The organism is Mesorhizobium sp. M0848, assembly GCF_040319805.1.
Classification (GTDB): Bacteria; Pseudomonadota; Alphaproteobacteria; order Rhizobiales; family Rhizobiaceae; genus Mesorhizobium.
Genome location: NZ_JAMYOM010000026.1, coordinates 1 through 50000 on the forward strand (window position 1 = coordinate 1; position 50000 = coordinate 50000).

General features: G+C 63.3%; 44 protein-coding genes, 1 tRNA gene and 1 pseudogene (1 of these 46 running past the window's edge). 29 read left to right on the top strand and 17 right to left on the bottom strand.

What is annotated here, in order from left to right:
• Positions 1-123: 123 nt before the first annotated feature.
• Positions 124-1020 (bottom strand): DMT family transporter, encoded by an 897-nt coding sequence (locus NKH95_RS26035; protein WP_128304571.1) that lies wholly within the window; start codon positions 1018-1020, stop codon positions 124-126.
• 149 nt (positions 1021-1169) lie between these two features.
• Complete coding sequence (gluQRS, locus tag NKH95_RS26040) at positions 1170-2045, bottom strand: tRNA glutamyl-Q(34) synthetase GluQRS (protein WP_128304570.1); 876 nt, start codon at positions 2043-2045, stop codon at positions 1170-1172.
• 73 nt (positions 2046-2118) lie between these two features.
• Here gluQRS and NKH95_RS26045 point away from each other — a divergent pair, with 73 nt between their 5' ends.
• Positions 2119-2760, top strand: coding sequence for a DNA-3-methyladenine glycosylase family protein (locus NKH95_RS26045; RefSeq protein ID WP_352893689.1), 642 nt, complete (start codon positions 2119-2121; stop codon positions 2758-2760).
• A gap of 128 nt (positions 2761-2888) precedes the next feature.
• Positions 2889-3446, top strand: coding sequence for an HNH endonuclease (locus NKH95_RS26050; RefSeq protein WP_006328497.1), 558 nt, complete (start codon positions 2889-2891; stop codon positions 3444-3446).
• 162 nt (positions 3447-3608) lie between these two features.
• Here NKH95_RS26050 and NKH95_RS26055 read toward each other — a convergent pair whose 3' ends face one another.
• Together NKH95_RS26055 and NKH95_RS26060 are read right to left on the bottom strand one after the other, a co-directional pair.
• Positions 3609-4127: a disulfide bond formation protein B gene (locus NKH95_RS26055; protein WP_063173147.1), complete on the bottom strand. Its 519-nt coding sequence runs from the start codon at positions 4125-4127 to the stop codon at positions 3609-3611.
• A 34-nt stretch (positions 4128-4161) separates the two neighbouring features.
• Positions 4162-4749 carry a YqaA family protein gene (locus tag NKH95_RS26060; protein ID WP_023811139.1) on the bottom strand — a complete coding sequence of 196 codons (588 nt, stop codon included), beginning with the start codon at positions 4747-4749 and terminating at the stop codon, positions 4162-4164.
• Between the two features lie 276 nt (positions 4750-5025).
• Here NKH95_RS26060 and NKH95_RS26065 point away from each other — a divergent pair.
• The 5 genes from NKH95_RS26065 (at position 5026) to NKH95_RS26085 (ending at position 8890) form a co-directional block, all read left to right on the top strand.
• Positions 5026-5110 (top strand) — tRNA-Leu (locus tag NKH95_RS26065).
• A 92-nt stretch (positions 5111-5202) separates the two neighbouring features.
• A complete protein-coding gene (locus tag NKH95_RS26070; protein WP_352893690.1) occupies positions 5203-6645 on the top strand; it encodes a tyrosine-type recombinase/integrase in 1443 nt (480 codons plus the stop codon).
• 641 nt (positions 6646-7286) lie between these two features.
• A complete protein-coding gene (locus NKH95_RS26075; RefSeq protein ID WP_352893691.1) occupies positions 7287-7940 on the top strand; it encodes a recombinase family protein in 654 nt (217 codons plus the stop codon).
• A 19-nt stretch (positions 7941-7959) separates the two neighbouring features.
• Positions 7960-8535 carry a hypothetical protein gene (locus NKH95_RS26080; protein WP_352893693.1) on the top strand — a complete coding sequence of 192 codons (576 nt, stop codon included), beginning with the start codon at positions 7960-7962 and terminating at the stop codon, positions 8533-8535.
• 172 nt (positions 8536-8707) lie between these two features.
• Positions 8708-8890, top strand: a complete 183-nt coding sequence (locus NKH95_RS26085; protein ID WP_502895343.1) for a helix-turn-helix domain-containing protein — start codon at positions 8708-8710, stop codon at positions 8888-8890.
• 6 nt (positions 8891-8896) lie between these two features.
• On the opposite strand, the gene NKH95_RS26090 is transcribed toward NKH95_RS26085, so the two are convergent.
• Positions 8897-9835 carry a hypothetical protein gene (locus NKH95_RS26090; RefSeq protein ID WP_352893694.1) on the bottom strand — a complete coding sequence of 313 codons (939 nt, stop codon included), beginning with the start codon at positions 9833-9835 and terminating at the stop codon, positions 8897-8899.
• An 873-nt stretch (positions 9836-10708) separates the two neighbouring features.
• Here NKH95_RS26090 and NKH95_RS26095 point away from each other — a divergent pair.
• On the top strand, positions 10709-11530 hold the full coding sequence (locus tag NKH95_RS26095; protein ID WP_352893695.1) for a ParB N-terminal domain-containing protein: 822 nt from the start codon (positions 10709-10711) through the stop codon (positions 11528-11530).
• A 368-nt stretch (positions 11531-11898) separates the two neighbouring features.
• Here NKH95_RS26095 and NKH95_RS26100 read toward each other — a convergent pair whose 3' ends face one another.
• From NKH95_RS26100 to secA, 4 genes are all read right to left on the bottom strand, one after another.
• Positions 11899-13023 (bottom strand): coiled-coil domain-containing protein, encoded by a 1125-nt coding sequence (locus NKH95_RS26100; protein ID WP_352893696.1) that lies wholly within the window; start codon positions 13021-13023, stop codon positions 11899-11901.
• A 377-nt stretch (positions 13024-13400) separates the two neighbouring features.
• Positions 13401-14681 (bottom strand): GNAT family N-acetyltransferase, encoded by a 1281-nt coding sequence (locus tag NKH95_RS26105; RefSeq protein WP_352893697.1) that lies wholly within the window; start codon positions 14679-14681, stop codon positions 13401-13403.
• On the bottom strand, positions 14681-16081 hold the full coding sequence (locus NKH95_RS26110; protein ID WP_352893698.1) for a lipopolysaccharide biosynthesis protein: 1401 nt from the start codon (positions 16079-16081) through the stop codon (positions 14681-14683). The genes NKH95_RS26105 and NKH95_RS26110 overlap by 1 nt, the downstream gene beginning before the upstream one ends.
• Positions 16082-16439: 358 nt before the next feature.
• Complete coding sequence (gene secA / locus NKH95_RS26115) at positions 16440-19172, bottom strand: preprotein translocase subunit SecA (RefSeq protein WP_352893699.1); 2733 nt, start codon at positions 19170-19172, stop codon at positions 16440-16442.
• 267 nt (positions 19173-19439) lie between these two features.
• Between secA and NKH95_RS26120 the strand changes: the two genes are divergently transcribed.
• Positions 19440-20357 carry a peptidylprolyl isomerase gene (locus tag NKH95_RS26120; protein WP_352893700.1) on the top strand — a complete coding sequence of 306 codons (918 nt, stop codon included), beginning with the start codon at positions 19440-19442 and terminating at the stop codon, positions 20355-20357.
• 66 nt (positions 20358-20423) lie between these two features.
• Here NKH95_RS26120 and NKH95_RS26125 read toward each other — a convergent pair whose 3' ends face one another.
• Positions 20424-21023 (bottom strand): TetR/AcrR family transcriptional regulator, encoded by a 600-nt coding sequence (locus tag NKH95_RS26125; protein ID WP_352893702.1) that lies wholly within the window; start codon positions 21021-21023, stop codon positions 20424-20426.
• Positions 21024-21326: 303 nt separating this feature from the next.
• Positions 21327-22556, bottom strand: coding sequence for a caspase family protein (locus NKH95_RS26130; RefSeq protein WP_352893704.1), 1230 nt, complete (start codon positions 22554-22556; stop codon positions 21327-21329).
• 169 nt (positions 22557-22725) lie between these two features.
• Between NKH95_RS26130 and argJ the strand changes: the two genes are divergently transcribed.
• From argJ to NKH95_RS26155, 5 genes are all read left to right on the top strand, one after another.
• The gene (gene argJ / locus NKH95_RS26135; protein ID WP_352613265.1) at positions 22726-23967 is read left to right on the top strand and encodes a bifunctional glutamate N-acetyltransferase/amino-acid acetyltransferase ArgJ; all 1242 of its coding nucleotides are present in this window, start codon (positions 22726-22728) and stop codon (positions 23965-23967) included.
• A gap of 29 nt (positions 23968-23996) precedes the next feature.
• Positions 23997-24749, top strand: a complete 753-nt coding sequence (locus NKH95_RS26140) for a GNAT family N-acetyltransferase (RefSeq protein WP_352753242.1) — start codon at positions 23997-23999, stop codon at positions 24747-24749.
• The gene (locus NKH95_RS26145) at positions 24742-25164 is read left to right on the top strand and encodes a (deoxy)nucleoside triphosphate pyrophosphohydrolase (RefSeq protein WP_292455459.1); all 423 of its coding nucleotides are present in this window, start codon (positions 24742-24744) and stop codon (positions 25162-25164) included. The genes NKH95_RS26140 and NKH95_RS26145 overlap by 8 nt, the downstream gene beginning before the upstream one ends.
• Positions 25165-25292: 128 nt before the next feature.
• Positions 25293-25607 (top strand): hypothetical protein, encoded by a 315-nt coding sequence (locus NKH95_RS26150; protein WP_352585067.1) that lies wholly within the window; start codon positions 25293-25295, stop codon positions 25605-25607.
• Between the two features lie 109 nt (positions 25608-25716).
• Positions 25717-25902 (top strand): Flp family type IVb pilin, encoded by a 186-nt coding sequence (locus NKH95_RS26155; RefSeq protein ID WP_352441702.1) that lies wholly within the window; start codon positions 25717-25719, stop codon positions 25900-25902.
• A gap of 28 nt (positions 25903-25930) precedes the next feature.
• Here NKH95_RS26155 and NKH95_RS26160 read toward each other — a convergent pair whose 3' ends face one another.
• On the bottom strand, positions 25931-26806 hold the full coding sequence (locus NKH95_RS26160; RefSeq protein ID WP_352585065.1) for a class I SAM-dependent methyltransferase: 876 nt from the start codon (positions 26804-26806) through the stop codon (positions 25931-25933).
• Positions 26807-26871: 65 nt separating this feature from the next.
• Between NKH95_RS26160 and NKH95_RS26165 the strand changes: the two genes are divergently transcribed.
• From NKH95_RS26165 to NKH95_RS26180, 4 genes are read left to right on the top strand one after another with little or no spacing between them, the layout of a single operon-like run.
• Entirely contained in the window at positions 26872-27672 is an 801-nt protein-coding gene (locus NKH95_RS26165; protein ID WP_023811155.1) for a ComF family protein, read from the top strand.
• Positions 27673-27699: 27 nt separating this feature from the next.
• Positions 27700-27969: a glutaredoxin 3 gene (gene grxC, locus NKH95_RS26170; RefSeq protein WP_023811156.1), complete on the top strand. Its 270-nt coding sequence runs from the start codon at positions 27700-27702 to the stop codon at positions 27967-27969.
• Positions 27970-27979: 10 nt separating this feature from the next.
• On the top strand, positions 27980-28846 hold the full coding sequence (locus NKH95_RS26175; RefSeq protein WP_023811157.1) for a carbon-nitrogen hydrolase family protein: 867 nt from the start codon (positions 27980-27982) through the stop codon (positions 28844-28846).
• Positions 28843-29268, top strand: coding sequence for a DUF1178 family protein (locus NKH95_RS26180; RefSeq protein WP_023811158.1), 426 nt, complete (start codon positions 28843-28845; stop codon positions 29266-29268). The genes NKH95_RS26175 and NKH95_RS26180 overlap by 4 nt, the downstream gene beginning before the upstream one ends.
• 4 nt (positions 29269-29272) lie before the next feature.
• On the opposite strand, the gene NKH95_RS26185 is transcribed toward NKH95_RS26180, so the two are convergent.
• Positions 29273-29758, bottom strand: coding sequence for a MarR family winged helix-turn-helix transcriptional regulator (locus tag NKH95_RS26185; RefSeq protein WP_023811159.1), 486 nt, complete (start codon positions 29756-29758; stop codon positions 29273-29275).
• Positions 29759-29857: 99 nt separating this feature from the next.
• Here NKH95_RS26185 and NKH95_RS26190 point away from each other — a divergent pair, with 99 nt between their 5' ends.
• Positions 29858-30784, top strand: coding sequence for a DMT family transporter (locus tag NKH95_RS26190; RefSeq protein ID WP_023811160.1), 927 nt, complete (start codon positions 29858-29860; stop codon positions 30782-30784).
• Here NKH95_RS26190 and NKH95_RS26195 read toward each other — a convergent pair.
• Positions 30781-31121, bottom strand: a pseudogene (locus tag NKH95_RS26195) (MmcQ/YjbR family DNA-binding protein). The gene NKH95_RS26190 and the pseudogene NKH95_RS26195 overlap by 4 nt on opposite strands.
• Positions 31122-31147: 26 nt before the next feature.
• Positions 31148-31897 (bottom strand): bifunctional 2-polyprenyl-6-hydroxyphenol methylase/3-demethylubiquinol 3-O-methyltransferase UbiG, encoded by a 750-nt coding sequence (gene ubiG / locus NKH95_RS26200; RefSeq protein WP_023811162.1) that lies wholly within the window; start codon positions 31895-31897, stop codon positions 31148-31150.
• 279 nt (positions 31898-32176) lie between these two features.
• On the opposite strand from ubiG, the gene NKH95_RS26205 reads away from it, so the two are divergent.
• Positions 32177-32749, top strand: coding sequence for a putative glycolipid-binding domain-containing protein (locus NKH95_RS26205; RefSeq protein WP_348629846.1), 573 nt, complete (start codon positions 32177-32179; stop codon positions 32747-32749).
• 11 nt (positions 32750-32760) lie between these two features.
• Here NKH95_RS26205 and NKH95_RS26210 read toward each other — a convergent pair whose 3' ends face one another.
• Positions 32761-34617 (bottom strand): CHASE3 domain-containing protein, encoded by a 1857-nt coding sequence (locus tag NKH95_RS26210; RefSeq protein WP_352809816.1) that lies wholly within the window; start codon positions 34615-34617, stop codon positions 32761-32763.
• A gap of 256 nt (positions 34618-34873) precedes the next feature.
• Between NKH95_RS26210 and NKH95_RS26215 the strand changes: the two genes are divergently transcribed.
• The 9 genes from NKH95_RS26215 to NKH95_RS26255 all read left to right on the top strand — a co-directional run bounded on the left by NKH95_RS26215 (position 34874) and on the right by NKH95_RS26255 (position 48404).
• On the top strand, positions 34874-36127 hold the full coding sequence (locus NKH95_RS26215) for an aspartate kinase (protein WP_023811164.1): 1254 nt from the start codon (positions 34874-34876) through the stop codon (positions 36125-36127).
• A gap of 83 nt (positions 36128-36210) precedes the next feature.
• Complete coding sequence (ptsP, locus tag NKH95_RS26220; RefSeq protein WP_013529460.1) at positions 36211-38481, top strand: phosphoenolpyruvate--protein phosphotransferase; 2271 nt, start codon at positions 36211-36213, stop codon at positions 38479-38481.
• Between the two features lie 10 nt (positions 38482-38491).
• Positions 38492-39571 (top strand): peptide chain release factor 1, encoded by a 1080-nt coding sequence (gene prfA, locus NKH95_RS26225; protein ID WP_352613274.1) that lies wholly within the window; start codon positions 38492-38494, stop codon positions 39569-39571.
• Entirely contained in the window at positions 39564-40436 is an 873-nt protein-coding gene (prmC, locus tag NKH95_RS26230) for a peptide chain release factor N(5)-glutamine methyltransferase (protein ID WP_352798646.1), read from the top strand. The genes prfA and prmC overlap by 8 nt, the downstream gene beginning before the upstream one ends.
• Positions 40437-40739: 303 nt before the next feature.
• Entirely contained in the window at positions 40740-41663 is a 924-nt protein-coding gene (locus NKH95_RS26235; RefSeq protein WP_352798644.1) for a DUF4167 domain-containing protein, read from the top strand.
• A 219-nt stretch (positions 41664-41882) separates the two neighbouring features.
• Positions 41883-44489 (top strand): ATP-dependent chaperone ClpB, encoded by a 2607-nt coding sequence (gene clpB, locus NKH95_RS26240; RefSeq protein ID WP_352798642.1) that lies wholly within the window; start codon positions 41883-41885, stop codon positions 44487-44489.
• Between the two features lie 114 nt (positions 44490-44603).
• Positions 44604-44969, top strand: coding sequence for an MmcQ/YjbR family DNA-binding protein (locus tag NKH95_RS26245; protein WP_128304548.1), 366 nt, complete (start codon positions 44604-44606; stop codon positions 44967-44969).
• A 148-nt stretch (positions 44970-45117) separates the two neighbouring features.
• Positions 45118-46623, top strand: coding sequence for a L,D-transpeptidase family protein (locus tag NKH95_RS26250; RefSeq protein ID WP_128304574.1), 1506 nt, complete (start codon positions 45118-45120; stop codon positions 46621-46623).
• 221 nt (positions 46624-46844) lie between these two features.
• On the top strand, positions 46845-48404 hold the full coding sequence (locus NKH95_RS26255) for an MFS transporter (protein WP_352774856.1): 1560 nt from the start codon (positions 46845-46847) through the stop codon (positions 48402-48404).
• 6 nt (positions 48405-48410) lie between these two features.
• On the opposite strand, the gene NKH95_RS26260 is transcribed toward NKH95_RS26255, so the two are convergent.
• Positions 48411-50000: the 3' portion of a M23 family metallopeptidase gene (locus tag NKH95_RS26260; RefSeq protein WP_164892966.1), read on the bottom strand. It continues 378 nt past the right edge of the window; 1590 of the gene's 1968 nt are visible here — the last part of the coding sequence; its start codon lies off the right edge, out of view; it ends in the stop codon at positions 48411-48413.

Genomic DNA, 50000 nt, shown 5'->3' on the forward strand with positions numbered 1-50000 from the left:
ACTCAACATCCTCATTATACCACTAATGCTATCTAGCATTCTTCAGTCGTGCTTATCCCCAATTGTCTATATGCGTCAATGCCTCAATGCCTCAATGCCTCAATGCCTCAATGCCTCAATGCCTCAATTCCTCAATTCCACAGTTCTTCCCTTGGTCTGCCGCGCCGTTGCCAGGCCAACGCCGAAGGTCGTGATCGCCATGCCGGCGATCTGCAGCGCGTTGAGCTGTTCGTCGAAGAGTGCCCAGGCGATGACCGCCGTCACCGCCGGCACCAGGTAGAACAGCGACGCCACTTTCGACATCTCGCCGTCGCGGATCATCACCATCAGCAGGAAGATGGCGCCGAGCGACAGCACCAGCACCAGCCAGGCCATGGCGAAGATCAGTTCGCCGTTGATGACGACGGTGTGGGTCTCGAAGGCGAGTGAGGCGAGGAGCATCAGCGAACCGCCACCGATATATTGCCACATGGTAGCCGCGACGAGGTCGCCGCCGGAAGCGAAGCGCTTTTGCCAGATGGTGCCGGCGCTCATGCCGAGCACCGAGACCAGCGAGGCGGTCAATGTCGCCGCGGTCACGCCGCCGCCGAGCGCGCCGAGCTTCGGCCACAGCACGATGACGATGCCGATGAGGCCGATACCAAGGCCAAGCCAGTGGCGCGGCAGGATCGCCTCGCCGAGAAACTTGCCGGCAAGCACCGCCGTGATCAGCGGCTGCAGGCCGACGATGAGGGCCGAAAATCCGGCCGGCATGCCCCTGTGGATGGCCCAGAAGACGGCGCCGAGATAGACGCCATGCATCAGGATGCCGGCGCCGGTGGCATGCAGCGCCTCCTCGCGGGTGGCTCTTTTCGAGCCCAGCACAAGCATCAGGACGGCCAGCAGGATGGCGGCGATGACGAAACGCGCGGCGAGGAATGTGAACGGTTCCGCCCACGGCATGGCGTAGCGCGCGCCGATAAAGCCGGTCGCCCACAGGACGACGAAGGTGGCGGGGATGAACCGCTTGATGCTGTGCATGTTCCGGAGACCGCCGCGCTGGAGGGAGTTGACCGTGGCGCTGCTCTACTGCGCTTCAACCCGGCGCGCAAAACGAAACCGTTGATCCATGCGTCACCGGAATTCAACGGCCGGCGCATTTGGGGGGTGGCGCCCTGGTCTCACCGAGCTCAAAACCCGACCATCCGCCTGATGTCGTCAGGCGATGCGCCGGCATGGCGCAATGCGGCAAGGCCGGTATCACTGAAGCTCTTCGACAGTTTTCGTCCGTCCGTCCCGAGGATCAGACGATGATGGAAATAGGCCGGTTGCGGCAGTCCGAGGAGTTGCTGCAGCAGGCGCTGCACGCCAGTGGCGGAAAACAGATCCTGGCCGCGCACGACGTGGCTGACGTCTTGCAGCGCATCGTCCATGACGACGGCGAGGTGGTAACTGGTCGGAATGTCTCGGCGCGCCAAGATCACGTCGCCCCAGTCCCGCGGGCGGGCTTCGACGGAGCGCGTCGCGGAAAGCGTCTCGTCAGAATACTCCGTCCATGAAAGGTCCTTGCCGACACGCGCCATGGCGGCATCGACATCCAGCCGCCAGGCGAAGGGTGCATTCTCGGCGATCCGCCGCTGGCGTTCCTTCAGCGGCAGCGCCTTGTCGGTGGCGGGGTAGAGCGGCACGCCATCGGGATCGCGCGGCCAGTCGCGCCCACGCTTTTCGCTGTCGGTGATGAAGGCGCGGATCTCGCCACGGCTCATGAAGGCGGGGTAGACGAGTTCGTCCGCGATCAACCGCTCGAGCACCGCTTGGTATTCGGCGAAATGCTCGGACTGGCGGCGCACCGGCTCTTCCCAGCCAAGCCCCAGCCATTTCAGGTCGGCAAGCACGCCTGCCTCGAATAGCGGCGTGCAGCGCGTCGTGTCGATATCCTCGATGCGCAGCAGCAGGCGGCCGTGCGCCTGTGCCGCCAGCTTCTGGTTGAGCAGCGCCGAATAGGCGTGGCCGAGATGCAGGTCGCCGTTGGGGCTGGGCGCGAAGCGGAATGTCAGGAGTGTCATCTCTCAGGCGGCAATCATGTTTTGCGGCGCTTCGCCAATTGCTACCCTGTCGACGGTCGAGGAACAAGAAAGCATGCGCCGTATCGTGACATCAGACGACATTGCCCGGGGGCTCGATGCGCTTTGCGTGATCGACCCGCGCCTGGAAAAGGTGCGCGGCATGGCCGGCGAGGTGCCGCTGCGGCTGTCCGAGCCGGGGTTTCGAAGCCTGGCGTCGATCGTCGTCTCGCAGCAAGTGTCCCGCGCCAGTGCCGATGCGATCTTCGGCCGGCTGACCAAACTCGTCGATCCGCTGACGCCGCAAGCGATCCTGGCCGCCGGCGAGGACATGTTTCGCGAGGCCGGCCTGTCGCGGCCCAAGCAGCGCGGCCTGATCGCAATTGCCCAGGCGGTGGCCGACGGCCTCGACCTTCATCACCTCTGTTCGCTCGATGCCCAGGAGGCGATCACGACGATGACGGCGGTGTCCGGCATCGGCCCGTGGACGGCGGAAGTGTATCTCTTATTCGCCGCCGGGCATCCCGACATCTTCCCCGCGCGCGACGTCGCGCTGCAGAGCGCGGTCGGCCACGCGCTCGGCATCGAGCCGCGTCCGCCGGAGAAAACCCTGATCGCACTGGCCGAATCATGGAGCCCGTGGCGAGGTGTCGCATCGCGGCTTTTCTGGTCCTATTATCGTGAAACCAGAGGGCGGGACGCCGCGCCGCGGGCCTGAATCCGCAAAAAATCATAAAAATCACGCATTTTTGGCGCTTAGGCCACGCGACAATCCGCTTCACATCCCTGTCATGTCGGGCTTACAGTATCCGCGCCGTTCGGGTCTAGAACCAAGGAGGTGAACACGTGACGGTTGCCGTATCTCCGGATGGGCTTCCAGCACTGGTGCTGAATGCGGATTACCGTCCGCTCAGCTATTATCCCTTGTCGCTCTGGTCGTGGCAGGATGCCATCAAAGCGGTGTTCCTCGACCGGGTGAACATCGTCGCCGAATACGAGCATGCCGTCTCCTCGCCGACCTTCTCGATGAAGCTGCCGAGCGTGGTCAGCCTGAAGGCCTATGTGAAGCCCTCCAGGCACCCGGCCTTCACCCGCTTCAACGTCTTCCTGCGCGATCGCTTCCAGTGCCAGTATTGCGGCACGCCGGAGGATCTGACCTTCGATCACGTCATCCCCCGCCATCGCGGCGGCGCGACGACATGGGAGAATGTCGTTGCCGCCTGCTCGCCCTGCAACCTCAGGAAGGGCGGCATGATGCCGGCGCATGCCAAGATGTGGCCGCTGCAGAAGCCTTTCCAGCCGACGGTGCACGATCTGCACAACAATGGCCGCCTGTTCCCGCCCAACCATCTGCATGAGAGCTGGATGGATTATCTGTACTGGGATGTCGAACTGGAGCCCTGAGATCGTTCGAGAATTCGGGAGGCTGGCCGTCTGGAGCGATTGTCTGCGCTTCCGATGCTCACGGACCAAATGTCCGCTCCGCTTCGGTTCTCGAGAATCACTCCATACGACTCAGCCTGCCGAATTCCTTGAACGATCTCGCGTCGGCGCCATCGCGCCAAATCAGTCGCGGGTGAGGGCGCCGCGGAAGGCTACGGCGGCGAGGATCAGGCTGGCGATGGCGTTCCAGCCGGCCAGCGACAGGCCGAGGATGCGCAAGGCGGCCTTGTCACAGGACGGCGGCACGAATTTGTCGAGCGCGTCGAGCACGCCCTTGCCGCCGGTGTCGACCGGCCCGGCGCCTGCGGTACAATCGGTCGGGCCGGCCCACCACTGCCATTCGACGCCGGAGTGGTAGACGCCGAGATAGAGGCCGTAGAGCATCAGGATGCCGCCGACGGCCAGCAGGCCGCGCGTTAGCCATGCCGGTGCGTGCAGCATCGACGCAATCACCGCCAGCACCATCAGCGGCACGCCGATATAGTAGGGCGTGCGCTGTTCGAGGCAGAGGTGGCAGGGGATGTAGCCGCCGAGATACTGGAAGCCGAGCGCCGAGCCGACGGTGGCGGCCATGGCGACGGCGAGGAACAAGGCGGTTAGCGTGCGCTGGCGTCCGGTGTCGGCATTCATGGTCGCTGTCATTTCAATCGGTCCGTCCGGCTCGCAATGGTTCTGTTCAGAACGCGTATTTGACCAGGATATAGAGCAAAATCAGGGCAGCCGCGCCGGCGCCGGCGATGAGGCCGAGGCGCTTCTCGATGAATTCGCGGATCGGTTCGCCATAATGGCGCAGCAGCCAGGCGAGCAGCAGGAAACGGCCACCGCGGGCCACGATCGCCAGCACCACGAACAACAGCAAATTGACGCCGATGACGCCGGACAGGATCGTCACCACCTTGATCGGCGGCAGGTGGGCAGCGCCCGATGTGATCAGCATCAGGACGATGAAGCCGACGCCTGCCCCCGCGCGCAGCGCTTCGAACTCGTCGTACTTGCCGTAGAATTCGAGGATCGGCCTCGCCACCGCGTCATAGGCGTAGTGGCCGATGAACCAGCCGGCGATGCCGCCCAGCACCGAGGCGACGGTGGCGATCAGCGCATAGCGGTAGGCGCGATCCGGCCGCGACAGCGCCATCGGCAGATAGAGCACGTCGGCCGGCACCAGGAACACCGAGCTCTCGACGAAGGCGATGAAGGCCAGCCACCATTCGGCGGATTTGCGGGCCGCCAGCGACAAGGTCCAGTCGTAAAGTCCGCGAAGCATCGGCACTCCTAATGCGTGTCGTTCAATTGCGCAGGCAGGTTGGGGTGTAACGGCATGCACAGAACAAAGACCCAGAGCACGCCATCCGTCCCCGCAGACGTGCCGCGCTTTGATGCGCCGCCTGTCTAGAAAGATTTTCCGCGCTGCACAATGGCAGCCCCGTCACGAAATCGAAAGGCGCAGATTGGTCGCATCTTGAGGGCGCCGGAGAATTGGCCAGTTGACGAACAGCCCTCCAACCGTATAGTCCCGCGCCATCCAGGCCGCCCGGCCTGAGCCCCTATGGCGGAATTGGTAGACGCGCTCGACTCAAAATCGAGTTCCGCAAGGAGTGCTGGTTCGATTCCGGCTAGGGGCACCACTGACAACCCGTCAGGCCAATAAATTCAAGGCGTTCAAGGGCTTGATCGTCCCCCGAGGTACATCATGGAGGTACATCGTGGGGTCCAACACATGAGCAAAGTGATTGTGGAATACTGGCAGGAGCGCAAGAGCAAGAAGCTGATCAGCACTACCTATCGCTATCGGCGCGTCGTCGAGCGGGAACTGAGACCAGTCTTGGGCAAGGGCGAAATCACCATTGCGTTGGGGAAGGTCAAGGACGAGGCGTTGGCGAAGTATCGGAAGGTACATCGCGAGGTGGAGCAGACATTGGCGGCGGCTTGGGACGAGTTGCGGGGCATCAAGAAGCCCAAAACCGCACGAGACTTGTTCCATGAGACCGTTGAGAGGATGAAGGCGCTGGGGCTCAATCCGTATCGCGAGCCGACCGAGGTTGACGGGGACGGGGACGACGACGGGGTGCAAGACTGGATGGAGCGTAGCGCTGTGGCCGAAGGCATTGCGGCCAAGTACCCAACCGACCCAGAGACCGACTACCCGGTGGGGGTAAGCGCTGAAGACACGCGGCTGGTGCGGATGCTCTACACCTCCAGTCCCAAGGTCCCTGCGCCGACCCTTGAGGACGCCAAGAAACTCTACCTCAAGGACCGCTTTGCGCTGGATGAACCCAAGCCGCTGGAGCGGAAGAAAGACGAGCAGCGGGCAGAGCGGGCGGTAGGCTACATCGCCAAGGCTCTAACAACGACAGCCGACAAGATCACGGTGGCGAGCATCACCCGCGAACAGGCCCGAAAGGTGCAGGACTTCATACGGGGCGGGGTTGGAAGCAAGGCGACTGTTGACCGGTATCTCAACGACATCCGAGCCATCATCAATCACGCCATTTCCGAGGTGACGGAGCTTCACGGGCTGACCAATCACTTCACAGGATTGCCGGTGCTGGGGTCTGGACGTGGCGGCGAGACACCTGAACGGGACAAGCGCAAGCCCTTCACCAAGGATGAGCTTCTGAAGATCAGGCAGCGGATCGACGCTCACGCGGGCAGAGAAGACCTGAAGCTGATTTGGCGGATGCTGGTGGGGACTGGCTGCCGCCTTGCTGAAGTCACCGGGCTTAGGGTTGCCGACGTGATCGTGGACACCGACATGCCGTATGTCGAGGTCGAGTGGCACGAGGAGAGGCGCATCAAGACGACCCCTTCAAGGCGTCGGGTGCCTCTCATAGGGGACGCGCTAAGTGCAGCCAAGGAAGCCCTGGGGCTGACTGATGGGCCGATGCTATTCCCCCGGTACGGACGGGCAGGTGGCAACACCAGCGCGTCGGCGGCTCTAATGAAGCATGTGCGCACCGTGACTGATGACCGCAAGAAGGTGGTGCATTCGCTGCGGCATAACATGAAGGACACGCTACGCCGGCGCGACGTCGACAGGGACAAGCAAAACCTCATCCTCGGTCACACGCTGGGTGGCGACGGGGAAAGCTATGGGGGACCCGAGGCGAGGCTTGAGGAGGCAACGCGGGCGATGCGAATGGCGGTCTTGGGAGAAGCCTGAGGCAGAACCCGAGCTACTGCAATCGAAGCTGCAGGGCTCGGTGGCGGAAGATCATCCAGGCCAGCGCAACGTTCAGAAGTGCCAAGCTCAAGAGAACGGCAAGCGTTCCGTGGGCGCCTACGCGCTCCAGCAGCAAAGCCCCGTCCCTGAGCATAAACGGGGTTTGGGATGGGGTCGGAATGTTGGGAAAAAATGTCTTCCTGGGGATCGGACAAGAAGCCCCCCGCAGCGCTACCCCCGTGCCCTCGGCTTGCCCTATTAGATCAGCACAAGAGCGACAGCGATAAGCGTGGTTTCGAGCATCCGATCTCCAAAGTCGCCCGGGCTTGCCGGCTCAGGGAAACAATGGTCTCTTGGCTCGGTGAGGGGCCGATGTTGTACGGGCAGTGGCAGGGACGTTTCCAAGGAACAAACACTGGCGAGCTGCTGTTTGATGCGGATAAGCAGGGCCAGCGTGCGGTAGGCTCGGCCTTCGGGACTGCCCGGCGTGCTGTAAGGTTTGACCTTCCGGGCAACGCTGGTGCCAGTCTCATAAGGTGTGCCCTTTCCGAACCGGGTCAAGGATGGCGCGATAAATACCCGTTGACCAGTCAAACCGAACCATCTATTAACGAACCAGTCAAACCGAACTGGAGCGCGCCGTGACATTTATACGAGCCTATCTCAGAGCCTCGACCAAGGAACAGGACGCAGGGCGCGCCAGAGGGGACCTTGAAGCGTTCTGCCAGGAGCGAGGGCTGCCCATCGCCGCCACCTACGAGGAGAACGAGAGCGGTGCTTCGCTGCACAGGCCAGAGCTGTTCCGGCTGCTCAGGGACAGCAAGCCGGGCGACATCCTTCTCACCGAACAGGTCGACCGCCTCAGCCGCCTCTCGGATAAGGATTGGGATCAGCTCAAGCGCGAGATCAAGGACCGAGAGGTCAAGGTCGTGGCGCTGGACTTGCCGACCTCGCACATGATGCTGAAGACCGAGGACGCCTTCACCGGGCGGATGTTCGACGCGATCAACGGGATGCTGCTCGACATGCTCGCCGCCATCGCCCGCAAGGACTACGACGACCGACGCCGCAGACAGGCTCAGGGGATCGCCAAGGCGAAGGCTGAGGGGAAGATGAAGGGCCGGCCCGAGGACGCCAAGCGCAATGACGCCATCCTTGACATGCTACGCAGTGGGCAGAGCTGGAGCCGGATCACAGCCGCCACGGGCTGCTCACGATCTACCTTGGCCAAGCTCGCGAAGCGGTTGCATGTTCCTGTAGCCGCCGCCGAGATAGGACGACCGACTGCCGCCTAGTGTGCTATTATACTTTGCTATGAACATCGACGATATTCGAAATCGGGCGCAAGGTGTTGCTGAAGGCCAGGTCACGGCAGCAGAGCTTGAGTTCGCCCGCAGCATCCTCATGAAGCGTCGGGGCGACGTTAGCTCAGCTTTGCACATTGTAGGAATGTGTGGAAGCGTGTCGGATGCGGTTCTGATTGAGAGCTACCTGTATGGGCCAGAACGAGACGTGCATGGCGAAACTGCGTTGAAGGCGCTGTGCCGTGATCTTCGGCTTGTTGATCGCTACCGCCCCCTTCTACGCGAACTCATCATGTCGCCAACCGATGTTGGCTGGACGAACAGCCGTATGGCCGCTATCCAGCTCGCGCCCAACTATCTCAGGGGCTTCCGAGATGATGAACTGGGCTGCCAATTGGTCACGATACTTTGTGATCCAAGCGACCCAGACCAGCCATCGGCTCGCTTTGCGTTGGTTGAGATATTGGCTTTACGAAGCGAACTTAGGGACCCATTTGGGCTGCATGTGGAAGACGGTGATATGGATGCTGGCTACATCATAACACTTGCCCGTGAGCGCTTCGGCTGCGGACGAAGAGCGCAGTAGCCGAAGGACGAATAGGTCACCGTCGGTCCTCGTAGTCCATGCGAGCGATGGCGGCGAGCATATCGAGCAGCATCCCGTTGATGACCCGGCGAGGAACAGGGGGCAAAAGCGCGGGCCTACTTACCGCCGCCGGCAGGCTCAGGGGATCGCCAAGGCGAAGGCTGAGGGGAAGATGAAGGGCCGGCCCGAGGACGCCGAGCGTAACGAGGCGATCATGGACATGCTGCGCAAGGGGCAAAGCTGGAACACCATCGTCAAGGCAACGAACTGCTCAAGGTCCACACTGGCGAAGCTGGCGAAGAGATCGAAGCATGTCGCTCGTGGCAGTGAAGGCCCTGTTGTGCCGATCAGTTAGACAGGCTCAGTCGTCGTAAGCTTCGCCTGTGTCCCATTTGTATCCACAGCGCCTGCAGTGAGCCCAATAGCTCCACCCGCCGTACTGAGACGGGTGGGCTGACAGCACTCCTCCCTCGTTCACTGTGTGGCACTGTGGGCATCGCCACGGCCTGTCCGGCCATGTCAGGTAGGGGGGTTGAGGGTAATGCGCCTCCGCTTCCTGTTTCTGCAATTCACCCAGCTTCGCCTCATCAAGCTCATGAGGCACGTGCACACCGGCTTCTTTGATCGACCGCAATGCGTTGGCGAGGTTGTCATGAACCTCCACTTTCTCCACGCCCCTTTCGGCAAGCTCTGACCGAAGTAGCGGGTTCAACAGGCGGGATTTGTTCACCACTTCGGCGAAATCACCGTCTCTCGTTATGATCCAAACGCGTCTCACGCCTTCGACGGCGTCAAGAAACTGCTGCCAAGAGATTTGGTCGCCGAGGGGGTCGGACCTCTTCCCCGGGGGATTACCTCTCTCTCGACGATCTCGTGCAGCACTTAGCTGCCCCTCCGACGGCATGACCGCAGAGCGTAGAAGAGGAGCCAAATGCTGGCTTGTCAGGTCGCTATTATTGCTGATGGCGTTGGCGAGATCGGGTCGTACGCTATCGTTCCAAGTCTTCCTTGCCTTGTCCAGCTCGGCACGATCAGCTTTGAGCCTATCGTTCCAACTCGCCATCTCACGCGATACGACCATATGGGTTGGGATTTCGGACGGCAAAGACGCGGAGAACCCAGCACTACTCCTGAGAAAGACACCCAACTTGTTTCGGTTGACCTCGTCGGCTACTTGCTGGGTGATCAGCACATTGCCACCCAACTCGACCAGTGGCAGCAGCAACTCCGATGGGACCCGTCCGTCCTGTAAGCTCCAAAACCCCAGAAGGATGTTCGCGTCGACAAAGATCGCGGGCAAGGTCGCTCCTCTTCCACATTGGCAGTTCTGACGTGGGCTGGGGCATCCCGCCGATGTCATCACTAGCAGTACAACCAAGAATGGAACAGATGCCCAGTGCATGCGGATCGACCCTGTTAGCCGGGTGCGACGATACCGCATGCTCCGTTCCTATTCGTCCCTGCTACATCGCGATCTCCCGCCCACAGGCGGGGTGGTCATTTCGAGTGGGAGCGACGTTGGTCAACTGGGTCAGGAAGCGTGAGCGCAAGAGCGAGGTGAAGTCGCGTGCAAATGAGCCGAGCAGCATGTTCAGCCGTTGCCGGGTCGTGGGCTGCTCCAGACCGGCCCGTGCGGGCACACAGGACGGCTTAGACACTCGCTTCTGTCGCCCGCACGCAGATCACTATGCCCGCCACGGGAGCCCCTACAGGCTCTCCTACGGGGCACGAGAGGTCGCACCATACCGGGACGCTGCACTGGCATGGATGATGGCCCACGAGGGTGATACCTACGTCCGAAATGCGGTCGACCGTGTGGCCACCTTGCTGCAGACCTCAGGGCCGCATGTGGAGGCGTTCAGGCTTCGCGGGCTGTCGCCCCAGGATCGAGCAAAGGCCGCCTGGGCGAGGCTGCGGAAGGCTGCAGTGGACCCTCGCCGGGTGGTGGCGGCATGGCTCGCAATCGAGATGATCATTCGCGATGATCCGCAGGCCGAGCGCAAGGCCGAGTTCAAGCAGGTGCAGGCGGCGAAGCTGATCCACAGGATGGCCTCAGGGACGCACAAGAGGTGGGGCGAGGGGGCGAACGCTAAGGAACTCCACGTCTACCCAAGGTCCCGTGGCCGTGTCCTAAGGCACGTTGGTGAGGCTCTGGAGGAAGCGTGCGCCCTCCTTGTCGACCATCACAGGGCCGGCTTTCCAACTGCAACCCAACCATGAAGATGCGATAGCGATGGACGCAATGAACCGCCAGACCGACGACCGCGTGACTATCCGCCTTGATGGCTTGGTCATGGACCCTGCGACACAAATCAGACAGGAAACCAGCGCCGCGACCGTGAGGCAGTATCGGGATGCCATGCGGACCGGTGTGGTCTTTCCTCCCATCACGGTCGCCCCTGTCGATCCGAAGGACCCTGATAAGGGATTTGTGCTGATCGACGGATGGCATCGCGTGACCGCTGTGCAGGCCCTTGGCGGGGAGACGATCAACGCTGTAGTGGCCACTGGTGTCATGCCGAATGAATACCGGTGGATCGCCGCTGAGAACAACCGAAGCCATGGCCTAAGGCTGACCAACGCGGACAAGCGGGAAGTCTTCAGGGCTTATGTGCAAGCGGGAAGGCACCGAATGGAGAACCGTGGTCGACGGGTGAAGTCGGCTCGGGAGATGGCGCGTGACTTGCAGGGCATCGTCAGTGACCGCCGCATTCCCGTGTGGATGCTGCAGGATTTCCCGAAGGTTTACCGGGCGATGCGCGCAGGCGGCTTGGAGGAGAACCCCGGTTCGGACTTCGGAAAGAAAGACAGGGACGTGATCCATGCCGAATTGGCGACCACAGCCTTGGTGCAATTCAAAGCCTCTTTCTCGGCTATACGGTCCAAGGAACAGCAACAAGCCCTGTTGGTCGAGATCACAAGGGCCGCTCAGGATGTCGCGAAGGTGGCAACGGGCGGGCGCGAACTGCCAGCAGTGATCCCCGAGGACTTCTAAGGAATAGAGCAAAATCAACCACATAACTGGCATAGTGCGAAAGTTCGCAATGCTGGGGGCGCACTTGCTCCCCTATTGCCTTGTTTCTCTTAGGGAAATCGGAACTTACCTCGGAACAAGGAGAAGCCTCGGCCGCGTCTGGGTAAAGTGGCTTGGGTAAGGGCAAGCAGCCTTGACGCTGAGGTACAACATTTGATACCCATTGAGGTACATCAACGCATTCGCGCCTCGGGGGGCGATCGACCCGTAAGATATTGAATGAAAAGGTTAAATTCCGGTCTGGAGCGATAGTTCGACCCAGCGTGGAGACCCCGGCTAGGGGCACCAACCTTCACTCTTCGAGCTTTGGGTGGCAAATCCCAACGCGATCAAGACGCCTTACGCGTCGCGGTGGGATCGCCGTCATTGGCCGCGCCAAGCTCGCCAGCCGCCAGCAATTCGTCGAATGTCCGTTCGAGATCGGCATTGTCATCCGCTGCCGGTCCGCTGGGCGGATCCTGGCGTCTCAGCGTTTCCAGCCTGTGGTGAAGCTGGCGGTTCTCATCGCGGCAACGGGCATGCGCGAGTTCGTCGGTCATGTCGCGCAAGCGGAGATCGGCGAGTTGAACCTTCACCGCGCCATAGTCTCGGCGCGCCGCGTCGCGCTCCTGGCGCAACGTCGCAATCTCGGTTTCCGAGGTTTGGCGCCGATGCTCGGCCACGTCCTCGGCGCGCTGCCCCACGCTCGGCGTTGCGCGGACCACGCTTTGATCGGCGGCGCTGCGCTGGAGCGAGCGCAACCTCTTTTCAAGTTCGGCGGCCCGTACCTGAGCGGTGGCGGCGCAATCGCCGAGAACGCCGCGCTGATGCTCCACAATGGACAGCCGCACCTGCAGGTCCTGCTGCACCAGCATCTGCGCAGACAGTTTGCCGGTCAGTCTTTCGTTGTGGAGCTGGTAATCCGCGACCTTGGAACGAAGCAGCATGGCGGCCTGTTGCAAGCTGGCGAGCCGCGATGCGACGTCCTCACGCGCCTGCTCGGCGGCTTGCCTGGCGATGATCTCGTCGCGCAGTTGCCCCGACATGCGCGCCAGGTTCCGGCCCAGACGCTCGACCTCGACATTCGCTTCGAGGAACCGCGTTGCGCGCTGGCCGGCATGCCTGTCCGCTTGCGCAATGGTCTGCCGTGCCTTGTTGAGTTGGACCTCCAGGTCGGCGATTGTCTTACTCGCGATCGATAGCTCGCGCGATTTTCGCCCAAGCTCTTTCGAGGTGCGATCCTGCAAGCGCTGCAGCTTCGCCACCTCTTCCTGCAATTCCCATTTGTCGGTATCGGGAGCGTCGGCATCGTGGTCAACCAAAGACCACGCCAAGTCGTCATCGGCACGTGGATCCAGCCTGTCGTTGGACAAGAGCGAGGAGCCGCGCATGGCGCGGGCCTGGCTCGAGCCTGTCCGGGCCGAAGTCGAGCCGAGGGAGGCGGCCAGCGTGTCTGACTGGGCCAATCCGGTCACGGGCTCCTCTTCGAAGAGAGGCAAAGCTTGATGCGTTGCGGCTCGAATGCTTCGAATCAGTTCTTCGAAGTCTTCGTCGGCCCTTCGGACAACGGCGCTGTCCTCCGCACTGATGTGCCGGGCGCCGTTGGCCTCATGATTCAGCGACATTTCTCTCTCATCGCTACCGAATCACTAGATTATCGTGAATTAAGAACAAGAACGCGAGTAGATCTTATCGGCTTTCACCGGAAATTTCTGCGAGAAATATCGTTTTTTTTAAGCAGAGATCAATATTCGCGTTTGCCTGCTGGCAACCGAAGTAAATTCCCGGTCACCCACCCCTCAAATATTGCAGCGAAGATGTGCCATTCTCCAGAACCGCACCCTGCCTTTTCTCACCGCCGCCCCAGCAAGCTCTTCATCCGGTTGCGCAGCAGGCGGGCCATGTTGCGGGTTTCGCGGTAGAGGTGCAGTTGCGAGGCGGCCTGGCGAGTGAGGCGGTCGGCGTCCGGCGCCAGGCCGATCACCAGGGTGCCCATCGGCTTGCGCTCGGCCCATAGCCGGCTCATCACAGGATGGTCGGGCACCGCGCAGGAATCGGTCATCATGATGTTGGGATCGTCGAGATGCTGCCTGGTCACCTCGATCATCAGCAGCGTGCCCGGCGAATAGCTGGCCAGCGTCTCGTCATAGGCGGTCTTCCAGGTATAGGCGATGCCGGCTTCGACGAAGACGATCAGGCAGGCGATGGTTCGGCCGTCGAGCGTCAGCGAGTGGATGCGGCACATGTCCTGCTCGGCCAGCCGGTGCACGGCTTCGCGGGCGAAGGCGGCGCGGAAGCGGTCGATCGCCATGGCGGTGCGTTCGCGGCCCTTCCAGCCGGCCGCTTCCAGCGTCAGGAAGCTTTCGATGGCGTGACGGATGTCCTCGGGGCCGCGCGCCACGACATGCTCCAGCCTGCCGAGGTCGCCGAGGCGCCGCTTCAGGCGGCGGAACTCGCGATAATGGTGCGAGCGCAGCGAGGCCTTGAGATAATCGTCGCCATCGAGCTCACTCTCCAGCGCCGGGCGCTGGCTCTGGCCGGTGGTGACCAGCGTCAGGCCGCGCGCCTCGGCCACGGTGGCAAGCAGGCTCGCCACCGGGCCATCGAGCCGGATATCGGCCAGGACGAACACTTTCGGCAGCTTGAGGTGCGGGCGCGACAGCATCGAGAAGAAGTCTTCGACGACGCCGACCGGATCGTCGCGGTCGACCAGCGGCGTGCCGAGCGGACCAAACGGGCTCGACCATGTGCGCATCACCGGCACGCCGAGCGGCACCACCGGCCGCTCAACCGAGAACGGCACCAGAAGGCGCAGCCGGTTGCGGTATTCGTCGCCGTCGCGGATGACCGCCAGCCGCACCTCGCGATCCTCCAGCCGCGGCATGGCGGGCGCAAGGAAACGCGGGTTGAAGAACACGTTGGGTTCGACCGTGCGGGCGCAGAGATAGTCCAGCTCCTCGACCAGGTCGAAACCGGCGGATGCCGGGTAGATGGCGAGCTTGCGCTCGGGCCGGTTGTTGGCGAGGATCTCGATATGGGCGGGGTCGGCGTCGCGGGTCAGCCCGGCAAGGCCCGACACCATGGCGCCGGCGGTGCCGCCGCTGGTTTCCTCAAGCAACGGGATGGCAGCCATCACGCGGCTCCTTTCGCAGGGACGAAGATGAGCATGGCGATGCCGAGCTTGCGCCACACCGTGAAGGAGAGCGCGCCGGCTTCGAAGATCATGGCAAAGGCGGTGGCCATCGCCGCGCCCCACAGGCCGAACATCGGGATGAGCAGCACATTGAGGGCGATGTTGAAGGCCAGCGTCATGGCATAGACGGCAGCACAGATGTTCTGGTTACCGCTCATCGTCAGCAGGCTTTCGCAGGGGCCGACGGCGGCGCGGGCCACGACGCCGAAGACGAGCAGGAACAACAGCGGATAGCCCGATGTGAATTCCGGGCCGAACAGCACCAGCATCGGCTCGCCAAGTGCCAGCACCAGCAGCGCCATCAACAGCGAGGGCCAGAACGTCCACGACACCGTCTCGCGGGCGAAGGCGGCGAGCCTTTGCGGGTCGCCATGGGTGAACTGCGCATAGCGCTGGGCAACGCCGGCCTTGACGGCGAAGTAGACGAAATGCACCAGCGCCAGCGTCTTCACCGTGGCGAAATAGATGGCGACGTCGTTGGGGTCCATATAGGCGCCGACCATCAGCACGTCGGCATTGGTCAGCAGGAAGAAGAAGCTCTCGACCAGGAAGATCGGCAGCGAGACGATGAACCATTGCGCGAAATGGACCTTCATCGGCCCGGCCGGGATCTGCCGTTCCATGCGCTGGGTGACACCAACGAGTTGCCCCAGCGTGGTGACGTAGGTGGCGGCGATCGAGGCGAAGATGGCGGTCCTGGCATCGGGTGCGTAGCCCGCAAACAGCATCAGCGCCATGAACAGCAGGATCAGCACCGGCCGCACCAGATAGGTCGGCGACAGGGCAAACAGCGCCCAGCTGTTGGCGCGTGCCAGGCCCGACAGAAGGTCGGACATGGCGATCATCGGCAGGCAGATGACGCCGAGGATGAACGGGATCACATAGTAGCTTTCGATCCAGGGTGCCGCCAGCCAGACGCCGAGCGCGCCGAGCCCGGCAATCAGCGTCGAGGCGATCAGCACGAACAGACGGCTGGCCAGCACGATGCCGCGCAGCTCATCCATCAAGCCGCGCTCGCGGTATTCGGGAATGTAGCGGATGACCGAGGTGTGGAAGCCCAGGCAGGCGAGGTTTCCGACGATGACCATCGTCACCCAGACGAGGACGAAGATGCCGTACTCGAACGAGCCCATCCAGCGAGCCATCAGCACCTGGCTGACGAAGGCGATGACGGCGCTGACGATGCGGACCGAGAAGGCGATGACCGACATGCGGCTCGCCTCGCCGCGCTCGTCGGCGGTGAACAGCATGGCATCGATGCGGCCAAGCAACGGCCCCATGCGCAGCGCCCAACGCTGCGGCAAGAACCGCCCGGCAGTCGTGGCCGCGGAAAAGCGCACCCCGATTTCTCTCCGTTTTCCGCTTCTTTTCAGGCTTTGGTGTAGCGGAGACACATTAAGAAACGGTTGGGTGGGGAGCCCCCTTCGCCCCGTCACTATACGGGGAGAAGGTGCCGGCAGGCGGATGAGGGCGGCGCAGGCGTTGGGAGATCGGGCTGTGCGCGACAAGACGCGCTTATGCGCGACTTCGCGTGAGCAAATGGTGGGTCGAACCGACAAGGGCGTGGTTGCGGCCGCCGACTGAGCGGCCTTCGCCGGATTTTAGCGGCGCTAATCGGTAACGTCAGCGCCGCCCCTCATCCGGCCCTGCGGGCCACCTTCTCCCCGTATAGTGACGGGGAGAAGGGAAGCGTTCGCTTTACGCGAAAGCTCCATGACAATGCTTGTACTTCTTCCCCGAGCCGCAGGGGCAGGCTTCGTTGCGGCCGACCTTGCCCCAGGTGGCTTGGTTGTTGGGGTCGCGGTCTTCGGGAGCGACGACGGCGGTTGTCTCCGGGCGGACCAGCAGCGCCGTTTCGCCGCCTTCGAAGTCGTTCTCGCCGGTGGTGCCGTCGATATGTGTGCCGAACATGTCGGGGGCTTCCGGGGGCGGTGCCTCAGCGGCCTGGCGGACCAATTCGACGCGCATCAGCTGCGCGGTGACGGCCTGGCGCAGATTGCCCAGCATGGCCTGGAACAGCTCGAACGCCTCGCCCTTGTATTCCTGCAGCGGATCGCGCTGGGCGTAGCCGCGGAAGCCGACGACCGAACGCAGATGGTCGAGATTGACGATGTGCTCGCGCCACAGATGGTCGAGCGTCTGCAACACCACCGAACGCTCGACATAGTTCATCACCTCGGGGCCAAAACGCTCGGCGCGCTCCTTGGCGGCGGCTTCGGCGGCCTGCGCGATGCGCTCGCGGATATCGTCCTCGGCGATGCCCTCTTCCTTGGCCCAGTCCTCGACCGGCAGGTCGAGGTTCAGGAACTCGGCGATCTCGGCCTTCAGCCCGGCAACGTTCCACTGCTCGGCATAGGCGTTTTCGGGAATGGCCTTGGCGACGATCTCGTCGATGACGCCTTCGCGCATCTCGGCGATCGTTTCGGAGAGGCCCTCGCCGTCCATCAGCTCGATGCGCTGCTCGAACACCACCTTGCGCTGGTCGTTGGAGACGTCGTCATATTTCAGAAGGTTCTTGCGGATGTCGAAGTTGCGCGCCTCGACCTTCTTCTGCGCCTTTTCCAGCGCCTTGTTGATCCACGGATGGATGATCGCCTCGTCTTCCTTGAGGCCGAGCTTCTGCAGCATGCCGTCCATGCGCTCGGAGCCGAAGATGCGCATCAGATCGTCCTGCAGCGACAGGAAGAATTTCGAGCGGCCGGGGTCGCCCTGACGGCCGGAACGGCCGCGCAACTGGTTGTCGATGCGGCGCGATTCGTGGCGTTCGGTGGCCAGCACGTAGAGGCCGCCGGCGGCCAGCGCCTTTTCCTTCAGCCGCTCGATGTCGGCAATAATTTCCTTTTCCCGCGCCTCGCGCTCGGGTCCGGTCGGCATGTCGCCGAGTTCATCCTCGATGCGCATCTCGGCATTGCCGCCGAGCTTGATGTCGGTGCCGCGGCCGGCCATGTTGGTGGCGATGGTGATGGCGCCGGGCTTGCCGGCCTGGGCGACGATCGCCGCCTCGCGCTCGTGATGGCGGGCGTTCAGCACTTCGAAATCGGTAAAACCTTCCTTGCGCAGGCGCTCGGCCAGCTGCTCGGACTTTTCGATGGAAGTGGTGCCGACCAGCGTCGGCTGGCCCTTGGCGCTGGCTTCGCGGATCTCCCTGACGATCGCCTTGTATTTCTCCTCGACAGTCCGGTAGACCTCGTCGTCCTCGTCGATGCGCACGACGGGCAGATTGGTCGGGATTTCGGTGACTTCCAGACCGTAGATGTTGCCGAATTCCTCAGCCTCGGTCAGCGCCGTGCCGGTCATGCCGGAGAGCTTCTTGTAGAGGCGGAAATAGTTCTGGAAGGTGACGGAGGCCAGCGTCTGGTTCTCCGGCTGGATCGCCACATGCTCCTTGGCTTCGAGCGCCTGGTGCAGGCCTTCCGAATAGCGGCGGCCCGGCATCATGCGGCCGGTGAACTCGTCGATGATGACGATCTCGCCATTGCGCACGATATAGTCCTTGTCCTTCTGGAACAGCCGGTGCGCCTTCAGCGCATTGTTGACGTGGTGGACGATGGCGACGTTCTCGACGTCGTAGAGCGACTCGCCCTTGAGCAGGCCGGCGTCGCGCAAAAGGTTCTCGAGCTTCTCGGTGCCTTCCTCGGTGAAGATCGAGGTCTTCTGCTTCTCGTCGATCTCATAATCCTGCGGCTGCAGCTGGATGATGAAGGTGTCGATGGTGTTGTACATTTCCGAACGGTCCTCGAGCGGACCGGAAATGATCAGCGGCGTGCGCGCCTCGTCGACCAGGATGGAATCGACTTCGTCGACGATCGCGTAATTGTGACCGCGCTGCACCATCTGGGCGCGCTCGTATTTCATGTTGTCGCGCAGATAGTCGAAGCCGAGCTCGTTGTTGGTGGCGTAGGTGACATCGGCGGCGTAGGCGGCGCTACGCTCCTCGTCGGAAAGGCCGTGGACGATGACGCCGACCGAGAGGCCGAGGAACTTGTAGACGCGGCCCATCCATTCGGAGTCGCGGGTGGCCAGATAGTCGTTGACGGTGACGACGTGGACGCCCTTGCCGGCGAGCGCGTTGAGGTAGACCGGCAGCGTCGCGACCAGGGTCTTGCCCTCGCCGGTGCGCATCTCGGCAATACCGCCATTGTGAAGCACCATGCCGCCGATCAGCTGGACATCGAAGGGGCGCATGCCGAGCACGCGGCGCGCTGCCTCGCGGGCGGTGGCGAAGGCCGGGATCAACAGGTCGTCGAGCGTGGCGCCATTGGCGATGTCCTGGCGGAATTTCGCGGTGCGGCCGACCAACTCCTCGTCGGAAAGCGCTCGCATCTCGTTTTCCATGGCGTTGATTGCCTCGACACGAGGCCGGGTCGATTTGACCCGACGGTCGTTGGAGGAACCGAAAACCTTACGGGCGAGACCGCCGAGACTGACCATCCAATGGTCCTTTCGATAGAATTCTCAATCTTGAGATGAGCGCCGGCCGGCCCCATCAATTCCACGTGAACACTGGCAAACACATTAGTGAACACTGGCAAACACAAAAAGCGCCCGGAAAACGGTTCTGGACGCAAAGTCGTTGGACAGATAAGAGGGGGCTCAACTGATGTCAACGCCGCGCCGGCCCTGCTGGCTGCGCCAAATTCCGCCACAATCTGGCCGATCTGGAAGCCACCCTCTTTCAATCCCCACCGGAGTCACCCTATGTCCCTGTTGTTCCGCCGCGCGTCGCTCGCCAGCCTTGGCTTGGCCGTCGGCCTGTCGGCCCTTTCGCTCTCGCCGCTGATGGCGCAGCAAACCGCTCCCGCTCCGGCGGATGCAGCAGCGCCAGCCGCCGCACCGGTCGATCCGAACAAGGTTATCGCCACGGTCAACGGCCAGCCCCTGACCGAAGCAGATCTGGTGCTTGCCGAAGGGGAATTGTCGCAGCAGTTCGCGCAATTGCCGCCCGAGCAGCGCCGTGCCGCCGCCCTTTCGGCTGCCATCGAGATCCGCGTCATGGCCGCCGAGGCGGTCACCACAGGGCTCGACAAGGATCCCGACTTCCAGCGCCGCATGGCTTTCCTGCAGCAGCGCGCGCTGCATGGCGAGATGGTCGAGCAGGGCGTCGTCGACAAGGTCACCGACGCCGAGGTCCGCGCCCGTTACGACCAGGAAATCGCCAACACGCCGCCCACCAATGAGCTGCATGCCCGTCACATCCTCGTGAAGACCAAGGAAGAGGCCGAGGCCATCATCAAGCAGCTCGATGGCGGCGCCGACTTCCAGAAGCTCGCCAACGAGCACACCAGCGATCCCTCGGGCAAGACCAGCGGCGGCGATCTCGGCTGGTTCGGACCTGGCCAGATGGTGCCGGAGTTCGACAAGGCGGCCTCCGCGCTCGAGGTCGGCAAATACACCGAGCAGCCGGTGCAAACGCAGTTCGGCTGGCATGTCATCAAGCTCGAGGACAAGCGCACCAAGCAGCCGCCGGCCTTCGACGACGTCAAGGACCAGGCCAAGCAGGCGGTCATCCGCGACAAGTATTTCGCACTGGTCAAGTCGCTGCGCGCCGGCGCCAAGATCGAGATCCCCGACGCGAACCTGAAGAAGACGGTCGATACGCTGGAAAGCGCCAAGTAAGACTGATAGCTCCTTGAAAAAGGGCGCGGCAGCCAGGGGTTGCCGCGCCCTTTCTCATTGCCATCTTTACGGGGCGGGCGCAGCTATGCCTCGCATCACGTAGTTGACCGCCTTGCCGATGGTCGCTTCATCCTCGTCGAGCCGGTTGGTCAACAGATGTCTCCAGGCGAAGGAGGCGATCAGGTCTGCGACAACAGCTGAATCGATGTCGGCCGGGATTTCGCCCTTTGCCTTGGCGCGTTCGATGATCTGGCCGGTATGGGACCGTCGGCCCAGCGAGTAGTCGGCAAGGGCTGCGGCAGCGGTCTCGTCGGACTGGGCCTCGGCGATCAGCGACCGGAACACGCTTCCCGACGATGTCTCGCGCCAGTGGGTGAACAGGTTTTTGAGGAAGCCGACGAGATCCTCCTCCAGCCGCCCGGTATCGGGAACATCGACGCGCTTCTGGCGCTGATAGACCTCAAGCAGCAATGCCGCCTTGCTCGGCCACCAGCGATAGATGGTGGGTTTGCCGGCGCGGGCCCGCCGCGCCACGGCTTCGATGGAAAAACCGGCATAACCGGCTTCGACCAGCACGGCCTCGGCGGCTTGGAGAATGGCATCGGCGCTGTCGGGGTTGCGCCGCGCACCGATCGATCTGCGCGCCGGATCGGCGTCCTCGGCCATCTCTGTCTCCTCGCCAACACTATCGCCGGCAATATAGGCGCCCCGACGCTCAAACGAAACGGCGCGTTTTCAAGCTTCAGGAACGGATGGTAGCGGCAGGGGTTAAGTTTATTCTCTGGAAGTCTACCGGCGTGTCGGTTGGCGAAGCTCCAAAGGCAAAAACCCGCCGGGCGGCGGGTCACTGGCGCAAATCAGCACCATGGGCAAAAATGTAGCATAGCTGCCCTCACAGAGTCAAGAAAAAATTCCTATCGCTATGAGACGCTGCCGGCTTAAATTGCCCGGCTGGCCGTGGGATCACGCCTACTGCATCGCCTGCGATGTCTCGGATTCGATACGCCAGCCGCCGCCGGCCTTGACCAGCCCAAGCGTGACGCGCGCCTTGCCGGTCAGGCGTGCCGCCGACGTGTCCTTTGGAAGATAGTCGTAGCGCATCGCAAAGACTGCCTCGGCGCGATCTTCGCCCTGCGGAGCGACTTCCAGGCTGCCGGCCTCCATGCTTAGCGACCAGGAGGCCCACTGCGCGAACCAGTCGGCCTTGACCTTGACGATGGCGTCGGCGTCGTAGCGGGTTCCGAAGATGATGGCGGATGGGCCGTAGAGCCGTTTGACGGTCTCGCTCATCGCCCTGGTGTCCGGCGTCAGATAGTCCTGGCGCAGGAATTTCTCGATCGATCCCTTGTCGTCGCCGACAGAGCGTTCAAGTGCGGCGACTTCCGTCGAAGGCGCCGGCGCCGCGGCCGGCCTTTGTGGCTCTGCGGGTTGTCCGTCCGAGACGAATTCGAAGCGTTCGAGCAGCGATCCCTGCTCCCAGGGGCGCTGGGTTTCGCGGGTTTGCGAAACCACGTCGCGGCGCACCGCGATCATCATGTCGTTGATGCTCTGGCCGGGCTCGGCGATGTGGCGCAGCAGGGCGGCGGCGAAGGGCGAGTTGCGTCCGCTGCCGTCCATGGCGACAGCGCCAGGTGCCGTCGAGAAGGCGATGAACGAGCCGCGCGTCGAATCGAATTGCGCCAGCCCGGCCAGCGCCTTCGCCGAGCGCGTGGTGGCGGTGCGGCTGAGACTGCGGGCAAATGGATTGTTGCGGCAGGCATCGAGAAACACCAGGCTGACCTTGGTCTGCTGTTCCATGATGTCGAGGACTTCGTCGATCGGCACGGCCTCGAGCTGCAGCTTGACCGGTACGTCCAGCCTGGCGTCGACCGGCACGATGTAGTTGCGCCCGTCGACCTGCAGGCCGTGGCCGGCATAATAGAAAAGCCCGACGCCGGCGCCCTGGAGCGCATCGGAAAACGCGCCGATGCTGCGTTCGAGTTCACGCTTGCCGAGATCATTGCCCTCGACGACCTCGAAGCCGATCGAGCGCAGCTTGTCGGCGATGTCGAGGGCGTCGTTCACAGGATTGGCCAGCGTGCCGGCTTCGGCGTAAGTGCCGTTGCCGATGACAAGCGCTACCCGCCGTTGCGGCTGCGCATCCGCGCTCAGCAGCAAAAGTCCCAGAAATGCCCATGCAAGGATCGCAAGCCTGCCCATGGGGCAGATCATAACGCCATCGGCCCCGGCGACGCCATCGGATTTGAAATGCAGGCCTAACCACGAGCGGGTTCGAGCTCCCGGGCAAGAGCGACGAAAACGCCTTGCGCCCGCGCGGTCTATCGGGCAAACCGGCCTTCCCCTGCGATTTTTCCCGCCCGAGGCCTCCATGTCCACGACGATTTCGCCGCTCGCGCCGAAGAAATACCCCAAAATGCCGGAAATCGAAGGGGTGCGCATCGCCACCGCCGAGGCAGGGATAAAGTACAAAAACCGCACCGATCTTTTGACCATGGTCTTCGATGAAGGCACCGCGATCGCCGGCGTGTTCACGAAATCGAAATGCCCTTCGGCGCCGGTCGACTTCTGCCGGCAGAATCTCGGCGCGGGCAAGGCCCGGGTGCTGGTCGTCAATTCCGGCAACGCCAACGCCTTCACCGGCAAGAGAGGCCGCGAGTCGACCGCGCTGACCGGCGAGGCGGCCGCGAAGGCGGCCGGCTGCACGGCAGCGGAGGTTTTCCTGGCCTCGACCGGCGTCATCGGCGAGCCGCTCGATACCAGCAAATTCAGCCATCTGCTCGCGGGACTGGTCAGCAACGGCAAGCCTGAGCTGTGGACCGAAGCGGCAAAGGCGATCATGACCACGGATACCTATCCGAAACTGGCGACCGCGACCGTCAAGCTCGGCGATACCGACGTCACCATCAACGGCATCTCCAAGGGCGCCGGCATGATCGCGCCCGACATGGCAACGATGCTCTCCTTCATCGCCACCGACGCGCCGATCGCCGCCCCTGTTCTGCAGGACCTGTTGTCGCGCGGCACGGCCAAGACCTTCAACGCGGTCACCGTCGACAGCGACACCTCGACCAGCGATACGCTGCTGATCTTCGCCACCGGCAAGGCTGCCAAGCGTGGCGCGCCAGAGATAACCGACCCCAAGGATGCCCGTCTCGGCGCGTTCCGCCGGGCACTCGGCAAGGTGTTGAAATCGCTGGCGCTGCAAGTGGTGCGCGACGGCGAGGGCGCCCGCAAGCAGGTCGAAGTCACCGTCACCGGCGCCAAATCGGCGCGCTCGGCCAAGCGCATCGCGCTGTCGATCGCCAATTCGCCGCTGGTCAAGACGGCGGTCGCCGGCGAGGATGCCAATTGGGGCCGCGTCGTCATGGCCGTCGGCAAGGCCGGCGAGCCCGCCGATCGCGACCGGCTGTCGATCTGGTTCGGCGACAACAGGCTGGCGCATGAAGGCGAGCGCGATCCTGGCTATTCCGAGCAGGCGACGTCGGCCTATATGAAGCGCGACGACATCCGTATCCGCGCCGATATCGGCATCGGCCGCGGCAAGGCGACGGTGTGGACCTGCGATCTCACCAAGGAATATGTCGCCATCAATGGCGATTATCGGAGCTGACGGTTTTGAGCTCCAGGCATCCGGCAAGCATGCTCGCGATCGTACGCCGCTACGAGGCGGCCGGCTTTCGCGCCTGGCCGGCAGCCGCCGTCCACTATGACGGCACCTGGGTGGTGCGGCTGACCGCCGGCCATCCTGCCAAGCGGCTGAACTCGGTCAATCCGCTCGATCCCGGCGATATCATGCACATGGCCGACCGTATCGGCCGGGCCAGCCGCCGTTTCGATGCCTATGGAAGGCCGCTGACGTTCCGCATGTCGCCGCTGTCGGGTCCAGATCTCGCCAGCCATCTCGACCGCGAGGGCTGGAGCCGGTTCGACGAGTCGCTGGTCATGCGGCTGCCGCTGGCCGGCGCGCAGCTCGACGCCGCCATGGACCAGATTCCGCTCAAGGACATCAGCCGCTTCATCGGCGCGTTGCTCAAGGTCAGCGGTTCGGATGTTTCGCTGCGGCCCGGCCTGTCGGAGATCATCGGCGCCATCCAGCCCGAAGCCGGGCTGTTCGCGCTCGAAGATGGAGCCGAGGCGCTGGCGACGCTTATCTGCGTCCATGACGGCGATCTCGCCGGCCTGTTCGAGGTCGCCACCGACAGATTGGCGCGCAACAGGGGCCATGGCCGCAACCTGATCCTGTCGGCGCTCAAATGGGCGCGGCTGCGGGGCGCGCGGGAAGCCTGGCTGCAGGTCGAGGCCAACAATGTGCCGGCGCTGGCGCTCTACCATTCGCTCGGCTTCGAGGAAGTCTATCGCTACCACTACCGCCGGCCGCCGGGTCATGAATGATGTCGTGACCGCCGGCAAGCGCCTGCTCCTGGTCGCCGCCTGCGCGCTTGTCGATGCCGACGGCCGGGTGCTTCTGGCGCAGCGGCCTCAGGGCAAGCAACTTGCCGGGTTGTGGGAATTTCCCGGCGGCAAGGTCGAGCCCGGCGAGACGCCCGAACAATGCATCATTCGCGAACTGCATGAGGAAATCGGCATCGAAACCGACATTCCGTGCCTGGCGCCGCTCACCTTCGCCAGTCATTCCTACGACGATTTCCACCTGCTGATGCCGCTGTTCATCTGCCGCCGCTTTCGCGGCATAGCCCATCCCAGGGAAGGGCAGGCGCTGAAATGGGTGCGGCCGAAGCAGATGCGCGACTATCCGATGCCGCCGGCCGACGCGCCGCTGATCCCGTTCCTCATCGATCTTCTCTGAGGCTCGCGTTCGGTCGGTTCCTGGCCGAGGCGTGTATCAGCCAGCGTTAATGGAAGATTTATCTCGTCGTGAAAAATTGAGGCATGGCCGTTCGCGGCCGAGCCGTCGATTTGCCGGGGAGCGATAGCATGAGCCTAGACAGGGATTGGGATTCGATCCGGCCCGAGCGCGGCTTTCGCGCCGCCGATGCGGGCATGGGCATATTGCGCATCACGCTGCTGTTCGGTTCGGCCGCGGTGGCGCTGGCGCTGATTGTAACCCCTTTCCTCGACAGCCAGACACGCTCGCTGTCGGCCCGTGATGGTTTCGGCGGGCTTGACATGGCGGCGACAGGCTCGATCGGCCATCGCGAAACCTACACGCTGCGCCGCAGCGTGCTGCAGCCGCAGCCGAGCTCGGTCTGCATCATCAGGTCCAATGGCAGGAGCAGCGGCGACTGCTGACATGGTTAAGAGATTTCGGAAAGGCGGCGGTTTCATCGCCTGTTAAGCCTTTGCCGTTAACCTTTCTTAACAGGTCGGCTGTAGGGTCCCGGACAGAGGGGTTGAGGCCATGAAAGCAGTCCTGCTGGGTTTTTTGAACGACGAGACCGGCGCCACGGCCGTCGAATATGGCGTGATCATCGCCGTGCTGTCGCTGGCCATCATCGGCGGTATCGGTGAGGTCCGTGACGGGATCGTCTGGCTGTTCAGCGACAACAACAGCAAGCTTGCGAACGCTTTCGCACCCACTCCCTGATCCAACTTTTCCGCGCCTGCGGGCAGGATCATTGCCCGTCGGGCGCCTCCAGGATTGTTTTCAGCGAGACCTTGGCCGACCCTGGCTTCAGCGGTTTTTGCTGCGATGCGTCGGGCGCCCAGCCGGACATCCAGACAATCGAGAAACTTGCCCTGACACGGCCATCGGGGTCGGAAAACCGCTCGGCGTAGATTTCCGCCGCGCGGGCAAACAGCTTGCGCGAGCCCGGCCGCCGGCTGCGATCGGTGAGCGCATTGGTTTCGCCCATGGCCCGCAGATCCGCCATCAGGTTGAACAGGCTGGCATAGCGCACGGTCACCGTCTCGACGTCGGCGACCGGCAGAGCGAGACCGGCGCGCTGCAGCAGCGCACCGGCATCGCGCACGTCGGTGAACGGGGCGACACGCGGGCTGGCGCCGCCGTAAAGCTCGGTCTCGGCCGAAAGCAGGCTTTCGCGCAATTCGAAAAGCGTACCGGCGCCGGCAAAGGCGCCGAGGAAAAGCCCATCCGGCCGCAACGCACGGCGGATCTGGATCAGCATGCCGGGGATGTCGTTCATGGCCTGCAGCGACAGAAGCGACACCGCCAGATCGAGGCTTTCGGGTTCGAACGGCACGGTTTCGAGCGGTGCGATCAAGCCGGCGCCGCCACCGCTCAGGAAGGCCGTGTCCGCCTCGACGCGGACAATGTCGGCGACCTTGCTGCTTTCGGCGAGCGTTTCGGCCGCCGCCGGCGTCTGGCAAAACAGCACAGCCGCCTTGCCGAACCTGCGCTCGACGGCGCCCAGCCGGTCGGCAAGGTCCTCGGCCGTGCGGCGCATGAGAAAGTCCGCACCGTCGACCGGATGGGCAAGCGCGCGCCGCTTGTGCGCCAGCCACAGAGAGGTATCCATTATCGGCTGCAACGGGCAGATCCTTTGTTTGTCCACGCTCCGAGATCGTTGATATAGTGGCGTGCAGGAGCAACCACCTGGCCGATCCGATGCCCAAGATCAAGTCCATCGGAATAACGAACCTGGCCCGGTCGGTTGTCGGCTGGCCGGCGCGGATGCTGTTTCCGCCGGTCTGCGCCGGTTGCCGCCGGCATGTCTCGCAGCCAGGCGTGCTGTGCGGCGCCTGCTGGCCGAAGCTCAGGCTGCTGGAGCGGCCATGGTGCCCGGTCATGGGCACGCCGTTCACCCACCATATGGGCGAAGGCTTTCTGTCGGCCGAGGCGATTGCCGATCCGCCGCCTTTCGAGCGGGCGCGGGCGGCGGTCGCCTATTCCGGCGTTGCCCGACAGATGGTGCAGGGGCTGAAATACCAGGATCGCACCGATCTGGCACCATGGATGGCGCGCTGGATGGTTCGCGCCGGTGCCGATCTCATCGCCGACGCGGATGTGGTGGTGCCGGTGCCGCTGCACTGGCGGCGCTTTTTCAGGCGGCGCTTCAACCAATCTGCGGAACTGGCGAGGGCCGTCTCGACGCTCAGTGAATTGCCCTTCGCCCCCTCGGCGGTGCGGCGCGTGAAACTCACCCGCCAGCAGGTCGGGCTGGAGCGCGGGGAACGCGAGGAAAATGTGCGGGCCGCCTTTCGGGTACCCGCCGAGGCGGAAATCGAGATCGCCGGCCGCAGGGTGCTTTTGATCGACGATGTCTACACCACCGGCGCCACGGTGCGCTCTGCCACCAAGGCGCTGAAAAGGGGAGGTGCGGCCGCCGTCGACGTGCTGACCTTTGCCCGTGTGTTGCCGGGGGACTTCCGGGCGGACGAGTCCGCGACTATATAAGTCGGCAACGAACAGCGGAAATTCGTCATGGTCGATGTCACGATCTACACCCGCATGATGTGCGGCTATTGCACGGCAGCCAAGCGGCTGCTCGAGCGCAAGGGCATAGCCTTTACCGAGCACGATGCCTCCTTCTCGCCGGAACTGCGCCAGGAGATGATCTCCCGGGCGCATGGCCGCTCGACCTTTCCGCAGATTTTTATCGGCGATACGCATGTCGGTGGCTGTGACGATCTCCACGAGCTGGAGGCCGAAGGCCGGCTCGACAAACTGCTCGCTGACGGCGCGACGAATTAAGGGAATGACGATGGGTGTTTTCAAAGCCGCTGCGATCCAGATGCGTTCAGGCGAGAGCCCCGAGCGCAACGCCGTCGATCTCGAACGGCTGGTGCGTGAAGCAGCTGGCCAAGGTGCCGCCTACATCCAGACGCCGGAAATGACCGGCGCGCTGATCCGCGACAAGGAAGCTCGCGCCGCCTCCTTCACCTCCGAGGACAAGGATATCGTCGTTTCGACCGCGCGCAAGCTGGCCAAGGAACTCGGCGTCTTCCTGCATATCGGCTCGACAGCCATTTTACGCGCCGACGGCAAGCTCGCCAACCGGGCGCTGCTGTTCGGGCCGGACGGCGCCACGCTCGCGACATACGACAAGATCCACATGTTCGACGTCGATCTCGACAATGGCGAGAGCTGGCGCGAATCCGCCGCCTATGAGCCGGGCACCGAGGCCGTCGTCACCGAGATCGAGGGTGCAAAGCTCGGCTTCGCCGTTTGCTACGATCTGCGCTTTCCGCAACTCTTCCGCGCCGAGGCACTGGCCGGCGCCGACCTGCTTTCCGTACCTGCCGCCTTCACCCGGCAGACGGGTGAGGCGCACTGGCATGTGCTGCTCAGGGCCCGCGCCATCGAGAATGGCGCCTATGTCGTCGCCGCCGCGCAGGGCGGCTTGCATGAGGATGGCCGCGAGACCTACGGTCATTCGCTGATCGTCGATCCGTGGGGCCGTATCATCGCGGAAGCCGCGCATGACGAGCCGGCGGTGATCATCGCCGAGATCGACCCGGCGCAGTCGCTTGCCGCGCGCAAGAAGATCCCCAATCTCAGGAATGCGCGGGATTTCGCCGTCAATGCTGGCTTGGGCGAGGCGCCGCGGCTCAGGGGTGCAGCCTCTTGATCCGTTTTGCCCTGATCTGTGAGCACGAGCACGAATTCGAAGGCTGGTTCCGCAGCAACGACGATTTCGACACCCAGAAGAAGCGCGGCTTTGTCGATTGCCCCACCTGCGGTTCGCACAAGGTGCAGAAAGCGCTGATGGCGCCGGCTGTCTCCACGGCGCGCAAGCAGGAAACCATAGCGCTCGCCATGGGCGAGGCGCAGAAGCAGGCTCTGGCGCAGCTGAAGGCGATGGCCGAGAAGGTGCGCGAGAATGCCGACTATGTCGGCGACAAGTTCGCCGAGGAAGCGCGAAAGATCCATTTCGGCGAGAGCGACCCGCGCGGCATCTATGGCGAGGCGACGCTGGACGAGGCCAAGAGCCTGGCCGAGGATGGCGTCGAGTTCATGCCTATCCCGGTATTCCCGGACGATCGCAACTGACCGGCTAGCTGACGCTACCGATCAATTTCTCAAGCAGCCGAGAGAGCGTTTCGCGTTCCGCCTGCGTCAAGCCCGAGAGAACCGCGTGCTCGTTGGCCACGTGGGCGGTAACGGCCTCGTCGACCAGCGCCAAGCCCTTTTCGGTCAGCCTCACGACAATGCCGCGTCTATCGTTGGGATGAGGCCCACGCAGGATCAATCCGGACGTTTCGAGCCGGTCGAGCCGGTTGGTCATGGCGCCCGATGTGACCATCGTCGCTTCATAGAGAGCGGTCGGCGTCAGCGCATAGGGTGAGCCAGCGCGGCGCAGCGTCGCCAGCACGTCGAACTCGCCCGACTGCAATCCATAGCGGGCAAACAACGGCGCCAGGCGCTCGCGGGCGATCAGCGAGGAGGCCTCGTTCAGCCGTCCGAGCACGGCCATCGGCGAGACATCCAGATCGGGCCGCTCCCGCTTCCATTGCTCGATCGCTCTTGCTGCCCTGTCCAACTGTCTCACCATTATTTATCTTGACGTTAAGAATCTTGCCATTATCTTATCGTAACATGCAATGCCGGCCAAGAGCCGCCGCGCTACAGGATTCGGTCAATGAAACTTCTCTGGGATTCGGCGCTCGGCCTGCTGGTCGTCACCGGCGGCCTGCTCGGCCTGACGCTGCCCTTCGGCAAGCTCGCCACGGCTGCCGGCGTGCCGGCCATGGTCTGGGCCTTCGTCATCTCGCTCGGCGCCGGCGGGGTCTTGCTGTGCGTGCTCTTGGCTCGCGGCAAGCGGGTCCGGCTCACCGCGCACAAACTGCGCTATTTCTTCGTCACCGCCGCGGTGTCCTATGCTGTCCCCAACCTCCTGATGTTCTCGGCCATCCCGCATCTGGGCGCCGGCTACACCGGCATCATGTTCACCCTGTCGCCTGTCATCACACTGGTGTTCTCGATCCTGTTGCGTGTCCGGCGCCCCAACATGCTGGGCATTGTCGGCATCGCCGTCGGCTTCGTCGGCGCCGTCATGGTGGCGGTGACGCGCGGCGAGGCCGGCCAGCCGGCCGATTTGTTCTGGGTGGCGATGGGGTTGCTCATTCCGGTCAGCCTTGCCGTCGGCAACATCTACCGCACGGTCGACTGGCCGGACGGCACCGGCCCGATCGAGCTTGCCGTCGGCAGCCATCTGGCGTCAGCGGCGATGCTGCTTGCCGGCATTCTTCTCCTGTTCGGCGGCGAGGCTTTCGTGCCACTCGGCGGCGTGCCGCTGGTGGTGGTCGCGCAGGTCGCGTCGGCGTCGGCGATGTTTGCCTTCTTCTTCAGGCTGCAGGCGGTTGGCGGTCCGGTCTATCTCAGCCAGATCGGTTATGTGGCGGCCGCCGTCGGCCTGTTTGCCGGAACCATCTTCCTCGGCGAGCACTATCAGTTGCTGACCTGGGCAGGCGCGCTCATCATCACTGCCGGCGTGTTCATCACCACCAGGGCACAAAGCCAGAAGGGTCGAGTTCCTGCAGCCGGAGCCGCCTTGCCGATCCGTTAGGCCTGGCTCGCGTCAAAGATTTTCCTGAGAGCCGGCGGGGCAACATTTCGCCATGACATCCGTATTGCGCTGCGAAATGTCTTTCATCGCATGCGTCAAGAATGATCGACGTCCAGCCCTTTCGTCCCCATCCACCAGGCACTGGCTTGAAAACCAGCGGTTCGGCTGCAGTCGTCATCTCTTGCTGGCCGATGTCGAGCTTTATGACGGCGCGATCGTTTTCGGGCAGCGACATGAAGATGCGATTGCGTACCCGGAAGTCGGCCTTGCCGAAATGCGATTTCTCGGCCGCTTCGGGAAGCTCAAGCGCCAATTGTCGGGCTCTCACACTGTCCACGGTCCGACAAATCTCCAGATCAGCCTTCAGACCGAGCCTTTTTCCGCCAGGACCATGTAGTTGACGTCCATGTCCTTCGACCGCGCCCAGCGGTCGGCCAGCGGGTTGTAGGTGACGCCGGTGCGGTCGATGATGGTCAGGCCGGCGCCGCCAAGCGCCTTTTCGAGCTCTTCCGGGCGCACCAGCTTGCCGAACTGGTGGGTGCCGCGCGGCAGCCAGCGCAGCACATATTCGGCCCCGATGATGGCTAAGCCCAGCGCCTTCAGCGTGCGGTTGATGGTGGCCACGAACATGATGCCGCCGGGCCGCACCATCTCGCCGCATTTGGCGACGAACAGGTCGATGTCGGCGACATGCTCGACCACTTCCATGTTGAGGATGACGTCGAATTTCTCGCCGGCGTCGGCAAGGTCCTCGGCCGTCGTGGCGCGATAGTCGACGCTGACATTGCCCTCGGCGGCGTGCAGCTTGGCCACTTCGATGTTGGTTTCGGAGGCATCTGCGCCCACAACCTCGGCGCCAAGCCGCGCCATCGGCTCGCACAGAAGTCCGCCGCCGCAGCCGATGTCGAGGATGCGCAGGCCCTCGAAAGGCCTTGCAGCGCGCGGGTCACGGCCGAAGCGCGTCGCTATCTGGTCGCGGATATAGGCCAGCCGGACCGGATTGAATTTGTGCAGGGGACGGAATTTGCCGTTCGGGTTCCACCATTCGGCGGCAAGGGCGGAAAAGCGTTCCACTTCTCCGGCATCGATCGTCGATCGTCGGGGCTCTGGCATCGGTTGGTCTCCTCGACACTACAGCGCCGCGCGTCCTCTTGGACGCGCAAAGGACGCTGTAGCACTTTAAATTCTGCGTATGATCCTTTCCGAAATCGACTTCGATTTCGGGGTCATGCGCTAGGAAGTCGGGCGTGAGGCCGCGAATGTCAAGGCAGCATTTTCCTCGGCCTGCCAGGCAACAGGCTCTGTCAGGGCATGTCACCTGTCACGCGCCTGCATCGAAACACAATTGATCCGCCGGGCGAAAAGGAGACAGGATTTGAATTGGAGGAAACCATGATGAAACAGGAAACGGCTTCGATCCTTTGGCACCGCCTCGACGTGGAGGGTCACGACGCCTGCCTGTTGTCACAGACCAATGTCGGGCACAGTCTCGAGGGACAGGCCATCTTCATCCAGGACGGCAAGCCGTGCTGCCTTGGCTATGAGGTGATCTGCGATGTCGGCTGGCGCACGCGTTCAGCGCGGATCGACGGCTTTCTCGGCACCCGCAAGCTGCATTATGCGATCGAACGCGATTCGGACGGCCAGTGGACGCTGAATGGCGAAGTCCAGCAGGGCGTCGACGGCCTTGTCGATGTCGATCTTGGCTTCACACCGGCATCGAACCTGCTGGCGATCCGCCGGTATGACCTCGGCATCGGCGAGGCGACGCCTGCTCCGGCCGCCTACCTGACTTTCCCTGAACTGAGCCTGGTGCGCCTCGATCAGACCTATCGGCGTCTCGACACGGTTCGCTACGCCTATGCCGCGCCGGTGTTCGGCTATGACGAGACCCTCAACATCTCGCCGCACGGCTTCGTTGTCGACTATCCTGGCCTGTGGAGAAGCGCGGCTGCGTCAGACTGAAGCGATTGTAATCAATCCGCTGCGCCCTGCGTCGTGCCGAGCACGTCACGCAGTTTCGCCGCCAGTTGCTCGATGGTGAAGGGCTTGGCGAGGAAATGCACGTCGTGGTCGAGCACGCCGTTGTGGACCACCGCGTTCCTGGTGAAGCCGGTGGTGAAGATCACCTTCAGCTGCGGCATGCGGGCAACGGCCTCTTCCGCCAGCTTGCGGCCGTTCATGACGGGCATGACGATGTCGGTGAACAGAAGGCCGACGTTCGGGCGCTCCGCCAGTTTCTGCAACGCTTCCTCGCCGCTCGCGGCATGAATGACGGTGTATCCGAGTTCGCGTATGGCCTCGGTGGTGGAGACCCTCACGCGGGCATCATCCTCGACGACAAGGATCGTTTCGGTGACCGGTGCGGCGGGGTTGTCGCCTCGCCCGGTGGGCACGGCCGGCTCATCGGCGCCGAAATACCGCGGCAAGTAGATCTTGATCGTCGTGCCTTCGCCGGGTTCGGAATAGATATTGACGTGGCCGCCCGACTGTTTGACGAAGCCGAACACCTGGCTCAATCCCAGGCCGGTGCCCTTATTGACCGGCTTGGTGGTGAAGAAGGGTTCGAAGGCCTTGGCGATGACATCGGGGGTCATGCCCGAACCGGTATCGCTGACGGCGATCATCACATACTGGCCGGCCGCGACTTCGGCATGGGCGGCGGCGTAGCTGTCGTCGAGATGGCTGTTGGCGGTCTCGATGGTCAGCTTGCCATCATCGCCCATGGCGTCGCGGGCGTTGACGGCCAGGTTGAGAACGGCGTTCTCGATCTGGCTCGGGTCGGCATGGGTTTTCCACAAGCCTCCCGCCAGCACCGTTTCGATGCGGATGGTTTCGCCGAGTGCCCGCCGGATCAGGTCGGACATCCCGGTCAGCAGGCGGTTGGCGTCGACGATCTGCGGCGCCAGGGGCTGCTGACGCGAGAAGGCGAGCAGCCGGGCCGTCAGATTGGCGGCACGGGTCGCGGCATCGATCGCCGCGTCGATGAATTGTGCGATGTCGTGCTCGCCGCGCGCCAGCTTGCGCTGGGCGAGGTTCATGGCGCTGATAATCACCGCCAGCATGTTGTTGAAGTCGTGGGCGATGCCGCCAGTAAGCTGGCCGACCGCCTCCATCTTGTGCATCTGGCGGATCTGGGATTCGGCCTTTTCACGTGTCTCGATCTCCTTGCCGAGCGCCACGTTCTTGCGCACCAACTCATCCTGGGCAACGGCAACCTCATGGAAGCGGCGGCGCGATTCCCTGATCGCGTAGCCGGCAAGCAGGAAGATCGCCAGCAGCGCCGCCAGCGAGCCGATGCGTAGCCAGGCCTCGACTTGGTCGATATGCTCGTCGCGCGCGGCGACGGCTGCGGCGCTGATGCGTCGGACCGTATCCATGCTGGTCCGGATTTCGTCCATGACTGCCTTGCCCTGGCCGCTGCGAATCAGATCCAGCGCTTTCGTCGCATTGCCCTGGTCGTACAGGGCAATCGTCTCGGCCAGTTCAGCCTGCTTTTGCGAAAGCGCGTCCTTGATATGGTTGATCGGCTGGACGAGCTGTTCATCGGGGGCGGTCAAGCTGTCGATGCGGGCAAGTTGCCCCGGAATGGCGCCGACAGCGTTCCGATAGGGTTCGAGATAGGATTTCTCGCCAGTCAGCAGGTAGCCATGCTGACCGTTCTCGGCTTCCTGTGCCAGAGAAAGCAGACCCGAAAGCAATTGCTGATATTCGATTGCCTCGCGCGCGGCGGCGCGGTTGGCCCGCTGTTCCTCGACCAGCATGGCACGGCTGCCGACAATCAGCGCCAGCACGGCGAAGCCGGCGACAAGCGGGAGCGATTGCCATCGCATGGCACGTCGAAGACGAGCAATCATCATCTGTTATGCCGAACCAAAAGAATTCCCCGCAGGCTGCATTTCGTAGGCGGCGGCGGGGCGGAAGGCAATATGCCGGCTTCTGGAGCCGCAATCGGCCGCCAGCCTTGCGAAACCTTCATCATTTGGCTAAGGAGGCCGCGCATTCAGCGGCCGGCGTCAGCCGGCCTTCCGCTTTTCGGGATTCCGGGTTTTGGCCGGGTCCGGCTTCAGGCAAAGGCATTTCGCTCCCATGGCGCGCATCGTGATGAAATTCGGCGGAACCTCGGTCGCCGACATCGCCCGCATCCGCAACGTGGCGCGTCACGTCAAACGCGAGGTCGACGCCGGCCATGAGGTGGCGGTGGTCGTTTCGGCGATGGCCGGGAAAACCAATGAACTGGTCGGCTGGACGCGTGAGGCCTCGCCGATGCACGACGCACGCGAATATGATGCGGTCGTCGCTTCCGGCGAGCAGGTCACGGCCGGCCTTCTGGCCATCACCTTGCAGAATATGGGCGTGCATGCCCGCTCCTGGCAGGGCTGGCAGATCCCGATCAAGACCGACAATGCGCATGGCGCGGCGCGCATCCTCGACATCGACGGCGCGTTCCTGATCAAGCGCTTCGGCGAGGGCCAGGTGGCGGTGATCGCCGGGTTCCAGGGCATCGGCCCGGACAATCGCATCGCCACGCTCGGCCGCGGCGGCTCCGACACCAGTGCTGTCGCCATCGCCGCGGCGGTCAAGGCCGACCGCTGCGACATCTACACCGACGTCGACGGGGTTTACACCACCGATCCGCGCATCGAGCCCAAGGCGCGGCGGCTGGCCAAGATATCGTTCGAGGAAATGCTTGAAATGGCTTCGCTCGGCGCCAAGGTTCTGCAGGTGCGTTCGGTCGAGCTTGCCATGGTGCACAGGGTGCGTACCTTCGTGCGGTCGTCCTTCGACGATCCCGACGCGCCCGGAATGGGGGATTTGCTCAATCCGCCCGGAACGCTCATTTGCGACGAGGAAGAGATCGTGGAACAGCAGGTCGTCACCGGAATTGCCTACGCCAAGGACGAGGCGCAGATTTCGCTGCGCCGGGTCGGCGACCGGCCGGGCGTTGCCGCCGGCATCTTCGGGCCGCTGGCCGAGGCCAACATCAATGTCGACATGATCGTCCAGAACATTTCCGAGGACGGCAAGTTCACCGACATGACCTTCACCGTGCCGTCGGGCGATGTCGACAAGGCGCTGGCCGTGCTTGAACGGCTGAAAGCCGAGATCGGCTACGACGTCGTGCAGTCGGAGGCCGGCATGTCGAAGGTTTCGGTCATCGGCATCGGCATGAGGAGCCATGCCGGCGTCGCCGCCACCGCTTTCAAGGCGCTGGCCGACAAATCGATCAACATCCGCGCCATCACGACCTCCGAGATCAAGATTTCGATCCTGATCGACGGTCCGTATACGGAACTTGCGGTTCGTACTTTGCATTCCGTCTACGGTCTGGATAAGCAGTAGCGAGAACGATTTGAGTTGTTGCGTGTGCGCCGGTCGCGGTGGAAACTGCGGCGGGCAGAATGCCCATTGGAGAACAAGCCGCGATGCGTGATCAGGCCAGTGGCCCGCGCGTTTTGCTCAAACGGCTCCGCGAGCTCATGCAGGAGCCGCTGGAGCCGCAGGAGCGGCTTGACCGGATTGTGCGCGACATCGCCTCCAACATGGTCGCGGAAGTCTGCTCGCTCTATGTGCTGCGCGCCGATTCAGTGCTCGAACTCTATGCCACCGAAGGTCTGAACCCGAACGCCGTCCATTTGGCGCAGTTGCGGCTGGGCCAAGGCCTGGTCGGCACGATCGCCGCCAGCGCGCGGCCGCTCAACCTGTCCAATGCGCAGGAACACCCTGCCTTCGCCTATCTGCCGGAGACGGGGGAAGAGATCTACAACTCGTTCCTCGGCGTGCCGGTGCTGCGGGCAGGGCGCACGCTGGGCGTGCTGGTGGTGCAAAACAAGACCATGCGCCACTACCGCGACGACGAAGTCGAGGCGCTGGAAACCACGGCGATGGTGATCGCCGAGATGATCGCCACCGGCGATCTGGCGCGGCTGACCCGGCCCGGCCTCGAACTCGATCTGCGCCGTCCTGTCAGCTTCACCGGCCTGTCCTTCAATGAGGGCGTCGGGCTTGGCCATGTGGTGCTGCACGAGCCGCGCATCGTCGTCACCAATCTGTTCAACGAAGACAGCGAGGAAGAGGTCCGCCGGCTCGAGACCTCACTCAGCTCGCTCAGGCTGTCCATCGACGACATGCTGGAACGCCGCGACGTCGCCTTCGAAGGCGAGCATCGCCAGGTGCTGGAAGCCTATCGCATGTTCGCCAACGATCGCGGCTGGGTGCGGCGGCTGGAAGAGGCCATCCGCAACGGCCTGACGGCCGAAGCGGCGGTGGAAAAGGTGCAGAGCGACATGCGCGCCCGCATGCTGCACATGACCGATCCCTATCTGCGCGAGCGGATGAGCGATTTCGACGACCTCGCCAACCGCCTGCTGCGCCAGCTGATGGGGCGCGGGCCGGAAGATGTCGCCGCATCGCTGCCGAAGGATGCCATCATCGTTGCCCGTTCGATGGGGGCCGCCGAGCTGCTCGATTATCCCCGCGACAAGATGCGCGGGCTGGTGCTCGAGGATGGTGCCGCGACCAGTCACGTCGTCATCGTCGCGCGTGCCATGGGCATCCCCGTCGCCGGCCAAATGAAGGGCGCCGTTTCCATGGCGGAAAACGGCGATGCCATCATCGTCGACGGCGAAGAGGGCGTGATCCATTTGCGGCCGCAGCCAGATCTCGAGGCCGCCTACGCCGAAAAGGTGCGTTTCAGGGCGCGCCGGCAAGAGGTCTACCGCGAGCTGCGCAAGAAGCCGTCGACGACCAGAGATGGTGTCCAGGTCGATTTGCTGATGAATGCCGGTCTTGCCGTCGACCTGCCGCAGCTTGCCGAAGCGGGTGCGGCCGGCATCGGCCTGTTCCGCACCGAACTTCAGTTCATGGTCGCCTCGACATTTCCCCGGGCCGAAGCCCAGGAAAAGCTCTACCGCGACGTGCTCGAGGCGGCGCGCGGCAAGCCGGTCACCTTCCGCACCATCGATATTGGCGGCGACAAGGTGCTGCCCTATTTCAAGGGCGCGATCCAGGAAGAGAACCCGGCGCTTGGCTGGCGGGCGATCCGCCTGACGCTCGACCGGCCAGGGTTGTTGCGCACCCAGATCCGCGCTTTGCTCAAGGCCAGCGGCGGCCGCGAATTGAAGCTGATGCTGCCGATGGTGACCGAGCTGGGCGAGATCGCCCAGGCACGCGAGATCATCGACCGCGAGGTGCGGCATTTGTCGCGCTTTGCCCATCATTTGCCGACCAGCCTGAAGCTGGGGGCGATGTTGGAAGTGCCGTCGCTATTGTTCCAGCTTGATGAATTGATGAAGGCGGTCGATTTCGTCTCGGTCGGTTCGAACGACCTGTTCCAGTTCGTCATGGCCGTTGACCGCGGCAACACGCAACTGGCCAACCGCTTCGACACGCTGTCGGCGCCGTTCCTGCGCGTGCTCAAGCAGATCGCCGATGCCGGCGTCCGCAACCATACGCCGGTGACGCTGTGCGGCGAACTCGCAGGCAAGCCGATCTCGGCGATGGCGCTGATCGGTCTCGGCTTCCGTTCGATCTCGATGTCGCCGGCCTCGATCGGTCCGGTCAAGGCGATGCTGACGGAACTGCCGCTGGACGAGTTGAAGGCGTTTTTCGACGACAATCTGATGGCTCCGGCACAGGGCTTGCCGATGCGGGCGCTGCTGCAGGCCTTTGCCGACGACCGTTCGATCCCGTTATAGCAGCTTCATCATGGTCAATTTGCCCCGCGATCGTATGGATCAAGTCGTCAAGCGTTTCGAGATGCTCGAAGCGCAGATGTCGGCCGGCCCGGCGCCGGATGCCTATGTGCGGATGGCGTCTGAATATGCGGAAATCCAGGACATGGTGGCCAAGGTCAGGGCGCTGCGCCTAGCCGAGCATGAGCAGGCCGACCTCGAAGCCATGCTTGCCGACAAGGGCACCGATGCCGAGATGCGGGCGCTCGCCGAGGCCGAGCTGCCGGAGGTCGAGGACCGTATCGAGGCGCTGCAGAAGGACATCCAGATCCTGCTGTTGCCCAAGGATGCCGCCGACGACAAGAACGCCATTCTCGAAATCCGCGCCGGCACCGGCGGTGACGAGGCCGCGCTATTCGCCGGTGACCTGTTTCGCATGTATGAGCGCTACGCCGCCGAACGCGGCTGGCGTTTCGAGACGGCCTCGGCCAGCGATGGTGACGCCGGCGGCTACAAGGAAATCATCGCCACCGTGTCCGGCAAGGGCGTCTTTGCGCACCTGAAGTTCGAATCCGGCGTGCACCGCGTGCAGCGCGTGCCGGCAACCGAGGCGAGCGGGCGCATCCACACCTCGGCGGCAACCGTCGCGGTGCTGCCAGAAGCCGAAGAGGTCGACATCGACATCAGGGCCGAAGACATCCGCATCGACACGATGCGCGCCTCGGGTTCGGGCGGCCAGCACGTCAACACCACCGATTCGGCCGTCCGCATCACCCATCTGCCGACCGGCATCATGGTCGTGCAGGCGGAGAAATCGCAGCATCAGAACCGCGCCAAGGCCATGCAGATCCTGCGGGCCCGGCTCTATGATCTGGAGCGCGGCAAGGCTGACGAGGAGCGTTCCGAATCGCGCAAGTCGCAGGTCGGTTCCGGTGACCGCTCGGAACGCATCCGCACCTATAATTTCCCGCAAGGCCGCGTCACCGACCACCGCATCAATTTGACGCTGTACAAGCTCGACCGGGTAATGATGGGCGAACTCGATGAGATCATCAACGCGCTGATCGCCGATCACCAGTCGAAATTGCTCGCCGACATCGGCATCGATGACTGACCTGCCCGATGCACTCGGGCCGCTGCTGCGGGAAGCGCGGGCTCGGCTCGGCGCTACCGTCGACGACCCGGCGCTCGATGCGCGGCTGATCGTCGAGCATTTTTCGGGCACGACGCGCACGCAAGCCATTGCGGACCCCGAACGCAGGCTCGGCGCCGGCGTTGTTGCCGAAATCGATGCCGCCTTGAGACGTCGCGCTAGCGGCGAACCGGTGCATCGCATCCTCGGCTATCGTGAATTCTACGGTTTGCGCCTGTCGCTGTCGCCGGAAACGCTGGAGCCGCGGCCGGATACCGAAACGCTGGTCGAGGCGATATTGCCCTTCGTCAAGGCAGTTGCGGCGCGGGAAGGCGGGTGCCGCATCCTCGATCTTGGCACCGGCACCGGCGCCATTGCGCTGGCGCTGCTCAGTGTCGTGCCGACGGCTAACGCCACGGGCGTCGACCTGTCCGCGGGTGCGCTGGTGACGGCGGCGCGCAATGCCGGGCAACTGGGTCTTGCAGGCCGGTTCACGACGCTGCAGTCGGACTGGTTCGAAAAAGTTTCCGGCCGGTACCATGTAATTGTCGCAAACCCTCCCTATATAACCACGGAAGACATTGGAAATCTGCAGGACGAAGTCCGCAATTTCGACCCGCGCCTGGCCCTGGATGGCGGCGCGGACGGTCTGAACCCCTACAGAACCATCGCTGCGGAAGCGGCAAGGTTTTTGGAAACTGAAGGCAGGATTGCGGTCGAGATCGGCCAAACGCAACGAAACGAGGTCTGCGAGATATTCGCTGCAGCCGGCTATGGGCCGGGCGGTGCTTTTCGTGACCTCGGTGGAAACGACAGGGTTGTTGTCTTTGAAAGGATAAAGCCTTGACGCAGTGCAAAAAAGCGCTTGGCAATGCCGGGGAATGCGGCTAGGGTCGCCTTAACCGGATGAGACGAAGCAGGCAGTGCTCTTAGCGATTCGGTTTTCCTTGGAAATAGCTGCCTTCTTGCGCAAACGATGCCCAAGCTTCGTGCGGGAATCGTCCGGCAAGTGATGTAACCGGAACAGGATGGCACGTGGCGCCAACGCAATCGATGCGGGCGAACGCCGGTGAAGAGACGAAACGGCTGGCTGCATGAGCGCCTCCGTTCGTGAAGAGTTTTTCGAAAATTTCAAAATGAAGAGAGTTTGATGAGGCCACAACAGCAGAACAGGCGCATGCGCGGTCGCAACAATAGTGGCGGCGGCGGTGGTAACAATAACAACAACAATAACAACAACAACCGCAAGGGGCCTAATCCCCTGACGCGCAACTACGAGAGCAATGGCCCGGATGTGAAGATCCGCGGTTCGGCTCAGCAGATCGCCGAAAAATACGCCACCCTTGCCCGCGATTCTCACAGCTCCGGCGACCGGGTCATGGCGGAGAACTATCTCCAGCACGCCGAGCACTACAATCGCATCATCGCGGCCGCACAGGCGCAGATGCCGATCCAGAACGCGCAGCAGAATCGCGATGATTTCGACGATGACGGCGACGAGGATCGCGACGATTTCGACAATGGCGGCAACAACAACAGCAACACTGTTTCCGACGTCCAGGTCCCGGTGATCAACCATGGCGCCGGCCCGCAGCCGGTCATCGAAGGGACGCCTGCCGAGGTTGCGCTCAACCGGGAAGGTGGCCGCGAGGCCCGCGATAACAATGGCGGGCGTAACAATGGTGGCCGCGACAACAATGGCGGGCGCCATCGCGATCGTCGCCCCAATGGCGGTTATGGCCAGAACGGCCAGCGCGACTTTGGTTCACCCGTGGAACAAGGTGGTCAGCCCCAGGGCAACGAGACCCCGGTTCAGGGCGAAGCCGTTTCGCCGACCGAATCTGTAGCGCCGGCCGAACCGGCTCCGTCGTTCGAGAATCTTTCCCCGGCAGGTCTTGCCGCCCAGGCCGAACTCAACGAGGCGGCCGCCGAAAGCGGGGCTGCCCGTCGTCCGCGTCGTCCGCGCCGCCCGCGCGTCAACGCCGATCAGGTTGATGGCGGTGGCGAAAGTGCCGAGGCGGCCCCGGTCGAAAGCGGCAATGCCCAGCCGGTCAATGTCGATATCGACAACTGATCAAACGGCACCTCAAGACATGGAACGGCGGGGAGAAATCTCCGCCGTTTTCGTTTGGGCGGCCGTGCAATATTATGAAGTTGCCGATATCGAGACGTCTTGAGGGTTCGGAACTTGTGCACCATATCAGCCTCAACTGGGCCCGGCTCGAATGGGCGGGTCCGTCACCGCAATCGGATCCGGTGCCGCAAAGCGGGCCGGTGATGGAAGGAGACAGATATGAACCTCGAGAAATACTCAGAGCGCGTGCGCGGCTTTATCCAGTCCGCGCAGACTATGGCGCTTTCCCGCAACCATCAGCAATTCACTCCTGAACATATCCTGAAAGTGCTCGTCGACGACGATGAGGGCCTGGCCGCGTCGCTGATCGAACGCGCCGGCGGCAACGTCCGCGACGTCAAGCTTGGCGTCGAGGCGGCGCTCGAAGCGATGCCCAAGGTCGAGGGCGGCAATGGCCAGCTCTATCTGGCGCAGCCGCTGGCAAAAGTGTTTTCGACCGCCGAGGAACTGGCCAAGAAAGCCGGCGACAGCTTTGTCACGGTGGAGCGGCTCTTGCAGGCGCTCGCCATGGAGAAATCGGCCAAGACCGCCGACATACTGGCCAAGGCCGGCGTCACCGCGCAGGCGCTCAATCAGGTCATCAACGATGTCCGCAAGGGCCGCACCGCCGATTCGGCGAGTGCCGAACAGGGCTACGACGCGCTGAAGAAATACGCGCGCGACCTGACCGCGGATGCCCGTGCCGGCAAGCTGGACCCCGTGATCGGCCGTGACGACGAGATCCGCCGCACCATCCAGGTGCTGTCGCGCCGCACCAAGAACAATCCCGTGCTGATCGGCGAACCCGGCGTCGGCAAGACGGCGATCGCCGAGGGCCTGGCGCTGCGCATCGTCAATGGCGACGTACCGGAATCGCTGAAGGACAAGCAGCTGATGGCGCTCGACATGGGCGCGCTGATTGCCGGCGCCAAATATCGCGGCGAGTTCGAGGAGCGGCTGAAGGCAGTGCTCTCCGAAGTCACCTCGGCCAACGGCAACATCATCCTGTTCATCGACGAGATGCACACGCTGGTCGGCGCCGGCAAGGCGGATGGCGCCATGGATGCGTCGAACCTGTTGAAGCCGGCTTTGGCGCGGGGCGAGTTGCACTGCGTCGGCGCCACTACGCTCGATGAGTATCGCAAGCATGTCGAGAAGGATGCAGCGCTTGCCCGCCGCTTCCAGCCGGTGTTCGTCGACGAGCCGACAGTGGAAGACACCGTCTCGATCCTGCGCGGCCTGAAGGAGAAGTACGAGCAGCACCATAAGGTGCGTATTTCGGATTCGGCGCTGGTGGCGGCGGCGACGCTGTCCAACCGCTACATCGCCGACCGCTTCCTGCCGGACAAGGCGATCGACCTGGTCGACGAAGCCGCATCGCGGCTGCGCATGCAGGTCGATTCCAAGCCCGAGGCGCTGGACGAGATCGATCGCCGCATCATGCAGCTCAAGATCGAACGCGAGGCGCTGAAGGTCGAGACGGACGGCGCCTCGAAGGATCGGCTTGCCCGCCTGGAAAAGGAACTCGTCGGCCTTGAGGAGGAATCGACCGAGATCACCGCCAAATGGCAGGCGGAGAAGCAGAAGCTCGGGCTGGCCGCCGATCTGAAGAAGCAGCTCGACGAGGCGCGCAACGACCTTGCCATTGCCCAGCGCAAGGGTGAATTCCAGCGCGCCGGCGAGCTTGCCTATGGCAAGATCCCGGAGCTGGAAAAGAAGCTGAAGGAGGCCGAGGCCCAGGACGGCAAGGTCGGCATGGTCGAAGAGGTGGTCACCCCCGACCACGTCGCCCATATCGTCTCGCGCTGGACCGGCATTCCGGTCGACAAGATGCTGCAGGGCGAGCGCGACAAGCTGCTGCGCATGGAGGACGAGATCGGCAAGCGCGTCGTCGGCCAGGGCGAGGCGGTGCAAGCTGTCTCGAAGGCTGTGCGGCGCGCCCGCGCGGGCTTGCAGGATCCGAACCGGCCGATCGGCTCGTTCATGTTCCTCGGGCCGACGGGTGTCGGCAAGACCGAGTTGACCAAGGCGCTGGCGAGCTTCCTGTTCGACGACGACAGCGCGATGGTGCGCATCGACATGTCGGAGTTCATGGAAAAGCACTCGGTCGCCCGGCTGATCGGCGCACCTCCCGGCTATGTCGGCTATGAGGAAGGCGGCGCGCTGACCGAAGCGGTGCGGCGCCGGCCTTATCAGGTCGTGCTGTTCGACGAGATCGAGAAGGCGCATCCCGATGTGTTCAACGTGCTGTTGCAGGTGCTCGACGATGGCCGCCTGACCGATGGCCAGGGCCGCACGGTCGACTTCCGCAACACGCTGATCATCATGACGTCGAACCTCGGCGCCGAATCTCTCGTCAATCTCGGCGAGGATCAGGACGTCGATCTGGTTCGCGACGAGGTGATGGGTGTCGTCAGGGCGTCGTTCCGGCCGGAGTTCCTCAACCGCGTCGACGAGGTGATCCTGTTCCACCGGCTGCGCCGGCAGGATATGGGCCGCATCGTCGAGATCCAGCTCAAGCGGCTGGAGAGCCTGCTTGTCGATCGCAAGATCACACTTTCGCTGGACCAGGAGGCGATCAATTGGCTGGCGGCCAAGGGCTACGACCCTGCCTATGGCGCGCGACCGCTGAAGCGAGTGATGCAGAAGGAATTGCAGGACCCGCTGGCGGAGAAGATCCTGCTCGGCGACATCCTCGACGGCTCGACCGTCAAGGTGACAGCCGGTTCCGACCGGCTGAACTTCCGCTCGAAACCGACGATTGTGGCGGCGGAAGTGGCAGCCTGATCCAAGCCGCGCGTCCATCCCGGACGCGCGGCTTTTGAGGTCTTTGTCATATGCATGTCGTTCTCCCAAAATCGGGGCCACTTTTGGGCGACATGCGCAAAAAAGCGGGCGCGGATGACACTGGACGATTACAACAGCTTCTGCGCCTCGCTGCCCGCGACGAGCCATGTCGTCCAGTGGGGCGGCGCCCATGTCTGGAAAATCGGGGCCAAGGTCTTCGCGATCGGCGGCTGGGACCAGGGCCAGCAGCTCTTCGTCACCTTCAAATGCTCCGATATCGCCTATGACGTGCTCAAGGAGCAGCCGGGCCTGCGGCCCGCGCCCTATCTTGCCTCGCGCGGCATGACATGGATCCAGCGTCGGACAAGCCAGAGCATGGATGATGCCGCGCTGAAGGACTATTTGCGCGAGAGCCATCGCCTTGTAGCCCTGAAACTGACCAGGCAGGCGCGCAAGGAATTAGGACTTGCCGCAAGCTAGTCTATATTCCTCGAGGCGCCGGAAAACCGCCATCTTCATGCCCGGTTCATGTTGGAACCATATGGTGGGTAACTGGTTTGCTGGCGAGGGGCTTCGCCAGAGAACAATGCCGGGCGGCGGCAATTACGGACCGGAGAGTTTCGCCACTATGCTGCGTACGATCTTCACCCTTTCGGTACTTGCCGGCGGGCTTTTGTCTGCCAATGCAATCGCTGCCCCAACGCAGGACAGCGCACCACCGATTGTCCGTGCCGCCGATACCGGGGGCATCCTTATCGCCCAGGACGGCAATCTCGACATCTACTACGACGCTAGAGGCAACCGCGTCATCGTCGATGCCGATACCGGCAAGGTCATCGCCATCCAGCCGCCGCAGACCCGGCTCGACCGTCGTGCCCTGCGCCGTGAGACACGACTGCGCGAATTGGGCCGCGCCCCCGACGGCGACGACCGCTACTATCTCGACGATCCGGAAGACATGGCGCGGTTCCGCCGCCAGCAGTTGGAAGAGGAAGGCCGCGTTATCCCGCCGCCGGCGGACGAGTACGATCCCTATGGGGACAATTCCGTCGAAGCCTATCCTCCCCCACCGCAGGACGATGGCAGCTACGACGACAATTATCCCGACGCGCCGCAGCCGGCGAAGCCGGGCACCATCAAGCGCCAGCCGCTGAACGAGGCCTCGATAGACCCTGCCCAGCCGGCGATACCCGCCGATCAGGCGGCTCTGCCACCAAAGGCTGGCGACAAGACCACTGTTGCCCCGGCACTTTCGCTGGGAGCGCGCCAGGATGTCGCCGCCCTTCAGGTGCTGCTCGACCGGGGTGGCGCTTCGCCTGGCGTCATCGACGGGCGTTTCGGTTCGAATGTCGACAAGGCGCTCGCTGCCTACAACCAGATCACCGGCGCCAATCTGCGATCGACCGACGCGGTCGCCATCCAGGCGGCACTTGCGCAATCCGGCGGCGATGCCTTCGCCAACTACACGATCACAGCGGAGGATGCGGCCGGTCCCTATGTCGCGTCGATCCCGGAAGACTACAGCCAGAAGGCGCAACTCGACCGCATGGGTTACACGTCGGTGACCGAGGCGCTCGCGGAGCGCTTCCACATGGACGAGAATTATCTCAAAGCGCTCAACCCGGACGTCGATTTCAATCGTCCCGGCACGACCATCAAGGTCGCCAATTTCGGAAAACTGGTTTCGACGCCGGTGGCCCGCATCGTCGCGGACAAGGACAAGAAAGAGGTTTTCGCCTATGATGCCGGCGGCAGACTGGTCGCGGCCTATCCCGCAACCATCGGCTCATCGGACACGCCGTCACCGTCCGGCATACACACGGTGTCGCGCGTCGCGCTCGATCCGAACTACACCTACAACCCCAGCATCAATTTCAAGCAGGGCCAAAACGACAAGGTCCTGACCATTCCGCCGGGCCCGAACGGTCCCGTCGGCTCGGTCTGGATCGCCCTGGACAAGCCGACCTATGGCATCCACGGCACGCCGGATCCGTCGAAGATAGGCAAGACCGAAAGCCATGGCTGCGTACGCCTGACCAACTGGGATGCGCGGGAGTTGGCCAAGCTGGTTTCGCCGGGTGTCACGGTGGAGTTTGTGGGCGGACCTTCAGCCGATAGCCTTGCGCAGCAGTGAGCTGTGAAGTGCGGCGGCATAGACCAGCTGCACGATCGGGATGAAACCGAGCTTTCAAGTGGTCGCCTTATCGAAATCCCCGCCGGCTGCACGTAACGGGGCTGGCATGACTGTGCCATTTGCACCCTGACATGGTGCAACCCTGGCCAAACGGCTGTTTTCAGCGACTGCAAGCCACTGGCCGGTTGTTGCTGGTGCGCTAGGGGTTTAAGCAAGGTTTCATGCATTCACCGAGTAAAGCTGCCGCCGTCCCGCTGACCAGCCCGGTCATGAATGGGACGTTCTGTCCGCAGTCGCAGCGGCGATTTGTGCTGATCGCGGCAATCCTGGCCTCGGCGCTTGGCTTCATAGACGGCTCGATCCTGGCCATCGCCACGCCGGCGATCCGCGTCAACCTTGGCGCCAGCCTTGCCGAGGCGCAGTGGATTTCCAATGCCTATGCGTTGACGCTCTCGGCGCTGATCCTGGCCGGGGGTGCCGCTGGCGACCGATTCGGCCTACGCCGCGCCTTCGTGGCCGGCATTGCGCTGTTCATCGTCGCTTCGCTTGCCTGTGCGCTGGCGCCGAATGCCATTGTGCTGATCGCATTTCGTGCCGTCCAGGGCATTGGCGCAGCGATCATGGTGCCCGGCAGCCTCGCCATCATCGCCAAGGCCTACCCGAAGAAAGAACGCGGCCGCGCTATCGGCATCTGGGCGGCGGCTTCGGCGCTGACCACGGCACTTGGCCCGGTGCTCGGCGGCTTCGTGCTGTCGGCCTTCGGCGACGGCATCTGGCGGGCGATCTTCGCCATCAACCTGCCGCTCGGGCTTATTTCGATCTGGCTGCTGCTGGCCAAGGTTCCAGCCGATACGCCGACGGAGAAACGCAGCCTGGATCTCGGCGGTGCAGCGCTCGCGACATTGGCCTTCGGCGCGCTTGCCTATGGGCTGACCTCGATGAGCGCGAGCGGCGAGGGCCTCATGGCAGGGCCGAGCATTGCCGCAGGCGTCGTATTGCTGGCTGCCTTCATCGTCTTCGAGCTTCGGCAGCGTGAGCCGATGATCGACCTCAGCCTGTTTCGTGTCGGTGCTTTCGCCGGTGCCAATGTGGCGACGTTCTTCCTCTATTTCGCGCTATCGGCCAACCTTTTCTATCTGCCGATGCTGCTGATCGCCGGCTGGGGACTGAGCACGGCCGAGGTCGGCTTCATCTTCCTGCCCTTGTCAGCAGCGATCGCGCTTTTGTCGGGACCTGTCGGCAAGCTGTCGGACCGGATCGGACCGCGTTTTCCGATCGCCTGCGGCAGCCTGGTCGTGGCTTTTGCGTTTGCCGGGCTGGCCTTGCTCACCTACGCCGGTATCCATAATTTCTGGACCGGAACATTCCCGCTGATGGGGCTGATGGGGCTCGGCATGGCTCTGGTCGTATCGCCTTTGTCGACCGCGATCATGACGGCGGTGGAAAACAAGGACACGGGGGCGGCCTCCGGCATCAACAATGCCGTCTCACGCATCGGCGGTTTGATCGCGGTGGCGGCGATGGGCTCGCTTGCCGCATGGGTTTACGCGAATGCGCTGGACGCGAGCGCAACGCCGGGCATCCCAGGATTTGGTGAACCGGCGCCAGCCGGGCTTGCGCCGGCCATCGATGCGGCGAGGCTCGCCGCCAGCGACGCCGCTTTTGCCGCGGTCTCTTCGGTGACCGCGCTGCTTTGCCTGTTTGCGGCTGTCATCGCCTGGACGACCATTCCCGGTGAGCGATTGCCATGGCCGCGACAGGCCGAAGATCAGCAAGGCTGAAGCGGGTCAACCGTCGATCTTGGCGCTCGCAACCTTCAGCGAATCGCTGTCTTCCTGCTTCAGCAGTTCGTCGATGCGCTCGCGCTCGCGCTTGAAGGCAACGAGGTCATCGCCCTTCAGCACCTTGCCGACCGGCAGGCGGACACGCATCGGATCAACCTTGGTGCCGTTGACGATCAGTTCGTAGTGAAGATGCGGGCCGGTGGCGAGGCCGGTCTGGCCGAGGAAGCCGATGGTCTGGCCCTGGCGGACGTGCACGCCCGGTTCGATGCCTTTGGCAAAAGCGCTCTGGTGATTGTATGATGTCTCATAGCCATTGGCATGGCGGATGATGATCTGCTTGCCGTAACCGCCGGCCCAGCCGACCTTCTCGACCGTGCCGTTGCCGGCGGCGATGATCGGCGTGCCGATCGGCGCGGACCAGTCGACGCCGGTGTGCATGCGGACATAGCCGAGGATGGGATGCCTGCGGGCGCCGAAACCGGAGCGGAATTTCCCGGCGGGCAGGGGATTGCGCAACAGGAACTGCTCGGCGCTCGAGCCGTCCTCATCGAAATAGTCGGTGCCGCCGTCCTGCATCTGGAAGCGGTAGAAGTTGCGGGTCTGGCCGCCGAACGTCGCCGAGACGTAAAGAAGCTCGGAGCTGTCCGAGGTCTGGTCGTCACCGTCGGGCTGCGAGAACAGGACTTCGATGCGGTCGGCGGGGCTGAGGCGGGATTGGAAGTCGACGTCGGACGCCAGCAACTTGATCAACCGCTGCGTCATCACCTTGGACATGCCGTAGGAATAGGCGGCGCGGTAGATGCCGTCATAGACGTTGGGCAGGTTGCCGCGCACCACCACGGGCGCCGACGAATCATCGAAGGCCGTCAGCAATTCGGGGTTCGGATCCGGTTCCTGCGCCGGCACATACTGGCCGCGATCGTTGAGCGCGATGGTGACGATGTGCTGGGTCCGGTCATAGACGCTGGTGCGCACGACCTTGGCGGCATCGCCGTGAACCTCAAGACCGACACGCAGCACGGTTCCAGCTTTGAGCGCCGTTGCGTTGAGCAACTTGGCGATAGCTTCGGCCATTCCGGTGGCATCTTCACCCGTGTAGCCCGAATTAGCAAAAGCCTCGGTGACGTCGAGATCCTTGGTGAAGGGGATGATTTCCTCGGCGAAAGCCGGCGCCTGGTCGTCAACAGTGGCGCGGGGCGCCACCGAGACATTTTCCGGCACGATCTTGACGTCGTAGGAGCCCGCCATGCTCTCGGCAAAAGCTTCGCCGAATCGCTGCGGGTCGACATAGTGAAGTGAAGCGACCTGCACGGCGCCGTCGCTGAGGTCGGTGCCGGCTTCGCGCACCACTTTTTCCACCTCGTCGGCGGAGAGGTCACTCTTTTCGTCGAAGGAAGCCGTTTCGATCGGAAAATCGATGGTCTTCAGGCTCATCTCGCTTTCGACCTTGGCGCCGTAGATCTGGCCGGAAGCGGCAGAGGCCGTCGCCGGCTGGGCATTGTCGTCGCTGTCGTCGCCGAACACCTGCATCGGGTCGAAGGGTGGGTAGGCGCGGCTGGTGGTGTGGCCGGCGGCAAGGGCCATCTTGATCTG

What these genes read in the sequence shown, in the direction of transcription:
- prmC (WP_352798646.1), top strand. Translation starts at nt 39,564, where the DNA reads ATGACTGACCTGCCCGATGCACTCGGGCCGCTGCTGCGGGAAGCGCGG.
- NKH95_RS26125 (WP_352893702.1), bottom strand. Translation starts at nt 21,023, where the DNA reads ATGGCCGAGGACGCCGATCCGGCGCGCAGATCGATCGGTGCGCGGCGC.
- grxC (WP_023811156.1), top strand. Translation starts at nt 27,700, where the DNA reads ATGGTCGATGTCACGATCTACACCCGCATGATGTGCGGCTATTGCACG.
- NKH95_RS26145 (WP_292455459.1), top strand. Translation starts at nt 24,742, where the DNA reads ATGAATGATGTCGTGACCGCCGGCAAGCGCCTGCTCCTGGTCGCCGCC.
- NKH95_RS26120 (WP_352893700.1), top strand. Translation starts at nt 19,440, where the DNA reads ATGTCCCTGTTGTTCCGCCGCGCGTCGCTCGCCAGCCTTGGCTTGGCC.
- secA (WP_352893699.1), bottom strand. Translation starts at nt 19,172, where the DNA reads ATGGTCAGTCTCGGCGGTCTCGCCCGTAAGGTTTTCGGTTCCTCCAAC.
- gluQRS (WP_128304570.1), bottom strand. Translation starts at nt 2,045, where the DNA reads ATGACACTCCTGACATTCCGCTTCGCGCCCAGCCCCAACGGCGACCTG.
- NKH95_RS26255 (WP_352774856.1), top strand. Translation starts at nt 46,845, where the DNA reads ATGCATTCACCGAGTAAAGCTGCCGCCGTCCCGCTGACCAGCCCGGTC.
- NKH95_RS26205 (WP_348629846.1), top strand. Translation starts at nt 32,177, where the DNA reads ATGATGAAACAGGAAACGGCTTCGATCCTTTGGCACCGCCTCGACGTG.
- NKH95_RS26035 (WP_128304571.1), bottom strand. Translation starts at nt 1,020, where the DNA reads ATGCACAGCATCAAGCGGTTCATCCCCGCCACCTTCGTCGTCCTGTGG.
- NKH95_RS26210 (WP_352809816.1), bottom strand. Translation starts at nt 34,617, where the DNA reads ATGCGATGGCAATCGCTCCCGCTTGTCGCCGGCTTCGCCGTGCTGGCG.
- NKH95_RS26245 (WP_128304548.1), top strand. Translation starts at nt 44,604, where the DNA reads ATGACACTGGACGATTACAACAGCTTCTGCGCCTCGCTGCCCGCGACG.
- NKH95_RS26130 (WP_352893704.1), bottom strand. Translation starts at nt 22,556, where the DNA reads ATGGGCAGGCTTGCGATCCTTGCATGGGCATTTCTGGGACTTTTGCTG.
- ubiG (WP_023811162.1), bottom strand. Translation starts at nt 31,897, where the DNA reads ATGCCAGAGCCCCGACGATCGACGATCGATGCCGGAGAAGTGGAACGC.
- clpB (WP_352798642.1), top strand. Translation starts at nt 41,883, where the DNA reads ATGAACCTCGAGAAATACTCAGAGCGCGTGCGCGGCTTTATCCAGTCC.
- NKH95_RS26215 (WP_023811164.1), top strand. Translation starts at nt 34,874, where the DNA reads ATGGCGCGCATCGTGATGAAATTCGGCGGAACCTCGGTCGCCGACATC.
- NKH95_RS26250 (WP_128304574.1), top strand. Translation starts at nt 45,118, where the DNA reads ATGCTGCGTACGATCTTCACCCTTTCGGTACTTGCCGGCGGGCTTTTG.
- NKH95_RS26070 (WP_352893690.1), top strand. Translation starts at nt 5,203, where the DNA reads ATGAGCAAAGTGATTGTGGAATACTGGCAGGAGCGCAAGAGCAAGAAG.
- NKH95_RS26105 (WP_352893697.1), bottom strand. Translation starts at nt 14,681, where the DNA reads ATGGCTGCCATCCCGTTGCTTGAGGAAACCAGCGGCGGCACCGCCGGC.
- NKH95_RS26235 (WP_352798644.1), top strand. Translation starts at nt 40,740, where the DNA reads ATGAGGCCACAACAGCAGAACAGGCGCATGCGCGGTCGCAACAATAGT.
- NKH95_RS26080 (WP_352893693.1), top strand. Translation starts at nt 7,960, where the DNA reads ATGAACATCGACGATATTCGAAATCGGGCGCAAGGTGTTGCTGAAGGC.
- NKH95_RS26175 (WP_023811157.1), top strand. Translation starts at nt 27,980, where the DNA reads ATGGGTGTTTTCAAAGCCGCTGCGATCCAGATGCGTTCAGGCGAGAGC.
- ptsP (WP_013529460.1), top strand. Translation starts at nt 36,211, where the DNA reads ATGCGTGATCAGGCCAGTGGCCCGCGCGTTTTGCTCAAACGGCTCCGC.
- NKH95_RS26085 (WP_502895343.1), top strand. Translation starts at nt 8,708, where the DNA reads ATGAAGGGCCGGCCCGAGGACGCCGAGCGTAACGAGGCGATCATGGAC.
- prfA (WP_352613274.1), top strand. Translation starts at nt 38,492, where the DNA reads ATGGTCAATTTGCCCCGCGATCGTATGGATCAAGTCGTCAAGCGTTTC.
- argJ (WP_352613265.1), top strand. Translation starts at nt 22,726, where the DNA reads ATGTCCACGACGATTTCGCCGCTCGCGCCGAAGAAATACCCCAAAATG.
- NKH95_RS26190 (WP_023811160.1), top strand. Translation starts at nt 29,858, where the DNA reads ATGAAACTTCTCTGGGATTCGGCGCTCGGCCTGCTGGTCGTCACCGGC.
- NKH95_RS26055 (WP_063173147.1), bottom strand. Translation starts at nt 4,127, where the DNA reads ATGACAGCGACCATGAATGCCGACACCGGACGCCAGCGCACGCTAACC.
- NKH95_RS26045 (WP_352893689.1), top strand. Translation starts at nt 2,119, where the DNA reads ATGCGCCGTATCGTGACATCAGACGACATTGCCCGGGGGCTCGATGCG.
- NKH95_RS26150 (WP_352585067.1), top strand. Translation starts at nt 25,293, where the DNA reads ATGAGCCTAGACAGGGATTGGGATTCGATCCGGCCCGAGCGCGGCTTT.
- NKH95_RS26155 (WP_352441702.1), top strand. Translation starts at nt 25,717, where the DNA reads ATGAAAGCAGTCCTGCTGGGTTTTTTGAACGACGAGACCGGCGCCACG.
- NKH95_RS26140 (WP_352753242.1), top strand. Translation starts at nt 23,997, where the DNA reads ATGCTCGCGATCGTACGCCGCTACGAGGCGGCCGGCTTTCGCGCCTGG.
- NKH95_RS26060 (WP_023811139.1), bottom strand. Translation starts at nt 4,749, where the DNA reads ATGCTTCGCGGACTTTACGACTGGACCTTGTCGCTGGCGGCCCGCAAA.